Genomic DNA, 57151 nt, shown 5'->3' with positions numbered 1-57151 from the left:
GTCCCGGACGAAGGTCGCCACGGACGGAAGGCTGTTGAGCTTGTTCTGCACCTGCTGGGGTCCGGGGACGTCCGAGGTGACTCTCAGCAGCCTTATCTTGCCGTAGTCCTTGCTGTCGGCGTCGGCGTCCACCGCCATGAAGGCGCCCAGGTTGGGCCGGCCCGCCGGGGTGAACGTCGTCGTGAGCGAGAACTGCTCGGCCGACTCACCGGGCATCTTCATGCTCAGGTAGTACGGCGGAACGGCGTTGCCGTCCTTGTTGGTCGGGTCGTCCGGCACCTGCCAGGCGTCCGAGCCGCTGTAGAACTGCGCCGGGTCCTGGACGTGGTAGCGGGTGAGCAGCTCGCGCTGGACCTTGAACATGTCCTGCGGGTAGCGCAGGTGCTTCATGAGGTCGGCGTCGATCTCCGAACGGTCCTTGACCGTGCCGGGGAAGGCCTTCATCCAGGTCTTGAGGACCGGGTCCTTCTCGTCCCACTGGTAGAGGTTCACCGTGCCGTCGTAGGCGTCGACGGTGGCCTTCACCGAGTTGCGGATGTAGTTGACCTGGTTCTGCTGGGCGACGACCGCGCGCTGCTGGTTGCCGACCGTCAGGGAGTCGGCCGTGGTGTCGCCGAGGGTGGTGCGCGAGGCGTACGGGTAGCCGTTGGTGGTGGTGTACGCGTCGACGATCCACTGGATGCGCCCGTCCACGACCGCCGGGTAGGCGTCGCCGTCGATGGTCAGCCAGGGGGCGACCGCCTCGACGCGCTCCTTGGGCGTGCGGTTGTAGAGGATCCGCGAACCGTCGCCGATGGCCCCCGAGTAGAGGATCTGCGGCTCGCTGAAGGCGACCGCGTAGGCGGCGCGGTTGAAGGCGTTGGAGAGGCTGACCCCGCTGTTGCCCTGGTAGCTGGTGGTCTTCTCGCCGTTCGCCTCGTAGTCGAGCTCCTTCTGGGGCCCGCCCACGATCGAGTACTGGTCGGTCTTCTCGCCGTAGTAGATCCGCTGCTCGTACGGACCGACCATGCCCGTGGTCGGCAGCCCGGACTCGGTGAAGACCGGGGAGCCGTTGGCGTCCGTCTGGGTGCCCATGGCCATGATCGCGCCGTAGCCGTGGGTGTAGGTGAAGTGGTCGTTGATCCAGTTCCGCTTCGGGATGCCCTTGATGTTGAGCTCCCTGAGGCCGACGACGGTGTCCTTGCCCTGGTAGCGGTCGACGTCGAGGGTCAGCGGGAACTGGTAGTACTTCCGCTTCTGCTCCAACTGCTGGAAGGTCGGCGACACGATGTTCGGGTCGATCAGCCGGTAGCTGGCCGCCGTGTCGGCGTCCGCCCGCAGCTGGTCCTTGGCCTTGACCGTCGACTTGCCCGAGTAGTTCTCCGGCTCGGTGGAGTCGATGTCGTACGCCTTGCGCGTCGCGTCGATGTTCTTCTTGATGTACGGCGCTTCCTTGGCCTGCTCGTTCGGCTGGACCTGGAACTTCTGCACGATGGCCGGGTAGAGGCCGCCGATCAGGATCGCCGAGAGCACCATCAGGCCGAAGCCGATCACGGGCAGCTGCCAGGTGCGCCGCCACAGGGTGGCGAAGAACAGCAGCGCGCAGATCACCGCGATGCAGAACAGGATCGTCTTCGCCGGGAGGTAGGCGTTGGCGTCCACGTACCGCAGTCCGGTCCAGTTGCCGGTGGCCTTGAAGTCACTGGACTTCACCGCGAGGCCGTACCGGTCGAGCCAGTACGCCACGGCCTTCAGCGAGACGAAGACGCCGAGCAGCACCGAGAGGTGGCCGGTCGCCGCGGCGGTGGCGCGGGCGCCCGGGCTGGTGACGCGCAGCCCGCCGTACAGGTAGTGCGTCAGGGCGGCCGCGATCAGCGAGAGCACGGTGGCGGCGAAGCCGAAGGCGAGCAGGAAGCGGTACCAGGGCAGGTCGAAGGCGTAGAACGCCACGTCCAGCTGGAACTGCGGGTCCTTCTGACCGAAGGAGACCCCGTTCACCCACATCAGCCAGGTCCGCCACTGACCGGAGGCGGAGGCGCCGGCGATCAGGCCGACCAGGGCCGTTACGGCGAGCAGCACCCACTTCCTGAAGGGGGCCAGGCCCATCCGGTAGCGGTCGAGGCTCTGCTGCTCCATCGACATCGCGCTCAGCGGCGGCCGCAGCCGGTACGCCAGCCAGATGTTCAGTCCGACGGCCAGCGCCATGAGCAGACCGAAGACCAGGAACAGCCCGATCTTGGTCCACAGCGTGGTGGTGAACACGGAGGAGTAATGGACGGAGCGGAACCAGAGCCAGTCCGTCCAGAATCCGGCGAACATCACGAACGCCATGGCGAGGACCGCCAGCACGCCCAGCGTCATCAGCAGCGTACGGGCGCGCCGGGACGGCCTGCCGACTCTGATCCTTGGCCCGGACGGACCTGTGCCGCCGCCGCGGTCCGGCATCTGGAAAGCCAACGTGCGCCCCTCGAGGTTGATGCGTCGATAAGCAGGCTCCGCGATCGTAGAGCCCACTGATGCAACTTACTGAGGCTTTACCGAGTTCCCGACATTGCCGTCTCGGCGACGTGGTTCCGGGTTGCTTCGGGGTTCGGATCCGGGTTCGGTTCCGGGTCCGGTTCCGGGCCTCGGGCAAAGGCCCGGCGGAACTCCGTCGAAAGACGAGGCAGGATATTGCCCATGTCCAACGTTTCCCCCTCCGGTCCCCCGATGGCCTCGAGCCCCCTCACCCGCGCCGTGCTCGAGATCGACGAGTACGCGTCGGGCCTCGGCTGGGACCAGCCCGCCCGGCTCTTCGCCCTGGTCGACACCGCCAAGCTGCGGGCCCAGGCGCCCTCGCTCGCTTCCCAGCTGAGCGGCGACTCCGCCGCCGCCACGAGCTACACCCCGATCGAGCAGGACCAGCTGCCGGCCGGGAAGCCCCTCGACGAGTTCCTCGGGACCATCGCCTGGCCCGACGCGGTCACCGGCTGCGCGCTGACCGTGGAGCGGATGATGCTGCCGCCGTCGGCCGAGGCGGCCGTGCCCAAGGACCTGAGCGGGGCGGCGCTCACCAAGTGGGTGGCCCGGCACCCGGACCGCCAGGAGGTCCGGATGACCGTGGCCGTGCTGCGCGACGGGTCCCGCGAGGCGGCGATCCGGCTGCGCGAGAAGGACTCGCCGACCGAGGTGCTCACCGGCCCGGACCTGGTGCCGGGCCTCGCGGACGCGCTGACCGCGACCTTCGCCTCGTAGGGCGCTCCCCGCGCGGGTCAGCTCTTGGAGCAGCTGGGCAGGGACGCGGTGTCGCCCTTGCGCAGCTGTTCCAGGGCCTTCGTCGCCTCGTCGATGGTGCCCACCTTGACGAGGGTGAGGCCGTCCGGCGTGTCGGCGGCCGCGGCCGCGCAGTTCTCCGCCGGGGTGAGGAAGTACTCGGCGCCCGCGTTGCGCGCGCCGACCAGCTTCATCTCGATGCCGCCGATCGGGCCGACCTTGCCCTTGTCGTCGATGGTGCCGGTACCGGCGATGAACTTGCCGCCGGTGAGCGACTCGGGGGTCAGCTTGTCGACGATGCCGAGCGCGAACATCAGTCCGGCGCTGGGGCCGCCCACGTCGGCGAGCTTGATGTCGATGGTGAACGGGAAGACGTGGTCGGTGCCGGCCTGGATGCCGACGATGGCCCGGTCGCCCTCCTTCGACTTGGTGGTCGTGATGACCACCTTCTTCGTCTCCGTGGCGTCCTTGTGGGCCTTCTCGGCGGCGGCCGCCTCCTTGGCGGGGACGATCGTGAACTCGACGTCCTGGCCCGGCTTGCGCTTGGTGACCTGCTTGGCGACGTCGCCGGGCTCCTTGACGGCCACGCCGTCGACCGCGCGGATCACGTCACCGGCGTGCAGCCGACCCTCGGCGGGGGTGCCCTTGACGACGGTGGCGACGACGACCCGGGTGGTCACCGGGATGCCCAGCTCCCCGAGGGCGGCGACCTTGGCGCTCTCCTGGGACTGGCTGAACTCCTCGGCGTTCTCCTGGCTCGACTCCTCCTCGGTCTTGCCGTCCGGGTAGAGGGTGTCGTGCGGGACGACGACGCTGTCGTGGGCCAGCCAGCCGTAGACCGCCTCGACCGCGTTCATGTTGTAGTCCGCGCCGGTGACGCGGACCGTCGTCATGTTGAGGTGGCCGGTGGTCGGGTACGTCTGACGACCCGAGATCTGCAGGACCGGCTCTCCGCGCGCCTCGCCGAGGGTGTTGACCGTCGGACCGGGGCTCATCTCCGCGTACGGCACCGGAATGAGGACGCCCACACAGAGCAGAGTGATCAGGACCAGAGTGGAGGCGAGCATCGTCGCGGTGCGGCGTGGCATGGAACGACAGTACGGGACCGGCCTGTGAGTGCGCCTTCGGGGCTCAGCCGGTGGTGGAGCTCGTGACGGGGGCCGCCGCGGTGGCGGGAGCCGCCTCGTGCTCGGGGCGGGCCGAAGCGGAGGCGGGCGCATGGGCCCGCTCCATGGCGTCCCGGAAGCGCGCGTAGCCCGCGAGCTCGGCGACGTCCCCGATGGTCTTGTTGCGTGAAGCCCAGCTTCCCCATATCGCCGCGCCGACGACTGCGAAAAGCGGAATCAGCAACCAGGCGAGCGCTGCCATCCCGACCTCCCATCCCCAGTGAGTTGATCAGCAGACTATTCATCCGCGAATCCAACGCTCACGCCTGGGGGGCGGTTACGCAAATCGGGGCGTTCGACTACTGCTGGTCGGCGTGGCTCCTTGCCATGCCCCCGATCCGGAACGAGTGCCTCAGCAGGCGCCGACCCTCCCCCAGCCTTCGGCCGGGGGGACCCCCAGACTCGGGGCGGGGCCTCAGCAGGCGCCGACCCTCCCCCAGCCTTCGGCCGGGGGGACCCCCAGACTCGGGGCGGGGCCTCAGCAGGCGCCGACCCACTCCTCGGTGCCGTCCGAGAACGTCTGGTGCTTCCAGATCGGGACCTCGTGCTTGAGGTCGTCGATGAGCTTGCGGCAGGCCTCGAAGGCCTCGCCGCGGTGCGGGCAGGAGACGGCGACGACGACCGCGATGTCACCCACATGGAGGTCGCCCACCCGGTGGACGGCGGCCAGGGCGCGCACCGGGTAGTTGGCGACGACCTTCTCCGCGACGCGGCGGAGCTCGGCCTCGGCGGAGGGGTGGCAGGAGTACCCGAGCGCGTCGACGTCGGCGCCGCCGTCGTGGTTGCGCACCGTGCCCACGAAAAGGGTCGTGCCGCCGGCCGCGTCGTCGCCGACCGCGCGGAAGACCTCGTCGACCGAGAGCGGGGTGTCACGGATCGCGAGGAGCTTGATCGGGTCCTCCGCGGCCCGCTCTCCGGGGTGGTCGCCGGCGTGGGCGTGCGTGTCTGCCATGCCCTCCATCGTGCCGTACGGCACCGACAGCGCGGAATAGCGTTTTCCACCGGCGGGGCGGACCCTCCGTAGGAGGGTCCTACAGCCCGCGCCGCTTCCGCATCTGCCGCACCAGGGCCGCCGTGCCGAGCAGCGCCACCGTCGCACCGGCCGCGCCCGCCGCCGTCGCGTCCTTGCGTCCGAGCCGGCGCCCGGCGACGGTGTGCCGGCCCTGGACCTCCTCCAGGAGGGCGGCGAGCACCTCCTCGTTGGTCCACTGCGGCCGCCAGCCGGCGTCGTGCAGCCGCCCGACGCTGACCACCCAGGGGTGCATCGTGTACGCCAGGTCGCCCGCCGGGGACGGGGTGAGACCGATCCGGTGGAGCCGGGCCGCGGCGCCCAGGGCGACGGCCGAGGGCAGCTCCATGCGCCGGATGCCGGACAGCTCCTCGACCTCCTCCTGCTCCAGCCAGCCCTCGCAGCCGACCGCGAACTCGCCGTCGACCTTCTCCAGGGCCGCGTACTCCAGGGCGCTGACCAGGTCGTCGACGTGGCAGAACTGCCAGGTGGGGCGGGATCCGGCGACGACGAGCAGCCGGGGCGACTCGAAGTAGCGGGTCAGTGCCGTGTCCGTGCCGCCGATCAGCACCGCGGGCCGCACCACGGTCACGTTCAGACCGGGGTGGGCGCGCGGGGCGCGACGGCCGAGGCGCTCGATCTCCAGGAGGTCGCCGACGCCGGTGGCCTCTGCGGTGGCGCGCAGCTCGGCGTCCTCGGAGAGCGGGATGTCGTTGTCGGGCAGCGCCCCGTAGACCATGGTGGAGGTGCAGAGCACCACCCGGTGCACGCCGGCCGCGGCGGCGGCCGTGAGCACGGTCTGGGTGCCGCGCACGTTGTAGGCCGTCCGGGCGGCCGGGTCGGTCTCCAGGTCGAGGTCGAGCGCGAGGTGCACGACGACGTCCGCCCCGCGCAGCTTCTCGGCGATGGCCGGGTCGCGCACGTCCAGGATGTGCCACTGCGCCTCGGAGACGTCGCCGCGGCGCTCGTCGATCGCGATGACCTGCTTGATCTCCTCGGATGCGGCGAGGCGCCTGGTCAGGAGGTCGCCGACGCCTGTCGCGGCACCGGTGACCGCGACGACGGGGCCGCGCGCGGCGGACCTGGTCGAGTGGTTTCGCGCTGCGCGAACCTGAGGATCTGGGGAACTCACCGGGCGTCTCCAGCGGTTGTCTTCAGTACGTACCCGAATGACGCGTACGTACCAGGTGGCGTCCATCCTGCCGCAGGCCACGGCCCGACGGAGCACCGAGCCCGGATCCGGTGCGGATGTCGGGGCGGCGGCTCACCGGTCGGCCCGGCCTGACCGGAGGGCCAGCGCCTACGCTGGTGGTGAGAGTCCGCCGTCGGAAGAGAAGCCGGCGGCCCTACGAGCCGAGGAAACCTGTGAGTGACACCCCATTCGGATTCGGCCTTCCGCCGGAGGAGCCGGAGAACGGCGACGAGGGCAAGAAGAAGGACCCCGCCGGAGGTGGCCAGGGGTCCGGTGGCCAGGGCGGCAACCCGTTCGGCTTCGGCGGGCTGCCCGGTATGGGCGGCCCCGGCGGCGCGGACAACCCGTTCGCCGCGATGTTCGGGTCGATGAACCCCCAGGATCTCGGCGCTGCCTTCCAGCAGCTCGGCCAGATGCTCAGCTACGAGGGCGGCCCGGTCAACTGGGAGATGGCCAAGCAGATCGCGCGCCAGGTCGTCGCACAGGGCACGCCCGACGGCACCAAGGACGCCAGCGTCGGCCCGGCGGAGAAGTCCGCGGTCGAGGAGGCGGTGCGTCTGGCCGACCTGTGGCTCGACCAGGCCACCTCGCTGCCCTCGGGTGCCAACACGGCGGTGGCCTGGAGCCGCGCCGAGTGGGTCGAGGCGACCCTCCCGGCCTGGCAGCAGCTGGTCGACCCGGTCGCCGAGCGGGTCGGCACGGCGATGGGCGACGTGCTGCCGCAGGAGATGCAGGCCATGGCGGGCCCGCTGATCGGCATGATGCGCTCCATGGGCGGCGCCATGTTCGGCCAGCAGATCGGGCAGGCCGTGGGCGCCCTCGCGGGCGAGGTCGTCGGCTCGACGGACGTCGGCCTGCCGCTCGGCCCGGCCGGCCGCGCGGCGCTGCTGCCGCTGAACGTCGCGGCCTTCGGCAAGGACCTGGGCGTCCCCGCCGACGAGGTCCGGCTCTACCTGGCCCTGCGCGAGGCGGCCCACCAGCGCCTCTTCGCGCACGTGCCGTGGCTGCGCTCGCATCTGTTCGGCGCGGTCGAGGGCTACGCCCGCGGGATCAAGGTCGACACCTCCAAGCTGGAGGAGGCGGTGGGCCAGCTCGACCCGACCCACCCCGAGCAGCTGCAGGAGGCGCTCCAGCAGGGCATGTTCCAGCCGGAGGACACCCCGGAGCAGAAGGCGGCCCTGGCCCGCCTGGAGACGGCGCTCGCGCTGGTCGAGGGCTGGGTGGACGCGGTGGTGCACGAGGCCGCGAAGACCCGGCTGACCTCGGCGGACGCGCTGCGCGAGACGCTGCGCCGGCGCCGGGCGACGGGCGGCCCCGCGGAGCAGACCTTCGCCACCCTGATCGGCCTCGAACTGCGGCCGCGCCGGCTGCGGGACGCGGCCCGGCTGTGGGCCTCGCTCACGGACGCGCGCGGGGCGGACGGCCGGGACGCGCTGTGGGAGCACCCGGACATGCTGCCGACGGCGACCGACCTGGACGACCCGGACGGCTTCGTCCACCGGGAGCAGATGGACTTCTCCGAGCTGGACAAGATGCTCGGCGAGGCCGCCAAGGGCGACTCCGAGTCCGGCCCCGAGGGCGAGGGCGGCAAGGAGTGAGCCTGCGTGACGACGCGATCCTCGTCCTGAAGGGGTACGAGGACCAGCCGGAGCTCCGCGACGTCTATCTGGCGCATCTCGCGGAGCACGAGAACGGCATGTACAAGCCCTGCACGGCCGGTCACCTCACCAGCAGTGCGCTGGTGATCGACCCCTCGCGCGAGCGGGTGCTGCTCACCCTGCACAAGAAGCTGAACATGTGGCTGCAGATGGGCGGCCACTGCGAGCCGGGCGACCCGACGGTGGAGGCGGCGGCGCTGCGCGAGGCGGCGGAGGAGTCGGGGATCTCCGGTCTGACGCTGCTGCCGGGCGGTCCGGTGCGGCTCGACCGGCATCCGATTCCGGCGCCCTGCCACTGGCACCTGGACGTGCAGTACGCGGCGCTGGCCCCGGCCGGTGCCGAGGCGGAGATCAGCGAGGAGTCGCTGGACCTGCGCTGGTTCGCGTACGGCGAGGTGGCGGAGGTGGCGGACCTCGGTGGTGCGTCTCCTGGAGGACACGCTGAAGCGTCTGTGACGCGGGACGCCGCGCGGGCGCGGTGACGGGTAAGGGGCGGTCGCCGTGGCGACCGCCCCTTACCCGTGTCTTCCCCCTGCCGGGGCGCGGCTCAGTTCCAGGCGTTGTTCTGGTTCTGGGCGTGCGCGCCGTGCTGGCCGACGCCGTACTGGGCGGCCAGGCCCTGCCCGATGGCGACGTGCTGCGGCGGCATGACCTCGCTGGGCTGGACGAGGGCGAAGCCCTGGCCGAGGAAGCTGAGCTCCCAGCCCTCGCCGGTGCTGCCGCGCCGGGTGCGGACGCCGGTGCTGTGCGTCTGCGCCTGCATCTGCACCCGCAGCCCGGTGGACCAGGCGACGATCGCGTCGGCGTCGACGCTGACGTACTTCTCGGGCGTGACCTGCATCATCAGCGGCTGGCCCGAGGTCATCAGGGCGACCTTGCCGCGGCCGGAGATGTTCAGCTGGTACTTGCCGGTGCCGGAGACGCCGTACTGGCTGTCGACGGCGATGACCTCGGTGTGCAGGGTCGAGTCGAGCGCGAGCACATAGGCGCTGTCGACGGTCAGGCCCTCCTGCTCGACCTCGACCACATGGATGTTCTGGGCGAGGTTGGCGAAGTAGACGGTGCCCTGGCCGGAGCAGCGCATGAGGTCGAGGCCCTCGCCGGTGCGGGCGCGGGCCTGGCGCTGGCTCGGGGTCTGGTACTCGCCGTCGAAGTCGACGAGTCCCTGGTAGGCGACCATCGCGCCCTTGCGGGCCAGGATGTCGTCGGCGCCGCCCAGGGTGACCCGCAGGAGCTGCGGGTTCTGGACGACGTACCGCTCCTGGCTCTGCTGTTCGGCGTGGTTGAAAAGCGGGCTCTGCATGGTGTGTTCTCGCTCCCCCTCAGCCCCGGACCCGGAGGCGGTCGGTGCTGTCCTCGCTCGGCTGTACGACGACGATGCCCTGGCCGGAGAAGGCCATCTGGTAGGCCTCGCCGCTGCCCCGCCCGATGAGGGAGGAGGCCTTGAAGCTGCGCTTGCCCTTCACCTTGAGCGTCGGCGACCAGGCGACGAGCGCGTCGGGGTCGACGTACGTCTCGTCCTCGCCGCGGCCGCAGTCGACGACGATCGGGGTGCCGCGCGAGGTGAGGGCGACCCAGCCGGTGCCCGCGATCTGGACGTTGAACAGGCCCTGGCCCGCGAACTTGGCGAGTCCCTTGACCCGCTCGACGCCCCACTGGAGGTGGGCGTCGAAGGCGAGCAGATTGGTGCCGTTGACCGAGAGGGAGTCGTTGTTGAGGTTGATGACGACGACGTCGGCGCCGTAGTCGGCGAGGTAGAGCAGCCCGTCGCCGCTGCACTTCATGATCGGGGCGCCCTCGCCGGTGAGCCACTGCTGGGCGACCTGGCGGACGGCCGGCGGGTTGGGCTCGTAGGTGATGAAGCCCTCGTAGGCGACCATCGAGCCGGTGCGCGCGTAGAGGTCCTGGCCGGAGGCCATGGCGACCTTGAGCATGGACCGCCCGTGGTTCTCCATGCGGGCCGTGATCGGGGTCGGGGCGTAGCCCGCGAGTTGCTGGTTCATGGTTCCGGGCTCCCTCAGACCTCGTAGGGCTGGACGATGATGAAGTTGCCGGGGGCGCCCCGGAACTGGAGGTTCACGGTCTCCCCGCTGTGGCCCGGGTAGGCGTTGCGGCGCAGCCTGACCTGGCTGGAGAGGATGACCTGGGACGCGGAAGACCAGGCGACGACGGCGTTGCAGTCGGCGAAGGTGGTCGGCGTGACGGGCAGCACGACGGGGATGCCGTGGGTCTTCACGACGACGGTGCCGGTGCCGTGGAACTGCATGGTGAACAGGGCTCCGCCGGGGATGCCGTGGCCCTCGATGCGCCGGACCTCGTACTGGAGCGACTCGTCGAAGGCGAGCACGCTCTCGGCCGAGACGCAGATGCCGTCGCCCTGGAGCTCGATCGGGTGCAGGTGGGCGCCGTTCTCGGCGAGGAAGACCTGGCCGCGGCCGGTGCAGCGCATCAGCTGCATCTCCTGGCCGGTGGCGTTGCCGACGATCCGGCCCGCGAAGCCGGCTCCCTTGTAGGCGAAGTCGACCTTGCCCTGGTACATGACCATGGAGCCCTGGCGGGCGAGCACGGGGACGCCGCCCATGCCGAGGTCGACCCGCATGAGCTGCTGGTTCTGCGGGGTCCAGCGGGCGCCGGTCGCGGTCTCCTTGTACGGCGCGAGCGCGGCGGCGAGCCCGGCACCGGTGGCGGGCGCGCCCTGGGGGACGCCCTGCGGCATGCCGTGCTGCGGCGGGAACTGGCCGGGGACCTGGCCCGGGGCCTGACCGTACTGCGGCTGCCCGTAGGGCTGCTGGCCGTACGGGGCGGGGGCGGGCTGACCGTAGGGCGCGGGCGGCGGGGTCTGGCCGGGGACCTGCCCGTACGGCGCGGGCTGCGGCGGCTGCGGCGGCTGGCCGTAGGGCGCCGGCTGGGCCGGCGCGGGGGCCGGGGGCGCGAGGGGCGCGGCCATCGTCGGGGCGGCGTGCATCGGCGCGGGGGCCGGGGCCGGGGCCGGGGCCGGCGGGGCGCCGAACGCGGGGGCCGGGGCGGGCGCCTGGGGCGCGGCGGGGGCGCCGAACGCGGGCGGCGCGGCGGCCTGCGCGGGCGGGGCGAAGCCCGGGGCGGCGGCCGGGGCCTGGGCCTGCTGCGGGGCCGGCTCCTCCTCGGCCACCTCGCCGCCGAAGTTCCTGAGCAGCGCCTCGAGGCCGCCGTCGAAGCCCTGGCCGACGGCGGCGAAGCGCCAGACGTCCTTCAGATAGAAGTCGCCCAGCATGACCGCGCGCTCCGTGGAGAACTCCGCGCCGGTGAAGGCGTAGCGCGCGACCTCCTCACCGCCCGCGACGATCCGGATCCAGCCGGGGCCGATCTGCGACATCTGCCCGGCGCCGTCGATCGTCGCCGTGAACGACAGCTTGTGGATGTGCGCGGGGACGCGGTCGAGCGTGACGCGGAAGGACTCGGTGTCGCCGGCCTGCGCGCCGAGGAGCTGGATGGACTCCTCGGGCGACTTCGGCTGGTTGAAGAAGACGAAGTACCGGTCGTCGGAGAGCCGCTCGTCCGCGTCGAGGCCGAAGCAGCTGATGTCGAAGGTGAGACCCGGCGCGGCGATCTGCACGCCCACGTACAGATCGGTGCCCGCCGTGAGATCACTGATCTTGGCCTTGTGGCCGCGTTGGAATTCCCTGGCCATGTGTGACGACCGTCCCCCACTCCCGAATCACGAATGCGTCGCGCCAGGCTAACGGCTGACCGCGACATTGAGCCAAGCGCGTACGCATTCGGTACAGAACCGGAGCACGGCCGGAATCACTCCTCGCCGGCCGCCGGCAGGTGCGGCAGCCGCCCGGCGGCCACCACGCCCTCCAGATAGCCGCGGGCCCGCTCGGTGCGCGGATACGCCTCCAGGAGGCGCCAGAAGCGCGGCCCGTGGCCGGGCACGAGCAGGTGGGCCAGCTCGTGGCAGAGGACGTAGTCGACGACGTACTCGGGCATGCCCTGCAGCCGGTGGGAGAGGCGGATGCTGCCCTCGGACGGGGTGCAGGAGCCCCAGCGGGTGTTCTGGTTGGTCACCCAGCGCACGGAGGTGGGGCGGGCCCGGCCGGCGAAGTACTGCTCCGCCAGGCGCTCGGCGCGCTCGGTCAGCTCCCGGTCGCCGAGGACGCTGCGGCTCTCCTGCGCCGCCAGCTTGTCCAGCATCACGGTGACCCAGCGCTGTTCCTCCGCCTCCGACATCCGGGCGGGGATGAGCACGATGGTCCGGTCGCCCTCGCGGTAGGCGGAGACGGTTCTGCTCCGGCGGGAGCTCCTTCGGACCTCGACTGTCACGCTGCTCTGTGGGTCGGCCGGCACGGGCCCGACGTTACCCGCTGACGGTGGCCGAAGTCCCGCAGCATTCGAATGATTAATCCCTCGTCCCTGTGGACAACTTTCCGCCCGCCGCGCCCCGCCGGGGCAATCTGACCTCGAAGCCCGAACGGCGGAGAAAGTCCGTTCAAGATCGAGTCCAAGATCAAGTTCATGACCACGCTCAAGATCAAGCCGAAGGGCAAGTTCAAGATCGAGATCGGGACCGAGATCGGGACCGAGTTCGGGACCGAGATCGGGATCAATCAGCGATTCACGGGGGACGGGGACGGGATCATGCATCCGATGGTCAAGCCGGCGCTGCGGCGCGCCTGGCGCAATCTGCGGTACGTGCAGTTCGGGGTGACACCCGCGCACGCGGTCGTCCTGGGGCCGGTCGACACCACCACCGGCAGCCTGATCGGGCTGTTCGACGGGACCCGCGGGATGGAGCTCCTGCGGGCGGAGGCCCTGGCCCTCGGGCTGCCCGAGGGGCATCTGGAGGCGCTGCTCGGGAGACTCGCGGCGGCCGGTCTGATCGCCGACGCCGCGGTACGCCCGCCCGGCGGGCCCCCGGGCCGCGCGGACCCGGCGCTCGATCCGGTCCGCGCGGACCTGGCCTCGCTCTCCGTCGTCCACCGCGAACCGGACGGGGCGACCCGCGTGTTGGCCGCCCGGCGGACCCAGCGGGTCCAGGTGCGGGGCGCCGGTCGGGTCGGCGCGGGCGTGGCGGCGCTGCTCTCGGCGGCCGGGGTCGGCCGGGTCGAGGTGCTGGACTCGGGCACGGTCGCACCATGGGAGGTGTCCCCGGGCGGGCTGCCCGCCGAGGCGGTCGGCGAGCGCCGGGCGGTGGCGGCCCGGCGGCTCGTGGGGCGCGCGGCCCCGGGCGGACGCCCGCCGCGGGCGGTTCGTACCGGACCGGGTGACGGGGGCGGCGAGCCCGGGCTCTCACTCGTGGTGGTGACTCCGCGGGACGGCCTGGGGGCGTATGTGCCCGACCCGCTGCCGGCCGAGGGCTGGCTCGCCACCGGCACGCCCCATCTGTACGCGGGGGTGCTGGAGGCGACGGGCGTGGTCGGCCCGCTGGTGCTGCCGGGGGCCACGGCCTGTGCCGGGTGCGGGCAGCGGGAGCGGTGCGAGCGGGAGCCGATCTGGCCGCGGCTGCCCGCCCAGTGGCGCTCCGGGGCGCCGCATCCGCTGCCGGCCTGTGACGTGGCCCTCGCCGGGGCGGTGGCCGGGCTCGCCGCGGCGCACGCGCTGGCCTTCCTCGACGGGGACCTGCCGTCGAGCACGGGGGCCCGCTGGGAGGTGTCGCTGCCGCTGCTGGAGTGGCGCTCGGAGCCGGTGCGGGCGCATCCGGCGTGTCCGTGCGGGGCGGCCCGTGCGACGAAGGGGGAGCATGCCGTGGCGGTTCACGGTGCGCAGGACACAATGGCGGGGTAACGAGCCCGCGCGGCACGGCAGTCTGGGACTTGGAGGGCGTATGTCTGATCTTCCCCGGAAGGCGGTCACCCGGACCGCCAAGTTGGCCGCGTTGCCGCTGGGCTTCGCCGGCCGGGCCACCTGGGGTCTGGGCAAGCGGATCGGCGGGAAGTCGGCGGAGCTCGTCGCGCGGGAGCTCCAGCAGCGCACGGCCGAGCAGCTGTTCAAGGTGCTCGGCGAGCTCAAGGGCGGGGCGATGAAGTTCGGGCAGGCGCTGTCCGTCTTCGAGTCGGCCCTGCCCGAGGAGGTCGCGGGGCCCTATCGGGCGGCGCTGACCAAGCTCCAGGAGGCGGCGCCGCCGATGCCGACGCGCACGGTGCACGCGGTGCTCGCGGAGCGCCTCGGCGAGGAGTGGCGGGAGCTGTTCCTGGAGTTCGAGGAGAAGCCGGCCGCGGCGGCCTCGATCGGCCAGGTGCACCGGGCGGTGTGGCACGACGGGCGCGAGGTCGCGGTGAAGGTGCAGTACCCGGGGGCGGGGGACGCGCTGCTCTCGGACCTCACCCAGCTGAGCCGGTTCGCCCGGCTGCTGGGTCCGCTGATCCCGGGGATGGACATCAAGCCGCTGATCACGGAGTTGCGGGACCGGGTCTCCGAGGAGCTGGACTACGGCCTGGAGGCCGAGGCCCAGCGGGAGCACGCGGAGGTGTTCGCGGACGACCCGGACGTGGTGGTCCCGGCGGTGGTGCACCAGTCGGAGCAGGTCCTGGTGACGGAGTGGATGGACGGCGTCCCGCTCTCCGAGGTGATCGCGGACGGGACGCCGGAGCAGCGGGACCGGGCGGGGCAGCTGCTCGCCCGCTTCCTCTTCTCCGGGCCCGCGCGCACGGGGCTGCTGCACGCCGATCCGCACCCGGGCAACTTCCGGCTGCTGCCCGGTCCGGTGGGGGCCGCCGAGGAGCCCGCCGGGTGGCGGCTCGGGGTGCTGGACTTCGGCACCGTGGACCGGCTGCCGGGCGGGCTCCCGGAGACGATCGGCACCTGTCTGCGGATGACCCTGGCCGGTGAGGCGGAGACGGTCTACGAGCTGCTGTGCGCGGAGGGCTTCGTGAAGGAGTCCATCGCGCTCGACCCGGACGAGGTCCTGGAGTATCTGCTCCCGATCATCGAGCCGGCCGAGGCGGAGTCCTTCGTCTTCTCCCGCGGCTGGATGCGGGCCCAGGCGGCCCGGGTCGCCGATCCCCGCTCCCCCGCCCACCAGTTGGGCAAGCAGCTCAACCTGCCGCCCTCGTACCTGCTGATACACCGGGTGACGCTGAGCACGATCGGGGTGCTGTGCCAGCTGAACGCGACGGTCAGGCTGCGGGACGAGCTGACGGAGTGGCTGCCCGGCTTCGCGGCGGCCGAGTAGGCGGCCCGGGAGGGGGCGCTCACCACCAGGAGGAGTCGAGGCGGCCCTCGATGGCCCTGATGTTGGCGCGGGCGCACTCCTCGCAGAAGTACTGCCGAGTGCCGTTCTCCACCGAACAGGTCCAGGTGATGGGCAGCTCCTGGGCGGTCTTGCCGCAGCGGGCGCACACGTAGGGGGCCTCGGGGGTGGGGGCTTCGTTCATCTTCGTGACGATAACCCGACGAGCGCGCTCCGGCGGGGCAACGCACCGCGGGGGCCGGTCCGTTCGGACCGGCCCCCGCGTTCGTTTCTGCCTGGCTCAGTGCATGACGGCCATGGCGAGCGCGCGACGGGCACGCATCGACACGCGCTCGGCGCGCCGCTGCATGCGCCGGGCGGCGACCAGGCGCACGGCCTGGCGTTCCGCGTCGGCTTCCCGGCGGCGTTCGTGCATATGGGCACGGGCCAGGGCTTCTGGGATGAGTTGCATTTCACGGGTCCTGTTCTGACGCGAGAGGTTCGCGCCGCTGATCGAAACGTCTTGGGTCGCGGAGCCGGAGGGCTCGTAGGCGGACGAGGTCATCGGGGCCTGCTTCTGGGGATCGTGCGTGAGGGGGCGGTCGATGGTTCCGGTGACGTTCATGCCGCGACCGGGTTCTTGCGCGGACGGCCACGAGGCCGCTTGCGGGCCACGACCACGCCCTGGACGAAGAGCTCGCCACCCCAGACGCCCCAGGGCTCGCGCCGCTCCTTGGCTCCCGCGAGGCAGGCCGCCATCAGCGGGCAGGTCCGGCAGAGGGACTTGGCGTACTCGACGTCGGCCGGGGACTCGGCGAAGAAGACCTCCGGGTCGAACGAGCGGCAGGGGACGGGCACGCCGAGGTTCTCGATGGCGTCGTCGAGCGCGGTGAGCGCGGTGAGGGGGGTCAAGGTGGGGTCCTCCGTGAGGCCGGGCGGGGGGATCGTTTCGGAAGGCGGTACGGACGGGGCGTGCGCTTCGAGTTGCACGGGGTTTCTTCCTCGTCTGGTCGTTCCGGCCTGGTGGGCCGGGGTTTCGGCTGGTACCGGTTACTGCTGGTTCCCGAGGCTCCTTCGGTCCGTCGTCCCCGTTCGGGGACAAACAGAAGGGCCGCGGATCCCGGGTGGGGTTCCGCGGCCCTGAAGGCGCCGGCCTGATCGTCGATCAGGCTGGATCACTCCAGGGTTCGAGCCCACGGAAGGCCCACATCGTGTGGTGCTGCGTCGTCTGCTGAATGCCGGCACCGGTCGCCGCAAAGCCGTAGGCCGTGGCCTGGGCCTTGCCCACTGCTGCTACCAGTGCCTTGGTCGGTCGCTCATTGCGCTCCGGCCGGACGGCCAGCAGACCGGGCATACCGAGGACGGGCATGCCGGCGCCGGACAGACCGCTGCCAAGGAGAGCGGAGGACGCGAACGAGACGGAGGCCGCCGAAGCCACGGAGGTGGCGACGGAGGTGCCGAGCGAGCAGGCGGAGACGACCGAGCGATCGGTCATTTTGGCGGTGCTGGTCTTGATGTTCTTGATGATGCTGATCACTGGAATCGCCTCCTCTCGGCGTCTCGGAGCGCTCGGGGTGAGCCGGGCACTCATGTTCATTTGGACAAGTACAGCACGAAGACGGGGCTTCCAAGAAGCCGCCGTTTCCGTGGTTAAGAACCTATGGGGCTTGACGGGGCAGGCGCAAACTATTTTTCCGACGAGTTTTCCTCAGGCCTCGTCGTCGCTTCCTCCACGCTCCTCACCTGCGCAGATGGCGAGAACATCGGCGCCGAAGCGGTCCAGCTTGCGGGCGCCGACCCCGGGGATCGCCGCGAGCTCGCCGCCGGAGTCGGGGACGCGCTCGGCGATCGCCATGAGCGTCTTGTCGGTGAAGACGCAATAGGCGGGCTGGCCGAGCTCCCGGGCCTGACCGGCGCGCCACTCCCGCAGGCGCTCGTACAGCCCCTCGTCCATGTCGGAGGGGCAGTCCTCGCAGCGCATCAGCTTCATCTCGCCGGCCTCGGTGAGCGTGGCGCCGCAGACCCGGCAGCGGGCCGGGCCGCGCCGCCCGCGCCGCACGGGGCTGCCGGCCCCGCCGGCGCCGCGCTCGACACCGCCGCGCGCTCCGAAGGCGCCCCCCGTGCCGAGGGCGCCGGAGCCGGGCCGCAGTCCCTGGAGGAAGCGGGTGGGGCGGCGGGAGGCGCGGCCGCCCGGGGAGCGGGACAGCGCCCAGGAGAGCGTCAGGTGCACCCGGGCCCGGGTGACGCCCACGTAGAGCAGCCGCCGTTCCTCCTCGACCTGCTCGTCGGTCTTGGCGTACGTGATCGGCATCATGCCCTCGGCCAGGCCGACCAGGAAGACGGCGTCCCATTCCAGGCCCTTGGCGGCGTGCAGCGAGGCGAGCGTGACGCCCTGGACGGTGGGCGCGTGCTGGGCCGCGGCCCGCTCGTCGAGCTCGGCGACCAGGTCGGAGAGGGTGGCGCCCGGCTTGGCCCGGGCGAAGTCCTCGGCGAGCCGGACGAGGGCGGCGAGCGACTCCCAGCGGTCCCGGACGGCGCCGGAGCCGGTCGGCGGCTGCGCCGTCCAGCCGGTGCTGGAGAGCACGGCGCGGACCTGGGCGGGCAGGTCCTCGACGTCGTCGAGCAGGGCGTCGTTCCCCCCGGCGCGGGCGGCGCCGCGCAGGGCCACGCCCGCCTTGCGCACCTCCTCGCGGTCGAAGAAGCGCTCGGCTCCGCGCAGCTGGTACGGCACTCCGGCGTCGGCGAGGGCCTGCTCGTAGACCTCGGACTGGGCGTTGATGCGGTAGAGCACGGCGATCTCGCCGGCCGGGACGCCTGCGGCGATCAGGTCGCGGACCCGGCGGGCGGTGCCCTCGGCCTCGGCCGGCTCGTCCGCGTACTCCGTGTAGACCGGTTCGGGGCCGGGGTCGCGCTGGGAGACCAGCTCCAGGCGGTGCTCGGCGGCCCGGCCCCGGGCCTGGCCGAGCAGCCCGTTGGCCAGGTGGACGACCTGCGGGGTGGAGCGGTAGTCCCGGACCAGCTTGACCACCGTCGCGTCGGGGTGGCGGGTGCGGAAGTTCAGCAGGTGGTCGGGGGTGGCGCCGGTGAAGGAGTAGATGGTCTGGCTGGCGTCGCCGACCACGCACAGGGTGTCGCGCTCGCCGAGCCAGAGGTCGAGCAGGCGCTGCTGGAGCGGCGAGACGTCCTGGTACTCGTCGACCACGAAGTGCTGGTACTGCCGGCGGATCTGGTCGGCGATGTCGTGCCGGTCCTGCAGGATCGCGACGGTGAGCAGCAGCACGTCCTCGAAGTCGATCACGTCGCGGTCGCGCTTGAGCTGCTCGTACATCGCGTAGACCTGGCTGATCTCGGCCGGGTCGCGCGGGGCGTCGCGCAACGACTTGGCGACGGCGGCCGGATAGTCGGCGGGCACGGTCTGGGTGACCTTGGCCCACTCGATCTCGCTCGTGACGTCCCGCAGCTCGTTGCGGTCGAGCCGGATCCGGCAGCGGGCGGCGGCGTCGGCGACGAGCTGGATCTTCCGCTCCAGGAGCCGGGGCAGCTCGCCACCGACTGCTTTCGGCCAGAAGTACTGGAGCTGGCGGAGGGCCGCGGAGTGGAAGGTGCGGGCCTGGACGCCGCCCGCGCCGAGCTGGCGGAGCCGGCCGCGCATCTCGCCCGCGGCGCGGTTGGTGAAGGTGACGGCGAGCACGCTCGCGGGCGGCAGGATGCCCGCGCGCACCCCGTAGGCGATGCGGTGGGTGATGGCGCGGGTCTTGCCCGTGCCGGCCCCGGCGAGGACGCACACCGGCCCGTGCAGGGCGAGTGCGACCTCGCGCTGCTCGGGGTCGAGCCCGTCGAGCACCGCGTCGGCCGTCTCGGGGACCTGCGGGAAGAGAGTGGAGTGCGTTGCTGGTGTCACTCCGCCATGCTGCCAGGTTCCCGGGGGTCGGCGCGGAGGCTTGTCCACAGGCTGTGGCGCCGGTCATACGAAGACGGGAAGGCCCGGATGCGGGAATGGCCGGGAGTACGCGTACGTTCTTCTCCTCGGACCCGACACCGGACCCGACCGCGAACAGAGGAGCGCCAGGCCATGCAGGGCACTGTGACGATGTACAGCACGACGTGGTGCGGCTACTGCCGCCGGCTGAAGAGCCAGATGGACCGCGAGGGCATCGCGTACACGGAGATCAACATCGAGCAGGACCCCGACTCGGCCGCGTTCGTCGAGAAGGCCAACGGCGGCAACCAGACCGTGCCGACCGTGCTCTTCCCGGACGGTTCGACGCTGACGAACCCGTCGCTCGCGCAGGTCAAGCAGAAGATCGGCGTCTGATCCGCGCCTCGCGCCTCCTGGCCGAAAAAAGCCCCCGCCCGGCAGTGCCGGACGGGGGCTTCCTCGTTCCGCTCAGACCACGTCGCCCGGCTTCGGCAGCGGCTTGCCGTACCAGAGCTCGATCAGTCGCGAGGCGATCGAGATCCCGTACGGCGGCAGCACCTCGCCCGAGTCGAAGGCCGCGGCCAGGTCCTCGCGGGAGAACCAGCGGGCCTCGTGGATCTCCTCGCCGTCCACGTTGATCTCCGAGGAGGTCGCCTTGGCGAAGAAGCCCAGCATCAGGCTGGACGGGAAGGGCCAGGGCTGGCTGGCGATGTACTCGACCTCGCCGACCGTGACGCCCGCCTCCTCGAAGACCTCGCGCGCCACCGACTGCTCGATGGACTCGCCCGGCTCGACGAAGCCCGCGAGGGTGGAGAAGCGGCCCTCCGGCCAGTGCACCTGGCGGCCGAGCAGCGCGCGGTCCTGGTCGTCGGTGACCAGCATGATCACCGCGGGGTCGGTGCGCGGGTAGTGCTCGGCACCGCAGGCCTGGCAGCGGCGGATGTGACCGGCCGCGGCCACCACGGTCCGCTCGCCGCAGCGCGAGCAGAAGCGGTGCAGCCGCTGCCAGTTCTCCAGGGCGACCGCGTGCACCATCAGGCCCGCGTCCCGCGGCGACAGCAGCAGGCCCGCCTCGCGCAGCCCCGCCGGCCGCGCCGACTGGTCCATGCGCCCCGGCAGGCTGTCCTTCTGCAGCGCGAAGTAGGAGACGCCGTCGGCGTCCGTGCCCAGGAAGTAGCGGTGGGTCTCGGTGACCGGGGCCTCGAAGGCCGGGGTCATCACCAGCTCGGTCCGGCCGTCCGGGGTGTCGTCGATCAGCACCTGACCGCCCGAGACCACGAAGACCCGGGTCGTGGGGTGGCTCCAGGCGGCCGCGAGCCACGCCTCGTCCAGGCGGTGGTGGGCGGCGCGATCGATGCCGCTCGGAGCGGTCAGTCCGATCGGACGGTCCGCGGCCTCGTTACGGAAGGTGCTCACAGGTACTTCCAACTCCCCCGGATCAGTGGATTCAGCGTTCGGCGACAGGCGGGCGGCCGGCGGCGGGCCGGCTCAGAGGGCGGACGGCAGCTCGCCCCAGAGGTACGCGGTGGCCTCGACGCCCTTCATGAGCAGGTCGAGCTCGACCTTCTCGTTCGGGGCGTGCCAGCCGTCGGACGGCACCGAGATGCCCAGGAAGAGCACCGGCGCGCCCAGGACGTCCTGGAGGTCGGCGGCCGGCCCCGAGCCGCCCTCGCGGGTGTAGCGGACCTTGGCGCCGTCGAAGGCGAGGCTCATCGCCCCGGCCACGGCCTTCAGGGCCGGGTGGTCGAGCGGTGTGAGGCAGGGCCGGGTCGGGGCGCCGAAGACGATCTCGTACCGGATGCCCGCCGGGACCAGGCCGGCCAGCCAGTCGCGGACGGCGGTCTCGATCCGGTCCGGGTCCTGGCCCGCGACCAGCCGGAAGGAGAGCTTGAGGTGGGCGGAGGCGGGGACGATCGTCTTGCCGCCGGGGCCCTGGTAACCGCCGCCGATGCCGTTGACCTCGGCGGTCGGGCGGGCCCAGACGCGCTCCAGGGTGGAGTAGCCGGCCTCGCCGAGGGTGGCGCCCGACTTCGCGGTGGCCAGCCAGCCGGTCTCGTCGAAGGGCAGCTCGGCGATGAGCGCCCGCTCGGCGTCGGAGAGCTCGGCGACCCCCTCGTAGAAGCCGGGGATGGCGACCCGCTCGTCCGCGTCGTGGAGGGCGGCGACGATCCGGCCGGCGACGGTGGCCGGGTTGGGGACGGCGCCGCCGAAGGAACCGGAGTGGATGTCCTGGCCGGGGCCGTACAGATCGATCTCGCAGTCGGCGACCCCGCGCATGCCGGTGCACACGGTCGGGGTGGTCTCGGACCACATGCCGGTGTCGGAGACGATCACGATGTCCGTGGCGAGCCGCTCGGCGCGCTCCTCCACCAGGGCGCGGAAGTGCGGCGAGCCGGACTCCTCCTCGCCCTCCACGAGCAGCTTGAGGTCGACGGCGGGCGCGGTGCGGCCGGTGGCCGCCAGGTGGGCCCGGACGCCGAGGGTGTGGAAGAAGACCTGGCCCTTGTCGTCGGCGGCGCCCCGCGCGTACATCCGGCCGTCGACGACGGTCGGCTCGAAGGGGTCGGTGTGCCAGCCGTCCTCGCGGGCGGCGGGCTGCACGTCGTGGTGGCCGTAGACGAGGACGGTCGGCGCGTCCGGCTCCCCGGAGGGCCACTCGGCGAAGACGGCCGGAGCGCCGTCGGTCTCCCACACCTCCACGGTCGGGAAGCCGGTCTTGGCCAGCCGCTCCGCGAGCCACTCGGCACTGCGCCGCACATCGTCCGCGCGCTCCGGCTGCGCCGATACGGAGGGGATGCGCAGCCACTCCGCGAGCTCGTCGAGGAAGGCGGCGCGGTGCTGCTCGACGTACGCGCGTACGGTCTCGGTCCGTGCGGTGTGGACGGCGTTGTCCGGGGTCTGGCTCATGGCTCCGAGCCTATCCGGCGCCGGTGGGGTGCCCGTCCGGGGAGTCCCCGCCGAGCAGCAGGGCCTCCAGCTCGGGCCGTCCGGGCAGCCGGCGGGGGCGCACGACCTCCCCCGTCCGCACGTAGACGAACGCGGCGGCCACCTCCTCGGGGGCGAGCCCGTGCTGCTCGGCCCAGGCGAGGCGGTAGATCGCCAGCTGGAGCGGATCGGCGGTGCGCAGGTGGCTGGTCTTCCAGTCGACGATCTCGTACGCGCCGCTCTCCGCGTCCCGGTAGACGGCGTCGATCCTGCCCCGGACCACCCGGCCCGCGAGGGAGAGGTGCACGGGGACCTCCACCCGGTACGGGGTGCGGTGGGCGTACGGGGTGCGGCCGAAGGCCTCCTTGAGGGCCTCCAGGTCCCGCTCGTCCACGATCTCCGGCTCGCCGGCGAACTCCTCGCCGCCGGGCAGCTCGTCCGGGCCGAGCAGGGGCAGCGGCAGCTCCTCGAACCGCGACTCCACCCAGGCGTGGAAACGCGTGCCGCGCCGGGCCGCCGGCTGCGGGGGCTTCGGCAGCGGGCGGGCCAGCTCCTTCGCGAAGCCGTCGGGGTCGGCGGCGAGGCGTATGACCTGGGAGGCGGAGAGGTACGGGGGGAGCAGGACGTCCCGGGTGGCGGCGCGGGAACGGTGGAGCTCCGCGGTGAGGGCGGTGAGGTCCCGGTCCCAGGACGCGATGGTCTTGGCGTCCTCCGGGGAGAGCTCCTCCCGCTGGGCGGGGAGGTCCGCGTGGGGAGGCTCCTCCTGCCAGTCCTCCTCCGGGAGCCAGAGGTCCTCGGGGCCGGGGTCCCGGGGGGCGGGCGCCGCGGCGCCGCCCTGCGGAACGGGCGCCCACAGCCGGGCGGTCACGGCCCGGGCCGCCTCCCGCCGCCTCTCCAGGCTCTCCTCGTCCAGCGGCAGCGGCCACGACCGGTCCTGGAGCTCCTGGGTCAGCAGCGGGTTCTCCGCTCCCTCCTCCGGGGCCTGGGCCCATGCCTCGATCTCGCCGTGGCCGCGCTCGCAGTGGGCATACAGGGCCTGGAGGAAGTCGGAGGGGCCTCGGGGCTTCTTCTGGGCCGGGCCCCACCAGTGGGCGGAGCCCAGGAGGAGAGAGCGGGGCCGGGTGAAGGTGACGTAGCCGAGGCGCAGCTCCTCGGTGTGCTGGTGCTCGCGCAGGGCGTTCTTGAAGGCGGCGAGGGCCTTGGAGTCCCAGCCGTCGACGGCCGGGAGCGTGGCGGCGTCGCCGCGCAGGGCGTGCGGCAGGACCTGGGGCTGGGAGGTCCAGGACTCGCGGGCGCGGGCGGACGGGAACTGGCCGGCGACCAGGCCGGGCACCGCCACCACGTCCCACTCCAGGCCCTTGGACTTGTGCGCGGTCATCACCTTGACGGTGTTCTCGCCGCCCGGGAGGGCGTGGTCCAGGCCCTTCTCGTACTGCGCGGCCGTGCGCAGGAAGCCGAGGAAGGCCAGCAGGGTGGCCTCGCCGTCGAGGGTGGCGAAGCCGGCGGCGATGTCGAGGAAGTTGGCGAGGGTCTCACGGCGGCGGGCGGCCAGGGCGTGCGGGGAGGCGGAGAGCTCGACCTCGAGGCCGGTGGCGGCGAGCACGCGGTGCAGGACGTCCATCAGGGGGTCGGCGAGCGAGGTGCGCAGGGCGCGCAGCTCGGTGGCGAGGCGGGCGAAGCGGACCCGGGCCTCGGCGGAGAAGGGCAGGCCGTCGTCCTCGCCGCCGGCGTCGAGGAAGGTGTCGAGGGCGTCGGCGAGGGAGATCACCTCGGCCGGGTCGACGCCCTCGACGGCGGCGGCGAGCCGCTGGTCCGGGTCGGCGGGGTCCTCGCCCGGCCGGTGCACCAGGAGCCGGGCGCGGCGGCCGAGGAGGGCCAGGTCGCGGGGGCCGATCCGCCAGCGGGGCCCGGTGAGGAGCCGTACCAGGGAGGCGTTGGCGCCGGGGTCCTGGAGGACCTCGCAGACCGCGACGAGGTCGGCGATCTCGGGCAGGTGGAGCAGGCCGGAGAGGCCGACGACCTCGACGGGCACGTCCCGGGCGACGAGGGCGCCCTGGATGGCGGCGAAGTCGCCGGCCGTGCGGCACAGGACGGCGATCTCGCCCGGCTCGGTGCCGGTGCGGACGAGGTGGGCGAGGGAGTCGGCGAGCCAGTCGATCTCCTCCGCGTGGGTGGGCAGGAGGGCGATGCGGACGCTGCCGTCGCGCTCGGCTCCCGGCGCGGGGCGCAGCGCCTCCACGCCCTCGTGCAGGGCGCGCAGGGGGGCGGCGAGGCCGTTGGCGAGGTCGAGGAGGCGGCCGCCGCTGCGCCGGTTCTCGGAGAGGGCGTAGCGGGTGGCGGGGCTGCCGTCCCGGTGCGGGAAGTGCTCGGGGAAGTCGTCGAGGTTGGCGACGGAGGCGCCGCGCCAGCCGTAGATGGCCTGGCAGGGGTCGCCGACGGCGGTCACGGCGTGCCCCGTGCCCTGTCCGAAGAGGCCGGACAGCAGGAGCCGCTGGGCGACGGAGGTGTCCTGGTACTCGTCGAGGAGGACGACCCGGAACTCGTCCCTGAGGATCGCGCCGACCTCGGGGCGGGTGGTGGCCAGCTCGGCGGAGAGGGCGATCTGGTCGCCGAAGTCGAGCAGGTCGCGGGAGCGCTTGGCGGCGCGGTAGCGCACGACGAGGTCGAGGAGCTCGCGGCGGGCGGCGGCGGCCTCGGGGACCTTGCGCAGGTCGGCGTTGGTGAGCTTGGCGCGGGAGAGGGCGTCGAGCAGGCCGGTGTCGTACGCGGCGAGCTCCTGCGGGCGGACGAGGTGCTCGGCGAGCTCGGCGTCGAGGGCGAGCAGATCGCCGACCAGGGTCGGGAAGGACTTGGTGAGCGCGGGGTACGGGCCGGGGGCCTCGCGCAGCACGCGCGCGGCGAGCTGGTAGCGGGTGGCGTCGGCGAGGAGCCGGGAGGTGGGCTCCAGGCCGATGCGCAGGCCGTGGTCGGTGAGGAGCTGCCCGGCGAAGGCGTGGTACGTGGAGATGCGGGGCTCGCCGGGAGGGTTGTCCGGGTCGATGATGTCGGGATCGGTGACGCCGGCCCGGACGAGGGCGGTGCGCACGCGCTCGGCGAGCTCGCCGGCGGCCTTGTTGGTGAAGGTGAGGCCGAGGACCTGCTCGGGGGCGACCTGGCCCGTGCCGACCAGCCAGACCACCCGGGCGGCCATCACCGTCGTCTTGCCGGAGCCGGCTCCGGCCACGATGACCTGCGGGGCGGGCGGCGCGATGATGCAGGCCGTCTGCTCCGGGGTGAACGGGATGCCGAGCAGCTCCTTGAGCTGCTCGGGGTCGGTGATGCGTGCGGTCACTCCAAAGAGGCTAACGGGGCCCACCGACATCCCGGGCCGCGCGGGCGCGAGGGGTGGGTCACGCCGCGGTGCCGTCGGTCAGCTTGGCGAGGTCGACGGTCTGGTCGGCGGGCGGGACGACGACCTTCACGGGCTTGTCGTATGCGGAGAGCACCACGGTGCCGGGCTCGTCGCCGCCGGTCTTCACCATCTTGAGGATGTACGGCTTGCCGCGCTGGGAGACGGAGACGGTGGTGGTCTCGCCACCGGGCTTCCGCTTCACCACGGTGGCCACGGGGGTTCCGGAGACGACGCCGTCGGGGCCGCGGGTGAGTCCGGTGCGGTCGGCCTCGTCCTTGCCGAGGTCGGCGAGGAGCGCCTTCAGGTCGCAGACGCCGCTGAGGTCGCTGCTGCCGGCCTGGCCGGGGGTGATCTTCAGCCAGCGGCCCTTGAGCAGCTCGATCGTGGCGGCGATCTGCGCTTCGGGCATGCCCTGGGAGGTCATGGAGGCCCGCCAGAAGCGCTCGTCGCCCTTCATGTACGTGACCCCGCCGGACTGGCGGAGCTCGGCGGCACCGCCCTTGATCTTCAGGACGCCGGTGCACTGGCCGCGGTCGTTGACGGAGAAGTCGACGGCCAGCGTCTCCCCTGCGGAGACGATCCGGCCGGTCATCCGCACGGAGGTCGCGGACTGGGTGGCGGCGACGGCCCGGTCGCCGATCTCGTCGGCGGTCAGGCCGCGGAAGGGATCGGGCGAGGGGGCGGGGGCCGGCGCGGCGACCGGTGGCGCGGCCGAGGGCGCCCGGGCCAGGGCGGCCGGTCCTCCGCCGGCGAGCACGGCGGCGCAGACGGCGGTGGCAGCGGCGGCGCGGAGCTTGGTGGTGTGGGACGCCATGCGAGCCTCCTCGCGGGTTCACCCCGGTATTCCAGCGTGCCGGAGCCGCCCGGTACGCGCGACTCCGCGGGCGCGTGCCACGGCGGGACGCCGCGGGACCCGCCCTAATCGACCACGTGGCGGCCCTCGGGGCGGGCGCTGCACGAGGCGCGGAAGGCGCAGGTGGTGCAGTGCTGGCCGGTGGTCGGGGTGAAGCGCTCGTCGAGGACGCGGCCGGCTGCGGAGGCGAGGAGGTCGCCGACCCACTCGCCAGCCAGGGGCTCCTGGGCCTGGACCTTCGGGAGGGCGTCGCCGCCCTCCTTCTTGGGGGCGGCCTGGCGCAGCTGGACGAGTTCGGCGCCGCCCGGCTCGGGGGTGCGGCCGCCGAACACCTCGTCCAGCGCCCCTTCCCGTACCGCGAGCTGGTAGACGGCGAGCTGCGGGTGTTGGGCGACCTCGTCCTTGGTGGGGGCGGACTTGCCGGTCTTGAAGTCGACGACGTAGGCGCGGCCCTGCTCGTCGGCCTCGACGCGGTCGATGGAGCCGCGGATGCGCACCTCGTAGTCGCCGGCGGCGAGCGTGACGTCGAAGTCGTGCTCGGTGGCTACGGGGGTGCGGCCGCCGCGGTCCATGACGTGCCAGCGCAGGAAGCGTTCGAGCGCGACGCGCGCGTTCTCCTTCTCCTGCGCGGACTTCCAGGGCGCGTCGAAGGCGAGGGCGTCCCAGACGGAGTCGAGTCGGGCCATGAGGACGTCGAGGTCGGCGGGGGTGCGGCCGGAGGCGACCTCGTCGGCGAGGACGTGGACGACGTTGCCGAAGCCCTGCGCGGCGGTGGCGGGGGCGTCGGCCTTGACCTCGCGGCCCAGGAACCACTGGAGGGCACAGGTGTGGGCGAGCTGGTCGAGGGCGGAGCCGGAGAGCGCCACGGGTCGGTCGCGGTCGCGCAGCGGCACGGCGCTGCGGGTCGGCTCGGCGAGGCCCCACCAGCGGTCGGGGTGGGCGGCCGGGACGAGCGGGGCGCCCTCGTCGTCGGTGAGGGAGGCGAGCCGGGCGAGGCGTTCGGCGGCGGCGGCGCGCAGCTCCGGGGAGGCGTCGGGGTCGACGGTGGTGGCGCGCAGCTCGGCGACGAGGGCGGCGACGGCGAGCGGGCGGCGGGGGCGGCCCGTGACGTCCTTGGCCTCCACGCCGAGCTCGGTGAGGAAACGGGAGGGCTGGTCGCCGTCCTCGGCGGGGGCCTTCACGGCGGTGACGACCAGCCGGTCGCGGGCGCGGGTGGCGGCGACGTAGAAGAGGCGGCGCTCCTCGGCGAGGAGGGCGCCGGGGGGCAGCGGCTCGGCGATGCCGTCGCGGCCGATGCGGTCGGCTTCCAGGAGGGAGCCGCGCCGCCGCAGGTCGGGCCAGAGGCCCTCCTGGACACCGGCGACGACGACGAGGCTCCACTCCAGGCCCTTGGAGCGGTGGGCCGTCATGAGGCGGACGGCGTCGGGGCGGGTGTGACGGCGGGTGAGGGTGTCGGCGGCGATGTCCTGGGCGTCGAGCTCCTCCAGGAAGTTGAGCGCGCCGCGGCCGCCGACCCGGTCCTCGGCGCGGGCGGCGGTCTCGAACAGGGCGCAGACGGCGTCGAGGTCCCGGTCGGCGTTGCGGCCGGCGGGGCCGCCGCGCAGGGCGGCCCGCTCCAGCCGGCCGGGCCAGGGGGTGCCGTCCCACAGCAGCCAGAGCGCCTCCTCGGCGGTCCCGCCCGCCGCGAGCCGGGCCCGGGCGGCCCGCAGCAGCTCGCCGAGCCGCCGGGCGCCCTTGGCGTACGAGCGGTCGTGCGCGACGAGCCGCTCGGGCTCCGCGAGGGCCCGCGCGAGCAGCACGTCCGACGGCGCCGGCACCGCGTTCCCCGCGGCCCGCTCCTCGTCCCGCAGGGCGCGCCCGAGCCGCCGCAGATCGGCGGGATCCATCCCGGCGAGCGGCGAGGCGAGCAACGCGACGGCGGTCTCGACGTCGAGCCAGCAGGGGGCGGGGTGGGTGCCGGGGTCGGGGTCGGGGTCGGGGTCGGGGTCGGGGTCGGGGTCGGCGTGGGCATCGTCGCCGGAGTCGCCCGCGAGCTCGGCATGGGCGCCGGCGCCGGGCGCGACCCCGGCCCCGAGCTCGGCGCCGGCGTCGGCGTCGGCCTCGGCGCCGGTCCCGGGGTCGTCGGCGTCGGCGTCGGGCTCGGTGCCGCCGTCGGGCTCGGGCCCGTGGCCATGCCCGTGTCCGTGCCCGGCCTCGGACGCAGGCCCGGTCGCGGCCGCGCCCCCGGTGTGGACGTCCGGTCGGACGCCGGCACCGGCGTCCGACCCGGTTCCGGCCTCGGGCTCGGCCCCCGCCCCCGTCGCCGTGGCCGCCGCTCGCAGTGCGAGGAGCAGCGGGGCCACCGCCGGTTCGTGGCGGAGGGGGGTGTCGGCGGCGTCCGTCTCCACGGGGACGCCGGCGGAGGTGAGGGCGCGGCGGAGGGAGGGGAGGTGGGCGGCGGCGCGCGTCAGGACGGCCATCTCGTGCCAGGGGACGCCGTCCTCCAGGTGGGCGCGGCGCAGCAGGTCGGCGATGTTGTCGGTCTCGGTGGAGGCGGTGGGGTACGTGTAGACCTCGGCCCGGCCCCCGTCCCGTACCGGCGTCAGCGTGCGGTGGGCCCGCACCTTGTCGGCGGGGAGACGGGGCAGCGGCATGCGCTGGGTGAGCAGGCGGGTCGCCGCGAGCAGGGCGGCGCCGGAGCGGCGGGAGGTGTCGAGGACCCGGACCGTGCCGCCGAAGGCCGCCGGGAAGTCGAGGATGCCGTTGACGTCGGCGCCGCGGAAGGCGTAGATCGACTGGTCGGGGTCGCCGAAGGCGAGCACGTCGGGCCGACCGCCGGCCGCGAGCGCGCGCAGCAGTCTGACCTGGGACGGGTCGGTGTCCTGGTACTCGTCGACGAAGATCGCGTCGTAGCCGGGGAGCTCCGCCGGGTCGGCGGACTCGGCGAGCAGGACGGCCCGGTGGACCAGCTCCGTGTAGTCGAGGACGCCCTGGAGGTCCATGACGTCCAGGTACTCGGCGAGGAAGCCGGCCGCCGCCCGCCAGTCGGGGCGACCGACCCGGCGGGCGAACTCCTCCAGGGCCCGCGGCCCCAGGCCCAGCTCGCGGGAGCGGGCCAGCACCGCGCGGACCTCGTCGGCGAAGCCGCGGGTGGTGAGGCAGGCCCGCAACTCGTCGGGCCAGCTCACCCGGCCGAGGCCCGCCTTCTCCAGGTCGATCTGTCCGGCGAGCAGCTCGCGGACGGCGAGGTCCTGCTCGGGTCCGGAGAGCAGCCGCAGCGGCTCGGCGAAGAGTTCGGCGTCCTGGTGGGCGCGGATGAGGGCGTAGCAGTACGAGTGGAAGGTGGTGGCCTGCGGCGGGCGGCGCCCGCCGAGCCGGGCCGCCATCCGGTCGCGCAGTTCGACGGCCGCCTTGCGGCTGAAGGTGAGGACGAGGATCCGCTCGGGGTCGGCGCCCGCCTCCAGCCGGGCCGCGACCGCCTCCACCAGCGTGGTCGTCTTCCCGGTGCCGGGTCCGGCGAGGACCAGGAGCGGTCCGCCCGAGTGCTCAACCACCGCACGCTGCGCTGCGTCCAGCACAGGGGGCCGCACCGGCGCCGGCGCGGTCCGCACCAGCCGGTAAGCGCCGGGGCCCCGCGTAGCCGCGAGGGTGGAGGAGGAAGTCACGTGGGTCGCCGGTCCTGCTGGTGGGTGGTGTGCGGGGTGCGGTGTGCGCCGTGGGCCCGGGCCTCGCGGATGCGCGGGATGCGCGGAGTGCTCGGGTGAGAGGCGCGGGCATCGACGTTACGCGATCCCCGCGGCGGTTTCGGGGCACCTCGCCCGCCGGACGCTCAGCCCCGCGGGGCCGTGCCGTCCCACCGCGCCCGCCGCATGTCCAGGCGCATCGGGCCACCGCCCTGGCTCTGCCGCAGGGGGGTGCCCTCGGCGCGGTAGTGACCAAGCGCACGTCGTTCGTGTCCGGGCAGCAGCGTCCCGTCCGCCCGCACCACGCGCCACCAGGGCACCGACCCGCCGTACAGCGCCATGATCCGGCCGACCTGGCGCGGGCCGCCCTCCCCCACCCACTCGGCGACGTCCCCGTAGGTCATCACCCGGCCGGGCGGGATCTCCTCGGCGGCCTGAAGGACCCGTTCCGCGTACTCGGGCAGCTCGGGCAGCTCCTGGTTCTCCATTCGGGCCATCCTGCCTCACCGCACCGACAACCCCCTGATGCCTCCGGACGGCCCCGCTTCGTGCCACCATCGTGCGGGCGGTGACTGGTGATACGAGAACAAGAACAAGCGTCGGCAGCGACAGCGGCGGCGCCCGCGACGGATGATGAAGCGGCAAGGGCCGCCACGACACGGCATGCAGAGACGGACATGGTGATGGGGCACGACATCCAGCCTCCGGGGCGGTCTCCCGGCGAGGCGCCGTCCAACCTGCCCGAGCGCGTCTCCGGTGACGAGCCGCTGCTCGCCGCCCGGGTCCACCGCCCCTCGGACCTGATGCGGCTGCTCATCGGCGTGCTCGCCATCGCCGTCGTCCTCGCCATCGCCGCCTTCGCCCACGGCACCACCTCCGGCCTCGAACAGGACATCAACAAGGGCGCCGGCGGCGCCCCCGACGTCTTCGTCAAGATCGCGGGACTCGTCTCCTCCATCGCCGTCCTGCTCGTCCCGGTCGCCTTCGCGATCGAGCGGCTGGTCAAACGGGACGGGCTGCGGATCGCCGACGGCGTCCTCGCCGCCGTCCTGGCGCACGGCGTGACCCTCGCCACCGACCTGTGGGTGGCGAACGCGGCGCCCGGCACGATCCAGGACGCGCTGACCCAGCCGCAGTCCGGCGGCGGGCTGACCGATCCGGTGCACAACTACCTGGCCCCGGTCATCGCGTACATGACCGCCGTCGGCATGGCCCGGCGTCCCCGCTGGCGGGTGGTGCTGTGGATGGTGCTGCTGCTCGACGCCTTCACCATGCTGGTGGCCGGGTACACCACCGCCCTGTCGATCGTCCTGACCGTGCTGATCGGCTGGACCGTGGCGTACGGGACGCTGTACGCGGTCGGCTCCCCCAATGTGCGGCCCACCGGCCAGACGCTCCTCGCGGGGCTGCGCCGGGTCGGCTTCCGGCCGGTCACCGCGCTGCGCGCCGAGGGCGTGCCGGACTCCGCCGACAGCGGCGACCGGGGCCGGCGCTACATCGTGACGCTGGAGGACGGCCCGCCGCTCGACGTGACCGTCGTCGACCGCGAGCAGCAGGCGCACGGCTTCTTCTACCGGGTCTGGCGGCGCATCACCCTGCGCACCATCACCACCCGCCGCTCGATCGTCTCGCTGCGGCAGGCCCTGGAGCAGGAGGCGCTCCTCGCGTACGCGGCGATCGCGGCCGGCGCCAACGCGCCGAAGCTGATCGCCACCTCCGAGCTCGGCCCGGACGCGGTGATGCTGGTCTACGAGCACCTCGGCGGCCGGACCCTGGACTCGCTGGACGACAAGGAGATCACCGACGACCTGGTGCGCAGCGCCTGGCGTCAGGTGAAGGCCCTCCAGTCGCGCCGGATCGCGCACCGCAGGCTCGCGGGGGACGCGATTCTGGTGGATCGTTCCGGCAAGGTGATCCTGACCGATCTGCGGGGCGGCGAGATCGCCGCGGGCGATCTGGTCCTGCGGATGGACATCGCCCAGCTGCTCACCACCCTCGGTCTGCGGGTGGGCGCCGAGCGGGCGGTCGCCGCCGCCGTGGAGGTGCTCGGCCCCGACGCCGTCGCCGACTGTCTGCCGCTGCTCCAGCCGATCGCCCTGAGCCGGTCCACCCGGGCCGAGCTGCGCCGCCGGGCCCGTGAGCGTTCGGCGCGGGAGCGCGAGGCGGTGCTCGCGGCCTCCGAGGCGGCCAAGGCGGCCCGGGCCGAGGCACGGGCGCAGGCCAATCTGACGACGGACCGCAAGCTCGCCCGCGCGGAGAAGCAGGCCGACAAGAAGGCCGAGAAGCGGGCGCTCGACGAGGCCCTGGACGAGGCCCGCGAGGAGGACCTGCTCGCCCAGATCCGGCACCAGGTGCTGAAGATCCGGCCGCAGGCCCCGGTGGAACCGGTCCGGCTGGAGCGGATCAAGCCGCGCACGCTGGTCAGCCTGATCGCCGGTGCGGTCGCCGCGTACTTCCTGCTCTCGCAGATCGCCCGTACCCCGCTGTCGACGATCAGCGAGGCCGACTGGCGGTGGGTCGCGGCGGCCGTGGTCTTCTCCGCGATCAGCTATGTGGCGGCGGCGATGAGCCTGCTCGGCTTCGTGCCCGAGCGGGTCGGCTTCTGGCGGACGGTGGTGGCCCAGGTCGCCGGCTCCTTCGTGAAGATCGTCGCCCCGGCGGCGGTCGGCGGTGTCGCCCTGAACACCCGCTTCCTGCAGCGCTCGGGCGTGCGCCCGGGGCTCGCGGTCGCGAGCGTCGGCGCCTCGCAGCTCTTCGGTCTCGGCGCGCACATCCTGCTGCTGCTGTCCTTCGGCTACCTCACCGGTACGGAGAAGTCGCAGTCGTTCACCCCGTCGAGGACCGTGATCGCGGGCCTGCTCACGGTCGCCGTGCTGGTCCTGGTGGTGACGGCGATCCCGTTCATGCGCAAGTTCGTCGCGACCCGGCTGCGCTCGCTGTTCGCCGGCGTCGTGCCGCGCATGCTGGACGTGCTCCAGCGGCCCATGAAGCTGGTCACCGGCATCGGCGGGATGCTGCTGCTCACCGGGGCGTTCGTGTTCTGCCTGGACGCCTCGATCCGCGCCTTCGGGCACGACGCCCAGTCGATCAGCTACGCGAGCGTGGCCGTCGTCTTCCTCGCGGGCAACGCGCTCGGCTCGGCGGCCCCGACCCCGGGCGGCGTCGGCGCCGTCGAGGGCGCGCTCACCTTCGGTCTGGTCGCGGTGGGCCTGCCGATCGAGGTCGCGACGCCCGCCGTGCTGCTGTTCCGCCTCCTCACGCTGTGGCTGCCGGTGCTGCCGGGGTGGCTCTGCTTCAACTGGCTGAGCAAGCGGGAGGCGCTCTAGCGCCGCGACGCGGCGCGCCGGCGCCCGGTCGCCCGGTCGCCCGGTCGTCCGGTCGCCCGGTCGCCCGGTCGTCCGGTCGTCCGGTCGTCCGCGGGAAACGCTCCCGCGGCGCCACCCGCATGGACCACCTCCCGCGCGAGGGGTCGGCGGGCGGCCCACGATGGGGGCATGCCGATCTCCGCAGCTCAGCGTGTTGCCCTGCTCACCGCGTCCACGGTGCTCCTCGCCGCCGGGTGCTCGGACAGCGGCGACTCGGGGGCCGCGGCCCCCGCGACCAGCGGACCGACCGGACTCGACCGGCTGGCCGCGCAGAAGCCGGAGTGGTCCGCGTGCCTGCCGCCGTCCCCGGCGGAGGGCGGCGGGCCCGCGCCCTCGCCGCTGCCGGACGGCACCCAGTGGGAGTGCGCGTTCATGACCGCGCCCCTCGACTACGCCAAGCCCGACGGCGACACCGTCGACCTGGCCCTGATCCGGGCCAAGGCGCGGGACCGGAACCGGCGGATCGGCTCGCTGGTGTTCAACTTCGGCGGGCCCGGCGGCTCCGGCGTCACCGGGCTGCCCAGCTTCGCGAAGGACTTCGAGTCCCTGCGCTCCCGCTACGACCTCGTCTCCTTCGACCCGCGCGGGGTCGGCCGCAGCGAACCCGTCGAGTGCGCCACCGACAAGGAGCTCGACGCCTACTACGCCCTCGACTTCACGCCCGACGACGCCGCCGAGGAGCGGACGCTGTCCGACGCGCAGAAGAAGTACGCGGCCGGCTGCGAGAAGGCCGCCGGGCCCGAGCTGCCGCACGTCGGCACCGAGAACGCCGCCCGGGACATGGACCTGATGCGGCGGGTCCTGGGTGACGCCAAGCTGCACTACTTCGGCATCTCGTACGGCACCGAGCTCGGCGGCGTCTACGCCCACCTGTTCCCGAAGAACGTCGGGCGTGCCGTCTTCGACGCCGTCGTCGACCCCGAGGCCGGGGTGGAGGCGGGAGCGCTCGGGCAGGCCAAGGGCTTCCAGCTGGCGCTCGACAACTTCGCGCAGGACTGCGTGGACCGCGGCGACGCCTGCGTGCTGCCCGGCGACAGCGTGGCCGGGATCGAGGAGTTCATCACCGACCTGCTCGCCCGGCTCGACAAGAAGCCGATCCCCGGCATCGGCGACCGGGTGCTCACCCAGACCCAGGCCACCAACGGCATCGCGCAGGCGCTGTACTCCAAGGAGTTCTGGCCCTATCTGGAGCAGGGGCTCGACGAGGCAGACGGGGGCAACGGGGCCCTGCTGCTCGCCCTGTCGGACTCGATGAACGGGCGCAACCAGACCGGCAGTTACAGCAACATCCAGGCCGCGAACGCCGCGATCAACTGCGTGGACTTCAAGGAGCGCTACACGCTCGGCCAGGCCAAGGAGCGGCTGGGCGAGTTCCGCCAGGCCTCCCCCGTGTTCGGCGACTTCATGGGCTGGGCGCTGGCGAGCTGCGCCCAGTGGCCGGTGCCGGGCGCCTGGGACCACCCGGACGTCTCGGCCGCGGGCTCCGCCCCGATCCTGGTCATCGGCAACACCGGCGACCCGGCCACCCCGTACGAGGGCGCCCGCTCGATGGTGGACGCCCTCGGCGCGGGCGTCGGCGTGGAGCTGACGTACAAGGGGCAGGGCCACGGCGCGTACAGCAGCGGCAGCAAGTGCGTGAAGAGCGCCACCGACGCGTACCTCCTGGACGGGAAGGTGCCGGCCTCCGGGACCGTCTGCCAGTAGGCGCCGGCCCGCCGCCTACGATGGCGGAACAGTACGGATCACGGGGGGTTGCCCATGTCGGATGCGGTCATACGAAGGCACGTCGGGGGCGCCGTGCTGGCGCTCGTGGGGATCCTCGCCGCCGGGTGCGCGAGCCCCGGCGGCTCGGCGGCGCCGAGCCGTCCGTCCGCCTCCGCCGCCACTCCCCCGGCCGACGGCAAGCCCACCGCCGCCTCCGGTCTGCCCGCCGCGCTCACCGGGCAGCGCCCCGACTGGAAGCGCTGCGCCGCCCCCGAGGGCGGCGAGGCGCCGGGCTCCTCCTGGCGCTGCGCGGAGGTCCGGGTGCCCCTCGACTACGACGAGCCGGACGGCGAGACCATCCCGGTCGCGCTGATCCGCAAGGAGGCCCGGGACAGGACCGCACGGCTCGGCTCGCTGCTGTTCAACTTCGGCGGGCCCGGCGCGTCGGGCGTCGACATCCTGCCGCGCGCGGCGAGCGAGTACGGCGCCCTGGGCCGCCGCTACGACCTGGTCGGCTTCGACCCGCGCGGGGTCCAGCGCAGCGCCGGCGTGGTCTGCCGGGACGACGCGGAGCAGGACGCCGCCGAGCGGACGGTCGACTACACGCCGGACACGGCCGCCGAGGAGAAGCGCTTCCTCGACGACGCCACCGCCTTCGGCGCCGGCTGCGCCCGCCGCTCCGGCAGGCTCCTGCCGCACACCACGACCGCCGACACCGCCCGCGATCTCGATCTGGTGCGCCAGGTCCTCGGCGACGCCCGCCTGAACTACTTCGGCATGTCCTACGGAACGCAGCTCGGTGCGGCGTACGCCCATCTCTTCCCCGGGAACGTGGGGCGCCTCGTCCTCGACGCCGTCGTCGACCCGACCGCCGACTCCGTCGGGCACGCCCGCAACCAGACGATCGGCTTCCAGCGGGCCCTCGACAACTACCTGCGCTCCACCGGGCAGGACCCGAAGGCCGGTACGGAACGGATCGTGCGGCTCCTCGCCCGCCTGGACCGCGAGCCGCTGGCCGTCGGCGACCGGAAGCTGACCCAGTCGCTGGCGCTCACCGGGGTGGTGATGCCGCTCTACTCGCAGCAGAGCTGGCCGCTGCTCACCACGGCGCTGCGGCAGGCGGAGAGCGGCTCCGGCAAGGAGCTCCTGCAGCTCGCCGACTGGTACGACGACCGGGACGCGTCGGGCCACTACTCCACCCAGTCCCACTCCCAGCGGGCGATCTCCTGCGCCGACTCGGCCGAGCGGCCGACCGCGGGCCAGGCCCGTGCGCTGCTGCCCGAGTTCCGCCGGCTCTCCCCGGTCTTCGGCGAGTTCCTGGCCTGGGACACGGCCGGCTGGTGCGCGAACTGGCCGGTGAAGGGCGCGGCGACGGCCATGGACGCGAGCGCCCCGGGGGCCGCCCCGATCCTGGTCGTGGGCACCACCGGCGACCCGGCCACCCCGTACGAGGGCGCCGAGCGGATGGCGAAGGCGCTGGGCCAGGGGGTGGGCGTGCTCGTCTCCAACAAGGGCGAGGGGCACGGGGCGTACGGCTCGTCCTCGTGCGTGACGAAGACGGTCGACGCGTACCTCCTGGACGGGAAGGTGCCCGCGTACGGCACCTCGTGCTCCTGACCGCGCCACGACCGCATGCGTAAGGGCCCGGACCTCCTGCGAGGTCCGGGCCCTTGCGCGCGGCCTTCCGTGCGGCCTAGTAGACCGGCTTCTCGGGCTCGATCTGGTTGACCCAGCCGATCACGCCGCCGCCGACGTGCACGGCGTCCGCGAAGCCCGCGGACTTGAGCACGGCGAGGACTTCCGCACTGCGGACACCCGTCTTGCAGTGCAGGACGATCCGCTTGTCCTGCGGGAGGTCCTGGAGGGCGGTGCCCATCAGGAACTCGTTCTTCGGGATCAGACGCGCGCCGGGGATCGACACGATCTCGTACTCGTTCGGCTCGCGGACGTCGATGATGTCGATGTTCTCGCCGTCGTCGATCCACTCCTTGAGCTGCTTGGGAGTGATCGTCGAGCCGAGCGCCGCCTCCTGGGCCTCCTCGGACACGACGCCGCAGAAGGCCTCGTAGTCGATGAGCTCGGTGACGGTCGGGTTCTCGCCGCAGACCGCGCAGTTCGGGTCCTTGCGGACCTTCACCTGGCGGTACTGCATCTCCAGGGCGTCGTAGATCATCAGGCGGCCGACCAGCGGGTCGCCGACCCCGGCCAGCACCTTGATGGCCTCGGTGACCTGGATGGAGCCGATGGACGCGCAGAGCACGCCCAGGACGCCGCCCTCGGCGCAGGAGGGGACCATGCCCGGCGGCGGGGGCTCCGGGTAGAGGCAGCGGTAGCAGGGGCCGTACTCGGACCAGAAGACCGAGGCCTGGCCGTCGAAGCGGTAGATCGAACCCCACACGTACGGCTTGTTGAGGAGCACGCACGCGTCGTTGACCAGGTACCGGGTGGCGAAGTTGTCGGTGCCGTCGACGATCAGGTCGTACTGGCTGAAGATGTCCATCACGTTCTCGGCCTCGAGCCGCTCTTCGTGGAGGATCACGTTCACGTACGGGTTGATGCCGAGGACCGAGTCCTTCGCGGACTCCGCCTTGGAGCGGCCGATGTCCGCCTGGCTGTGGATGATCTGGCGCTGCAGGTTCGACTCGTCGACCTCGTCGAACTCCACGATGCCGAGCGTGCCGACGCCGGCGGCGGCCAGGTACATGAGGGCGGGCGAGCCGAGGCCGCCCGCGCCCACACAGAGCACCTTCGCGTTCTTGAGCCGCTTCTGCCCGTCCATCCCGACGTCCGGGATGATCAGGTGGCGGGAGTACCTGCGGACCTCGTCAACGGTGAGCTCGGCAGCCGGCTCGACCAGGGGTGGCAGCGACACGGAGACCTCATCAATACTCTGGTCGGTATTTCACTACGGTGGTTCTGTCGACAACACTGCCACGCCGCTCCTCATTCCGAGACACCCCGTCCGATACGCGAGACGATTTCGTCCCAGTAGCCGGGCAGCGTGTGGAATTGGTCGGTTTGTCCCGGACGGCCCCTGCGGTCGGTGAAGAAGACCGTCGCCGCGCCCTGCCACCGGGCGATCCGCAGGGCCTCCTCCAGATGGGTCCTCGGCACCCCGTGCACCAGGTGGACGAACTTCCCCGCCGGGTAGTCGGCGGTCCACTCCGCCACCTGCGACCAGCGGTAGTCCGCCCAGGCGCCGGAGAACGTGACCAGCTGGTCGGCCGCCTCCGCGTATCCGGGGTACGGATGGGTGCCGTGGCCCAGGACGAGATGGCCGCCGCGGTCCCCGCTCTCCCCGTCGACCAGCGCCTCCAGCGTCGCCGAGATCCGCCGGACCCCCACCAGGTCGGCCCGGTCGACGGGGGCGCGGTCCAGGTAGAAGCCGTCGGCCTTGTACCAGTCGAGGAAGCGCTGGGCGTCCGAGACGACCTCGCCGAAGGGGCGCGAGCCGTGCCGCAGGTCGATGTGCCCGAGCACCCGGACGCCCGCGTTGCGCAGCTTTCCCGCCGCCTCCAGGCAGTGCGGGTCGGGCCGGTCGCCCGGCCCCTCGGCGACGTTCAGGACGGCCCAGTGGACGGGCGTGCCGGGGCGGGTGAGCTCGGCCCACTCGACCGGGGCGAGCAGCGGGTGGGCGTAGCCGGGGACGCCCACGCCCATCGCGAGGGCGGTGCCGGTGGCGGTCAGATGCGGCATGCCGCCTCCATCCAGATGTCCGCCAGCGACTCCTCCAGGTTGATCCGCGGGCGCCAGCCGAGCCGGTCGCGGGCGGTGCGCACGTCGGCCTGCTGCCAGGGGCCGCAGCCGTCGGGGTACGGGAAGGGGGCGGCGGCCAGCTGCTCGGCGATGGTCTCGGTGCGCGGGGCGCCGATGACCGGGCGGGGCGGCGGGCCGTCGAGCTCGTGGAGCGCCCCGGCGAATCCGGCCACGCGGGCCAGCACGGCGGCGGCGTCGCGGAGCCGGACGGCCCGGCCGGTGCCGATGTTGACGACGCCCTGGGCGGCGGAGAGCGAGGCGGCGTGGACGGCCCGGGCGACGTCCCGTACGTCGACGAAGTCGCGCTGCACGCCGAGGCCGCTCAGCTTGAGCTCGCCGTCGCCGGCCTGCATGGCGCGGCGCATCGCCTCGGCGAGCCGGCCGAGCGGGGAGCCGGCCGGGGTGCCGGGGCCGACCGGCGAGAACACCCGCAGGACGACGGCGTCCAGGCCGGAGCCGAGGACGAGTTCGGTCGCGGCGAGCTTGGAGACCCCGTAGGGGCCGCCGGGCCGGGGCACGGCGTCCTCTGCGGTGGACGAGCCGGGCTGGCTCGGCCCGTACTCGGAGGCGCAGCCGACCTGGACGAGGCGGGCGCCGCAGCCGCTGCGGCGCAGGGCCTCGCAGACGGTGGCGACGGCGACGGTGTTGTGCCGGGTCAGCTCGCGGGCGCCGCCGCGGGTGGCGCCCGCGCAGTTGACGACGACTCCGGGGTGGACGGCGTCGAGGAAGCGGGTCAGCGCGCCGGGGCTGCCGGTCGCGAGGTCGAACCGTACGTCGGCGTCGTCGCCGCGGCCGAGGGCGGTGAGGTGCACCGCCGGGTCGGCGAGCAGCCGGTCGGCGACGAAGCGGCCGATGAATCCGTTGGCTCCGAGCAGCAGCACCCTCATCGTGCAGCCCCTTCGTGCCGACCGGCCGTGGCGTGAGGTAGGCGCGTCATGATCTCTTTCGTCTCCTTGGGATGGTCCAGGTTCGGGGGCCGGGCGCCCGCGGCGTCGGCTCCGCGGGTGCGCCGGGCGGCGGGGGTCAGCGGGCGGTGGCGTGCGCCGAGGCCCGGGAGAGGGCCGTGGTGGCGTGGGCCAGGAGGGCGAGGGCCGCGGCGCCGCACACGAGGACGGGAACGGCGGCGGGCCCCCAGGCGTCGACGGCGGTGCGGACCGGCGCGTCGAGGAAGGCGCAGCCCGGGAGGCGGGCGGCGAGGACGAGGGCGAGGGCGAGGGCTTCGGCGGCGCAGGCGGCGGCGAGCGCCTGGGCGGCGGTCTCGGGCAGGCCGTGCACGGTGAGGAGCCGGGCGAGGAGCAGCAGGGCGCCGAGGGCGAGCGCGCCGGGGTGGAAGCCGGTGAGGGCGAGGAGCCCGCCGAGCAGGGCGAGTTGGGCGGCGACGGTGGCGAGCAGCAGGGGTCGGACACCCGCCGCGAAGTCGTCGAGGCCCCGGCTCGCGGCGAGTCGGCGGCGGGCCCGGGCGGCGAAGAGGTGGGCGCACCAGGCGGCGGGGGCCACGGCGACGGCGAGGGCGAGCAGCGGACCGGTGTCCAGGACCCAGGCGCCGTAGGTTCCGCTGGGCGTGCCGCCGGGGGTGAGCAGGGTCCAGGCCCCGTCGGGTCCGCCGGTCAGGAGCTGTTCCAGGAGGCCGTCGCCGGCCACCGCGTAGCCGAGCAGCCAGAGGGTCCAGGGGATCGCGGCGGGGGCGGTGCGGTCGGCGTGCAGGGGGCCGCGGCGGACGGCGACGAGCAGGGCGGCGACCAGGCCGAGGATCCCGAGCGCCGCGACGGCGCCCCGCAGCGGCCCCTCGGTACGGGCGAGCCCGGCGGTGGCGAGGGCGGCGACGGCTCCGGGGGCGCAGGCGGCGAGCGCCCAGGCGGCCGTCCCGCCGGGTGCGGCCGGGGCGGCGGCGGGGCGGGCGGGGGCGCTCTCGCCGCGGGGCACCCGGGCGTACAGCTCCTCGGCGAGCGAGAAGACGTCGCGGTGGCGGAAGCGGGCGGCGGTGCGGTCGGTGACGCCGTGGGCTTCGAGTCCCGCGGCGATCTCCAGGGGGTCGACGGCCCGTTCGCACAGCGCGCGGTGGCGGTGCATGAGGGCTTTGACGGGGTCGGCGGTGGCGCGTCGCGGGGGGCGGGTGCCGAGGGCGGGGGCGGGCGCGGAGGCGGCCTGCTGAATCGCTTCGGCAGGCGTGGCCTTGACCGGGAGGGCGAGGGTGGCGGCGGGGCCCGGTGCGCCGGGGGCCGGGGCCGAGGGGACCTGGAGCAGCGCCTCGGAGCGGGGGTCCCAGGGGCCTGGGCTGGTGGGTGCGGCGGGGCCGCGCATGGGTGTGCCTCCTTCAGGCATCGGGGTCTCCCGTACCGGCCGCCGCGGTGAGCCGCTGGTCGGCCCAGCTGCCCGGCACATACGCCTCGGCCGGGTGCGCGAAGGGCACGGCCGCGGCGGTGCGGCGGCACACCGGCGCGCGGGAGAGCAGTTCGAGGTAGATGCCGCGGAACGCCGCCAGGTTCTGTTCGACGGTGAACAGCTCCAGGGCGCGGGCACGCGCGGCGGCGCCCAGGCGGTAGCGGCGCTCGGGGTCGCGCAGCAGCGCGAGGCAGGCGTCGGCGAGCGCCTTGGGGTTGCGCGGGGGGACGACGAGTCCGGTGCCTCCGATGACCTCGACGACGGCGCCGACGTCGGTGGAGACGGTGGCCCGTGCGCAGAACATCGCCTCGACGAGGCCCACGGGGAAGCCCTCGACGACGCTGGACAGGACGACCACGGCGCTGGAGGCGTAGGCCTCTTCGAGGGTCGGGGCCTCGGGGCCGCCCAGTTCCTCGAAGGAGACGGGGCTCTCGCCGATCTCGTGCCGGCCGGCGGCCTCGGCGGGGAAGAGCTGCTCGGCGAGGTTGCGGCAGTGCGCCAGATACGCGGCGGCGCCCGGCTCGCGCACCGGTGCGGCGATGATCCGCAGCCGGGCGTCGGGCTGCAGCCGGCGCACCTCGGCGAAGGCGTGCAGCAGGGCGATCAGGTCCTTGGCGGGCTCGACGTGGCCGATCCAGGCGAGGGTCGCCGGGTCGCCGCTCTCCTCGTCCTCGCCGACCTCGGCGAAGCGTTCGGCGTCCATGCCCGGGTGGACGGTGCGGAGCCGGGAGCGGTCGGCGCCGCACCGCTCCTGCCAGCGGCGGGCGTGGGCGTTGCCGGGGGTGAGGAGGGCGGCCTGGCGGTAGACCTCGGCGGCGAGCCGGCCGTGGAAGGCGGCGAGCAGGGCCCGTACGGGGGTGGCGAGGGGGGCGTCGGCGGCGGCGAGGTAGTGGGCGCGCAGCTGGACGCCGTACTCGGTGACGAGCAGCGGGGTGCCGAAGAAGCGTTTGGCCAGGAGGCCGGGGAGGGCCGCCGCGCCGGCCGAGGCGGCGTGGCAGAGGTCGGCCTGGCCGAGGCCGCCGCCCTCTTCGGCGTACCAGTCGAGGGAGAGCGGGCGCAGGGCGCGCTCCAGCTGGTCGAGGAAGGCGAGGTGGTCGGGGACGGTGGCGGCGGCCAGGCCGCGGCGGGCGCCGGCGGCCCGGGCGGCGGCCTCCAGGACGCGGAGGGCGGACTCGGAGCGGAGCGCGGTGCGCAGTCCGCCGTGGTCGCGGGCGAGTTCGGCGAGGCCGTAGAGCCCGGCGGCGAAGTGTTCGGCGGCCGCGTCCCCGGCGCCGGAGCGCTCGGTCCGGCCCCCGGCGTCGGCGCCTCGGCCTTCGGCGGCGGGTCCGGCCGCCCGCGAGGGTCCCGAAGCCCCCGCGGGCCCGGTCGGCCGCTCGGCGCAGATGCCTTCGGCCAGCTCGCGGAAGGCGGCCTCGAAGCGGCGCCGCTCGCGCCGCCCGTAGCCGCGGCCCTCGTCCTCGTCGGCCCAGAGCGAAGCGGTGCGCACCTCGCGGACGTTGGGCGGGAGCGGCAGCCGGCCGGCGGCCTCCTGGCGGGCGTCGCGGCTGAGGGCGTAGACGTCGAACTCGTGCGGGGCGAGCCCGCGGACGAGCCGGTCGCACCAGAGCCCGGACTCACCCGTGGCGTACGGATAGCCACCCTCCGTGAGCAGTCCGATCCGCATTGGGCACACACCCCCGATCTCCCGTGACGGCGGCCACCTTTCGGTCCGGTGACCCGCAGCGGGAAGAACGTAAGCGGATATGCCGGTGGCGCGATGGACGGTTGTCCGTCGCGCCACCGGAAGGGGTGAATGCACGTAACTTTCCCACCCCGGTAGCGTTCCGTGGCGCTACAAGGCGGTTTCGTCACTGTCGGTCAGGCTGCGGCCAGCTCCTTGCCCTGTCCGCGGCGCCGCTCCCGGCGCTCCGCCGCGAGCGCCGGGTCGAGCGAGGGGACCGCCGCGAGGAGGCTGCGGGTGTACGGGTCCCGGGGTGCGCCGTACACCTCCTCGACGGTGCCCTGCTCCACGATCCGGCCCGCGCGCATCACGGCGACCCGGTCGCTGACCTGCCGTACCACGGACAGGTCGTGGGCGATGAACACCAGCGCCAGGCCGAGTTCGGCCTGGAGGTCGGCGAGGAGGGCCGTGACCTGGGCCTGGGTGGTGACGTCGAGCGCCGAGACGGGCTCGTCGCAGACGATCAGGCGGGGCTCCGCGGCGAGCGCGCGGGCGATGCCGACGCGCTGGCGCTGACCACCGCTGAACTCGTGCGGATAGGCGTCGTAGCGGTCGGGGTCGAGCCCCACCCGGTCGAGGAGTTCGCGCACCCGCGCCCGGACCCGGGCGTCGTCCCGGGTGCCCGCCGCGCGCAGCGGGTCGGCGATGGACTCGCCCACCGAGCGGCGCGGGTTGAGCGAGGAGACCGGGTCCTGGAAGACCATCTGCAGCTCGCGCCGGAGCGGGCGCAGCTCCTTCTCCGACAGGCCGCCGATCTCCCTGCCCCCGTAACGCAGTCCGCCCGAGGTCGGGTCGAGCAGCCGCACCAGCATCCGGCCCAGGGTGGTCTTGCCGCTGCCGGACTCGCCGACGACGCCCAGGGTCTCCCCCGCGCGGACGGTCAGCGAGGCGCCGTCGACGGCGGTGAACCGGTCCTTGCCGCGTCCGAACTCCCGCCGCAGGTCGACCGCTTCGAGCAGCGGCTCGCCTCGGCCGGGTCCGGCCTGGGCCGGGATCGGCGCCGGTCGCACGGGACCGTCGAGCCGGGGCACGGCGGCGAGGAGTTCGCGGGTGTACGACTCCGCGGGCGAGGCGAGGACGCGGGTGACGGGCCCGCGTTCGACCTCGCGTCCGCCGCGCATGACCAGGACCTCGTCCACGCTCTCGGCCGCCACGCCCACGTCGTGGGTGACGAGCAGCAGGGCGGTGCCGGTCTCGCGGCGCAGCTCGTGGAGCAGGTCGAGGATCTGGGCCTGGACGGTGACGTCGAGGGCGGTGGTGGGCTCGTCGGCGACGAGCAGCCGCGGCTCGCAGGCGAGGGCCATCGCGATGAGGGCGCGCTGGCGCATGCCGCCGCTGAACTCGTGCGGGCGGGAGCGCGCGCGGCGGGCCGCGTCGGGGATGCCGACCCGGTCGAGGACCTCGACCGCGCGGGCGCGGGCGGCCTTCCCGGTTGCCGGGTGGTGGATCCGGTACACCTCCGCGATCTGGTCGCCGATCGCGTAGTACGGGTCGAGCGCGGAGAGCGGGTCCTGGAAGACCATGGCGGCCACGCCGCCGCGCAGCCGGCGCAGTTCGGTCCCGTCCGCGCGGCCGACGTCGATGCCGCCGACGGTGACGCGGCCCTCGACGTGGGCGCCGGTGCCGTGGTGCAGGCCGAGCAGGGCGCCGGCCACGGTGGACTTGCCGCTGCCGGACTCGCCGACGAGGGCGAGCGCCCGGCCGGCCCCGAGCGTGAACGACAGCTCGTCCACGGCCCGGACGCCGCCCTCGAAGGAGACGCTGAGGCCGTCGACGGCGACCAGGGGTTCTTCGATGCTCATGAGAGGACCACCCTTCGGTCGGCGGCGGCGTAGAGGAGGTCGGCGACGACGTTCGCCACGACCACGGCGACTCCGGTGAGGAGCACGATGCCCACGACCACCGGCAGGTCGATGTGCCGGACGGAGTCGATGAGGGTCTTGCCGAGACCGGGGATGCCGAAGAGGGACTCGGTGAGCACGGCGCCGCCGAACATCGAGCCGAGGTCGAGCGCGCTGAGCGCGATCACCGGCGGCACGGCCCCGCGCAGCGCGTGCCGGGTGACGACGGCCCGCTCCCCCACGCCGTACGCGCGGAAGGTGCGGATGTGGTCCTCGGCCAGCGTCTCCAGGGTGGAGCTGCGGGTCATCCGGGCGTACTTGGCGGACTCGAAGAAGCCGAGGGTGAGCCAGGGCAGCAGCATGTTCCAGGCCCACTGCTCGGGGTCCTCGCCCAGCGGCACATAGGTCGGGAAGGGCAGCCACTGGAGGTAGGCGCAGACCGCCATGAGCAGCAGCAGGCCCAGGATGAACACGGGCGTGCCGGTGCCGGCGAGGGTGAGCACGGTCAGGGTCCGCTCGGTGAGCCCGCCGCGGCGCAGCGCGGAGAGCAGTCCGGTGCCGACGCCGATGACGAGCCAGATGACCATCGCGCCGAGCGCGAGGGAGGCGGTGGCGGGCAGCCGCTCCAGGATGATCCGGGTGACCTGCTGGTCGTTCTGGTACGACAGGCCGAGGCAGGGCGCGTCGCAGTGCAGGACGCCGGTGCCCGAGGAGTAGTCGCGGCCGGCCACGACGCCCTGGAGGAAGTGCAGGTACTGCACGAGGACCCCGTCGTTCAGGCCGAGTTGCTCGCGGACCTGGGCGATCTGCTGCGGGTTGCAGCGTTCGCCGCAGGCGAGCCGGGCGGGGTCGCCCGGCAGCAGGTAGAACAGGCCGTAGACGAGGACCGAGAGGGCGAGCAGGACCAGCACGGCGCCCGCGAGCCGCTTGAGGATGTAGCGGGTCATGAGGTCTTCTCCTTGCGGGCCCGCTTGGCCCGGCGGGTGCCCACGGCGAGGCGGCCGGCCTCGCGCGGGTCGAGGGCCGTCCGTACGGCGTCGCCGAGCACGGTGAAGGCGAGCACGGTCACGAAGAGCAGGCCGGCGGGCAGCAGGACGTACGCCGGGTCGGCGCGGAACCAGGTCTGCGCGGTGGACAGCATCTGTCCCCAGGACGGGGTGGGCGGGGTGACGCCCACGCCGAGGAAGGAGAGCGAGGCCTCGACGACGATGTTGCCGGGCACGAGGATCGCGGCGTAGGTGATGACGGGCGCGGCGAGCGAGGGGATCAGCTCGCGCCGTGCGGTGCGCCACCGTCCCGAGCCGGCGAGCCGGGAGGCGGCGACGAAGTCGAGGCTCTTGAGGGTGAGGGTCTGGGCGCGCACGATCCGGGAGGTGCCGGCCCAGCCGATCAGCCCGATGACCAGGATCAGCAGCAGCGGGCGCGGGAAGTCGCGCGGGACGACCGCGGTGAGCGCGATGGCGAGGACGAGGAACGGCAGCGCGACGAACACGTCGGTGATCCGGCCGAGGAGGGCGTCGACCCAGCGGCTGCCGAGACCGGCGGCGAGGCCGATGAGCACGCCGATGAGGATCTGGACGGCGGTGGCGCCGACGGCGACGAGCAGCGAGATCCGGGCGCCGTACAGGAGCCGGACGAACAGGTCGCGTCCGGTGCCGGGTTCGACGCCGAGCCAGTGGTCGGCGCTGATTCCGCCGAAGGAGCCGTACGGGACGCCGCCGCGGGCGGAGTCCACGAGGTCGTCGTGGTACGTGTGCTGGTCCTGGCCCTCCAGGGCGGCGAGCAGCGGGGCGGCGACGGCGAGCAGGACGAGCAGGGCGAGCACGGAGGCGGCGACGAGGGCGGAGGGCCGGGTGCGCAGCCTCCGCCACACCTGCCGGGCGGCGCCCGTGGCGGGGGTGACCGCCACGGGCGCCGACACGTCGGACGGTGAGCTGAGCGAGGTCACTTGACCGCGACCTGCGAGATGTCGAGGACGCCGGTCCAGTCGCTGATGACGACGTTCTTGATGTCCTTGCCGACGAGGCGCTTGTAGACCGGGTGGAAGAGCGGCACGTCGAGCGCCTGCTCGCCGATCTTCTTGTCCAGGGCGCCCCAGCGGGCTGCGGCGGCCTTGAGGTCGGTCAGCTTGTTGATCTCGTCGATCTCCTTGTTGACCGCCGGGTCGTTCAGCTGCGCGTGGTTGTAGTTGGAGCCGTTGGTGACGATCTGGCGGCCGTCGAAGATCGGCGCCAGGAAGGGGCCGCCGGCCGGCCAGTCGGCACCCCAGCGGGAGAGGAAGAAGCCGGGCGCGTTCTTGACGCTCCAGCGCTTCTCGTTGAAGGAGTTGGGCTCCTGGCCGTCGAGCTTGACGGTGATGCCGGCCTTGGCGAGGGCCTCCTGGACGGCGGTGGCGACCTCGGGGCTGGTGGCGCGGTTCTGGGCGGTGGAGTGCAGCAGGGTGACGGTCAGGCCGTTGGGGTAGCCGGCCTCCTTGAGGACCTGCTTGGCCTTGGCCGGGTCACCGGTCTTGCCGGCCGGGAAGTGGTCGTAGGGGGTGAAGCCGAAGGACTTCTGCTCGGGCAGGAAGGTGGTGGCGGCCTCGGCGAGCGCCGAGCCGCCGGCGGCGTTGACGACGCTGGTGCGGTTGATCGCGTAGGAGATCGCCTGGCGCACCTTCGGGTTGTCGAAGGGCTTCACCTTCGGGTTGAAGGCGAGGTAGTTGGTGTAGCCGAAGTGTCCGGTGCCGACGCGGGCGGCGAGCTCCTTGTCGGAGCCGACCTGCGCGAGCTCGGCCGGGCCGAGGTTGGTGTCGGTGGTGACGGCGGCGGCGTCGGCGCCCGCGGAGGTGGAGAGGCGCTGGTTGATGACGGCCTCGTCGAGGCCCGACTTGACGTCGATCGTGTCGGGGTAGGCCTTGCGCTCCTCGTCCGTCTTGGGGTCCCAGTGCGGGTTGCGCTCCAGGACGAGGCGCTGGCCGTCGTTCTCGTTCCTGACGACCTTGTACGGGCCGGAGGAGACCGGGTGCTCCTCGTACTTGGCGCCGGTGTCCTTGGCCTGGGGGACGGGGGCGAACTGGGTCTGGGTGGCGACGAAGGGGAACTCGCCCTCGGGCTTCTTCAGCTTGAAGACGATGGTCCTGGCGTCGGGGGTGACGATCGACGCGAGGCCCTTCTTGTCCTTGTAGGGGCCCTGGTAGGTGTCGCCGCCGACGAGCCAGTCACGCAGGTAGGGCGCGCCGCCGGAGAGCTCGGCGGCGAAGGAGCGCTCGATGCCGTACTTGATGTCGGCGCTGGTGATGGGCGTGCCGTCCTCGAACTTCAGCCCGTCCTTGAGGGTGTACGTCCACTCGGTGGCGTCCTTGTTGGGGCGGCCGGTGTCGGTGGCGAGGTCGGGGACGACCTGGGTGCCGGCGGCGCCCGCCTCGCGGTTGCGGGTGGTGAGGGTGCGGAAGACGAGGGAGGGGACGTTGCCGCCGCCGGAGGTGTAGAGGCGGGCCGGGTCGAAGTCCTCCTGGGGCTCGCTGTTCAGGACGGTGAGCGTGCCGCCCTTCTGCGGGCCGCCCGCGGCCTTGCCGGAGGCGCCCTTGCCGGCGTCCTGGGGTCCGGCGCAGGCGACGGCGCCGGAGGCCAGGACGAGACTGACGACGGCCGCTGCCGCGCGGCGCGAGATGACGGACGGTTGACGCATGGGAAGGAGACCTCTCGGGGTGAACTGCGGGAAAAGGCAAGGGATTTCCGCAGGCAGGCACCGAGAATCGGCCCGAAGGGAATAACGGGAATGCGCGCCTGCGGTTCAGCGGAACCCGGGCGCGGGGAAGATAAGGCGGTAAGGCGGGAAGCCAGGAAGCCTTGAAGGCCGACGCGCGCTCGGGCGGCGTCAGCGACAGAGAATGTCGGCGACCGCGTGTCCGGTCACGCCGATGAGCGCCAGCTGGAAAGCGGCGCGATCGGAAATGGCGTGACGGGGCGACATGCCGAGAAATATGAACGAACGCCTGAACGATGTCAACGCGCCCCTACGCATTTCCGAGACGCCCGTCTCACCTGTCGGACGGCCACCGCATCGACGGCCCGTCAACTTCCCGGGTGCACCCAGGGGTTGGGACGGCACTTGATGCCGTCGATGTCCAGGGACTTCGTCTGCTGCTGCATCACGGGTGCGAGCGCGCCCGGTGTGCGGCAGCTCACATGGCCGTGCCCGAGCCGGTGCCCGACCTCGTGGTTGATGAGCATCTGGCGGTAGGCGTGCATCGCCTGGGGCCCGAAGGTGGCCGAGCCCTGCGCCCAGCGGAAGGCGTTGATCATCACGCGCTGGGTGGAGGCCGAGTCGCAGGACACGTTGTCGATGGTGGTGTCGAGGCCGGACTTCCGGCACCAGTCGCCGGTGGTCCCGGGGCTGGCCAGGGAGATCACGAACTCCGGCTCCCCGCTGGAGATCCGCTCGAAGGTCATCTCGCCCTGCCCGGCCCAGCTGCGCGGGTCGTTGAGGGTCTTCTGCACGGCCTGTGCGAAGAGCGCCCCGTCCAGTCCGAGCCCCTGCTCGACGTCCACCCGGTAGCGGACCTTGCGGCCCTTGCCCGGCGCCCGGTCGAAGCCGGGGACGGCCTCGAACGTGCCCGGGCCCTGCAGGTGGGGGTCGATCGGGAACCGGCGGGCCATCAGCTGCTCGTACGAGGGCGGCGCGGCCGGCGTCGGCTTCGAGGGCGTGACCCGGTCGTCGGAGCGCGAGACGGGGCTCTGGGCGTCGGCGCGGTCCACGGAGTCGTCGGCCGAGTGGGACCGGGGCGTCCCGTCCTTCTCGCGCTCGGCGACCTGGCCGGCGACGACCAGGGCGAGGACGGTGGTGACGGCGGCCGCGGCGATGCCGGTGAGGGTCCGGCCGAGCCCGCCGGCCCGGACCGGCTGCCGTTTGGGCGCCCGCGCGGGCGGCGCGGCCTGCCCGGCCGCTGCCGACTGCTCGGCCGGTGCGGTCCGCTCCTGCTGCTCCCCCTGCCGCCTCGCGGAGGGCGCCGCACGGCGCGGCCCGGGGATGAGGGGCGGGGCGGCGGGGCGCGCCGCGGGGGCCGTGTCCTCGGCGTGCGCCGGGTGCCCGCCGCGTACGGCGTGCCCGGCGGGCGGGTCGTACGGCCCCTGGTAGCGGGGGGTGCCGTGCATCGGCGTGTCGAACGGGTGGCCGGGGCCGGTCCCCTGGGGCTGGGTCCCCGTGACCCGTCGGCGCCGACCCGTCCCGGGCGCCGGGCCCGGCCCCGCGGCCTCGCGCTGCCCGGTGTCGGCCACCGGGGCGGCGGGGCCCTTGCGACTATGTCGTCCCACGGTCCGGCTCAGCTCCCGCCCTCGGCCGATGCCGCCCGGGCGGCATCGGTGATCAGCTCCCGCACCGCGGCGGCGACCGTCTCCGGATACTCCATCATCGCCACGTGGCCCGCGTCCGGGAGCGTCAGCAGCCTGGAGCCGCGGAACGCGGCCACGGCCCGGCGCGCCATCCGGTACGACACGAGCTGGTCGCGCCCGCCGTACACGAGCAGGGTCGGGGCGAGCACCCGCTCCGCCTGCCGCCACAGACCGTGCTGGCCGCCCAGGGTGTAGGCGTCGACGATGCCGCGCGAGGAGCGGGCCATCGCGTCCCAGAAGTACGGCAGCTCCAGGCGCCGCTCCATCTCCTCCACCGCGTGCCGCAGGCCCTCGTCGGTGACCCGCCCGGGGTCCCCGTAGCAGAGCGCGAGCACCCCGCGGACCCGCTGCTCGGCCGTCCACCCCTGGGTGAGGCGCGCGAAGAGCGGGGCGACGCCCGGCAGCGCGAGCAGCGCGGTCGGCCAGGCGGTCTTCTGGGCGCGCAGCTCGGGCAGCGCCGGGGAGATCAGGGTCAGGGTGCGGACCAGGTCGGGCCGGACCGCGGCGACCCGGGTGGCGACCGCGCCGCCCAGCGAGTTGCCGAAGAGGTGCACGGGGCCGCGGCCCGTGGAGTCCAGGAGCCGGATGACCGCGCGGGCGTGTCCCGTCACGGAGTAGTTGCCGTCGTCCGGCGGCGGCGAGTCGCCGAAGCCGGGCAGATCGAGTGCCTCGCCGTCCACCAGGTCCGCGAGCAGCGGCATCAGGGCCGACCAGTTCTGCGAGGAGCCGCCGAGGCCGTGCACGTACAGGGCGGGCGGAAGACCGGCCGTCTCGCCGGGCCGCGCGCGCACGGTCAGGGTGAGCCCGGGCAGCGCGACGGAGCGCAGCTCCTCGCCGTCGGCGACCCGCACGGTGCGCGGCCGGGTCGCGGGCGATGCGGCGGTCCGGGTTTCCGGCAGCTCGGTCGAGGACATGGCAGCGATATTACGAGACGATCACGCCCGGGCGCGTGTGGCCGGCGTCACAGGATCGGGTGCGGCGGGCCGGGGGAACTCCTACGCTCGAAGGGTGAGGGCCATGGAGCAGACCCGACAGGACCCGCGGACCCCGCCCGCTCCGGAAGGAACCGCATGACTGCCGACCCGAACGAGCCGGACACCTTCGCCGAGAAAGAGGACGTCGTGCTGGACGAGGAGACCCCGGAGGCCGACGCGGCCGAACAGCACACCGAGCTGCAGCAGCACGAGGACGAGCAGCCCAGTCCCCTCATCCACGAGGGCGCCAACGACGCGGACGCCCTCGAACAGACCCGGGTGGTCGCCGTCGACGAGGACGACTACCGCTGAGGGTGCTTCTCGGCTTCTCCCGGCCGGCCCGCGCAGGAGGCGACCGGGCGTCGACCGCTGCCCGCACCATCGCACGAATGGCGTATTGAGCGGCCGGCTCCCGCTGTTTTGTTCGCTTAGGTGGTGAATCCGCTCTCGCCCCGGGCGTCCGGTCCGTGAAATTCTGCGTTCGCACCGCGCACAGCCGGGTTACCCAAAAGTACGATGGCGGCGCGACGCCAATGCGCGCATGGATCGATATTTGGAGGCGGCGTGAGCGCCATCGAGCAGACAGAGGCAGCACGCCCTCGGGGCACGCGCCTGCCGCGCCGTGCCCGACGCAACCAGCTGCTCGGCGCGGCCCAGGAGGTGTTCGTCGCCCAGGGGTACCACTCGGCCGCCATGGACGACATCGCCGAGCGGGCCGGCGTCAGCAAGCCGGTCCTTTACCAGCACTTCCCGGGCAAGCTGGAGCTCTACCTCGCGCTGCTCGACCAGCACTGCGAGTCGCTGCTCCAGTCGGTCCGCACGGCGCTGGCCTCCACCACGGACAACAAGCTCCGCGTGGCCGCCACCATGGACGCCTACTTCGCGTACGTGGAGGACGAGGGCGGCGCGTTCCGGCTCGTCTTCGAGTCCGACCTCACCAACGAGCCGGCCGTGCGCGAGCGCGTCGACCGGGTGAGCCTGCAGTGCGCCGAGGCGATCTCCGACGTCATCGCCGAGGACACCGGACTGGCCAAGGACGAGTCGATGCTGCTCGCCGTCGGCCTCGGCGGGGTCTCCCAGGTCGTCGCCCGCTACTGGCTCTCCAGCGAGTCCCCGGTCCCCCGCGACAAGGCCGTGGCGCTGCTGACCTCGCTCGCCTGGCGCGGCATCGCCGGCTTCCCGCTGCACCCGGTGGACGGGCAGCTGAGCGCCGAGGGGCACTGAGCGATCGCCCACCGCGGGCCGGATGTTCGCTCCTGGCGTGCGGCGGCTGAGCCGTACGCGTCGCCTCACCGGGCTAATGTGTGCAGCGTACGGCGCGGTATCCGCGCACAGCTGACCGTTCGGAGGGACATAGCCGTGGAGGTCAAGATCGGCGTGCAGCACGCACCCCGGGAGATCGTTCTGGAGAGCGGGCAGTCCGCCGAGGAGGTCGAGCGCGCGGTGGCCGACGCGCTGGCCGGCAAGGCGCAGCTGCTCAGCCTGACGGACGAGAAGGGCCGCAAGGTCCTGGTACCGGCCGACAAGATCGCGTACGTCGAGCTCGGTGAGCCGGCCGTCCGCCGGGTGGGCTTCGGCGCGCTCTGAGCGGTTCGCGATCGGCAGGTGAACGGCGACAAGGCCCGGTGGAGGCTCCACCGGGCCTTTCGTATGCCCACGTCAGGGGGTATGGGGAGGATTGTCTTCCGGGCCTGCCGGGTAGGACGGCTGTGACCGAACTGCCCGCCCCGCACCGCACGCGAGGTGATCCGCCGTGTTCCTGGAAGCTCTCGGTTCCGCCCTGCTCGGCTTCGCCCTGGCCTGGGCCGCCCTGCACCGGCTGCCCGACCGCCTCCCCGCACGGGGCGCCGTCCTCGTCACGGGCGCGCTCGGCGCCGTCTTCGGCGCCCTGGTGACCCACGGGGCCCTCGGCCCCGGCCACTTCCTCGCCACCTTGATCGGTGCGGTCGCGGTGGCGGCGGTGCTGCTGTCGCTGCTGATCCGCCCGGCCTCGCGCCGGCTGCGCCGATCAGCCGCGGCGGGCTGACACGAGGCCGGGGACGCCGTCGCGGCCCCGGCCCCTGCACAGGGACGTGACCGACTAGGCCGCGAGGCCCAGGGCCGCCATCCGCTTGGTGTGCGCTTCGGTGATGCGGGAGAACATGCGCCCGACCTCGGCGAGGTCGAAGCCCGCGGCCATCCCGTCCACGCCGCCCACCAGCATCGTCGACAGCGCGTCGCGCTCGGCGACCACGCGCTGGGCCTGCGAGAGCGCCTCGCCCATCAGCCGGCGGGCCCACAGGGCGAGCCGGCCGCCGACGCGGGGGTCGGCGTCGATGGCGGCGCGGACCTTCTCCACGGCGAAGTTGCCGTGGCCGGTGTCGTCGAGCACGGAGAGCACGAGACCGCGGGTGTCGGAGTCCAGGCGGGCGGCGACCTCCCGGTAGAAGTCGCTGGCGATCGAGTCGCCCACATAGGCCTTGACCAGGCCCTCCAGCCAGTCCGACGGCGCGGTCTGGCGGTGGAAGTCGTCCAGCGCCTTGGCGAACGGCTCCATGGCGGACGTGGGCTCGGCGTCCACGGCGGCGAGCCGGTCGCGCAGCCGCTCGAAGTGGTGGAACTCCGCCGAGGCCATCTTCGCCAGCTCCGCCTTGTCCGCGAGGGTCGGCGCCAGCTTGGCGTCCTCGGCGAGCCGCTCGAAGGCGGCCAGCTCGCCGTAGGCGAGGGCGCCGAGCAGGTCGATCACGGCGGCGCGGTACTGCGGCACGGCGGAGGCCGTGGCCCAGTCCTGGGCGGCGATACCGGTGGGTGTGGCGTTGTCGGGCGTCTCCATGAAGCGCACAATAGCCCGCTCCCGCGCCCGGCCAAGGCGCTGGTCAGTGACTGTGACCGTGGCCTCGTCCGGAATTCTCCCGACACACATGCGCGATTCCGGGGTACAGTGGTAAGGCGCCTGCTGAGTATGCGGACATGCTTTCGCACGTTCGGACGTACCCCGTGGGCCGACTCATGAATGAGGATGCCCGGTCGGTGGCCCGATCGGCTCCGGCCCGACAGCCCTTCCGGCGCACCCGCCGAGGGGTCCCTCAAGCGGCACGACGCTCGAGCGACGGCAGTGGTCCCGCGCCACCCGGTCACGGCCTTCGAGGCCAGACCGGAAGTGATCCGGCACGGTAAGACCCCCAGCGTTCGCCTCGCGCCGCGTCTCACAGAAGAGGCAGTTCCCTGACTACGTTCCGAGACCTCGGGATTCTTCCCGAGACGGCCGAGGCCCTGGAAGCCGTCGGCATCGTTTCCCCCTTTCCCATCCAGGAGATGACCCTTCCGGTCGCCCTTTCCGGCACCGACGTCATCGGCCAGGCCAAGACCGGCACGGGCAAGACCCTCGGTTTCGGCCTCCCCATCCTGGAGCGCGTCACCGTCCCCTCGGACGTCGAGGCCGGCCGGGCCAAGCCCGAGCAGCTGACCGACGCCCCGCAGGCGCTCGTCGTCGTCCCCACCCGCGAGCTGTGCCAGCAGGTCACCAACGACCTGCTGACCGCCGGCAAGGTGCGCAACGTGCGCGTCCTCGCCATCTACGGCGGCCGCGCGTACGAGCCGCAGGTCGAGGCGCTGCAGAAGGGCGTCGACGTCATCGTCGGCACCCCCGGCCGCCTGCTCGACCTGGCCGGCCAGCGCAAGCTCGACCTGTCGCACGTCAAGGTCCTCGTCCTGGACGAGGCCGACGAGATGCTCGACCTGGGCTTCCTGCCCGACGTCGAGAAGATCATCAACATGCTTCCGGCGAAGCGCCAGACCATGCTGTTCTCGGCGACCATGCCGGGCGCGGTCATCGGCCTGGCCCGCCGCTACATGTCGAAGCCCACGCACATCCGCGCCACCGCGCCGGACGACCAGGGCGCGACCCACAAGAACATCACCCAGCGCGTCTACCGCGCCCACTCCATGGACAAGCCGGAGATGGTCGCGCGCATCCTGCAGGCCCGTGGCCGCGGACTCGCGATGATCTTCTGCCGCACCAAGCGCACGGCGGCCGACATCGCCGAGCAGCTGGAGCGTCGCGGCTTCGCCTCGGGCGCCGTCCACGGCGACCTCGGCCAGGGCGCCCGCGAGCAGGCGCTGCGCGCCTTCCGCAACGGCAAGGTCGACGTGCTCGTCGCCACCGACGTGGCGGCGCGCGGCATCGACGTCGAGGGCGTCACGCACGTCATCAACTACCAGTCCCCCGAGGACGAGAAGACCTACCTCCACCGCATCGGCCGCACCGGCCGCGCGGGTGCGAGCGGTACGGCGATCACCTTGGTCGACTGGGACGACATCCCGCGCTGGCAGCTGATCAACAAGGCCCTGGAGCTGGACTTCCACGACCCGGCCGAGACCTACTCCAGCTCGCCGCACCTCTACGCCGAGCTCGACATCCCCGAGGGCACCAAGGGCATCCTGCCGCGCGCCGAGCGGACCCGAGCCGGTCTGGACGCCGAGGAGCTCGAGGACCTGGGCGAGCCGGGCGGCCGCCGGGCCCGCGGCCCGCGCCAGGAGAAGACCGAGGAGCGCCCGGCGCGCACCCGCACCCCGCGCCAGCGTCGCCGCACCCGCGGCGGCTCGGACGCCCCGGCCGCCGCCGACGCGGCGCCGGTGACGGCGCCCGAGACGGCCGCCGCTCCGGCGGAGTCCGCCGCTCCCGCCGAGGCCACCGCCCCGCGCACCCCGCGCCGCCGTCGCCGCACCCGCGCCGCGGGCCAGACGGGCGTGCCGGTGGCCGGCGCGGCCACGGCCGAGCCGGTCGAGGCCCCGGCCGCCGAGCCGAAGGCGGAGGCCCCCGCGGCCGAAGCTCCGGTCGCCGCGGCCGAGACCGCCGCGCCGAAGCGCGGTGGCCGCGTGGCCGAGGCCCGTACGGCCGACGCCGTCGAGCCGAAGGCCGACGCGCCCGTCGCCCAGGACCGCACGGTCGAGGCCCCGGTCGCCGAGGCTCCCGCCGCCGAGGCACGGCCGCGGCGCCGACGGGGTCGTGGCGGGCGCGCCGAGGGTGCCGCCCCCGCGGCCGCTCCGGCCCCCGTCGCGCCGGTCGAGGCTCCGACGGCGCCGCGCCGGCGTCGGGTCCGGCCGCGTCCGGTCGAGGACACGGTGACGTTCCAGACGGTCGAGACGGCCGCCGCGGCGCTCGCCGCCGACCGCAGGACCGCAGCGGTTCCCGCGCAGTCGGTCGAGGAGCCCAAGGCGCCCGCCGCCAAGGCCGTCGAGGCCCCGGTCGACGCCGAGCCCAAGGCGCCCCGCCGCCGGGTGACCCGCAAGGCCACCGGCTCCGCCGAGACCTCGGTTCCGGCCCAGGCCGCCGAGCCGGTCGTCGCCGCCGCCCCCGCGGCGGAGTCCGCCGTGCCGGCGCAGGCGCCCTCGGCCCCCCGGGCCCGGCGTCGTGCGACCCGGCCGGCCACCAGCACGGTCACGGCGACCGCCGAGGCCCCCGCGGCCGCGGAGGCGCCCGAGGCCCCCGCGGCTCCGGTCGAGGAGGTCGCGCCCCGGCCGCGCCGTCGGGCGACCCGTAAGGTCTCCAGCCCGGTGACGTCCACCCCGGCGGCCGAGGCCGTCGTGGTGATCGAGGCTCCGAAGGCCCCGGTCGTCGAGACCCCGGCCGTCGAGGCCGAGGCCGCCCCGAAGGCGCCGCGCAAGCGGGCCGCCAAGAAGGCCGTCGCCGAGCCCGTCGAGGCAGCCGCCGATGCACCCGGGGCCGAGGCCCCGAAGGCCCCGCGCAAGCGCGTGACCAAGAAGGCCGTCGCCGCCGAGACCCCGGCCGCCGAAACCCCGGCCGCCGAGGCCGAGGCCGCCCCGAAGGCGCCGCGCAAGCGGGCCGCCAAGAAGGCCGTCGCCGAGCCCGTCGAGGCAGCCGCCGATGCACCCGGGGCCGAGG

General features: G+C 73.6%; 46 protein-coding genes and 1 pseudogene (1 of these 47 running past the window's edge). 14 read left to right on the top strand and 33 right to left on the bottom strand.

Translation table 11 applies throughout. The features are described 5' to 3' along the window. A protein-coding gene (locus tag ACH414_RS08235) for a UPF0182 family protein (protein ID WP_386566042.1) crosses the window boundary here: on the bottom strand, window positions 1-2424 show its 5' portion. 537 nt of this gene lie to the left of the window's left edge; only the first 2424 of its 2961 coding nucleotides appear in the window; its start codon is at window positions 2422-2424; its stop codon lies off the left edge, out of view. 234 nt (window positions 2425-2658) lie between these two features. Between ACH414_RS08235 and ACH414_RS08230 the strand changes: the two genes are divergently transcribed. Then, window positions 2659-3213, top strand: a complete 555-nt coding sequence (locus tag ACH414_RS08230) for a PPA1309 family protein (RefSeq protein WP_382537445.1) — start codon at window positions 2659-2661, stop codon at window positions 3211-3213. A 17-nt stretch (window positions 3214-3230) separates the two neighbouring features. Here the strand turns inward: ACH414_RS08230 and ACH414_RS08225 are convergent, their stop codons facing one another. From ACH414_RS08225 to ACH414_RS08210, 4 genes are all read right to left on the bottom strand, one after another. Beyond that, window positions 3231-4319, bottom strand: a complete 1089-nt coding sequence (locus tag ACH414_RS08225; protein WP_398941229.1) for a PDZ domain-containing protein — start codon at window positions 4317-4319, stop codon at window positions 3231-3233. A gap of 43 nt (window positions 4320-4362) precedes the next feature. After that, the gene (locus ACH414_RS08220; protein ID WP_382538477.1) at window positions 4363-4599 is read right to left on the bottom strand and encodes a hypothetical protein; all 237 of its coding nucleotides are present in this window, start codon (window positions 4597-4599) and stop codon (window positions 4363-4365) included. A gap of 276 nt (window positions 4600-4875) precedes the next feature. Beyond that, window positions 4876-5349 carry a molybdenum cofactor biosynthesis protein MoaE gene (locus ACH414_RS08215; protein WP_382537440.1) on the bottom strand — a complete coding sequence of 158 codons (474 nt, stop codon included), beginning with the start codon at window positions 5347-5349 and terminating at the stop codon, window positions 4876-4878. A 79-nt stretch (window positions 5350-5428) separates the two neighbouring features. Then, complete coding sequence (locus ACH414_RS08210; RefSeq protein ID WP_382537437.1) at window positions 5429-6538, bottom strand: SDR family oxidoreductase; 1110 nt, start codon at window positions 6536-6538, stop codon at window positions 5429-5431. A 233-nt stretch (window positions 6539-6771) separates the two neighbouring features. Here ACH414_RS08210 and ACH414_RS08205 point away from each other — a divergent pair, with 233 nt between their 5' ends. After that, entirely contained in the window at window positions 6772-8196 is a 1425-nt protein-coding gene (locus tag ACH414_RS08205) for a zinc-dependent metalloprotease (RefSeq protein WP_382537434.1), read from the top strand. Further along, a pseudogene (locus ACH414_RS08200) lies at window positions 8193-8712 on the top strand (NUDIX hydrolase). Before ACH414_RS08205 ends, ACH414_RS08200 begins: the two are co-directional and overlap by 4 nt. A gap of 91 nt (window positions 8713-8803) precedes the next feature. On the opposite strand, the gene ACH414_RS08195 reads toward ACH414_RS08200, so the two are convergent. The 4 genes from ACH414_RS08195 to ACH414_RS08180 all read right to left on the bottom strand — a co-directional run bounded on the left by ACH414_RS08195 (window position 8804) and on the right by ACH414_RS08180 (window position 12582). Continuing rightward, on the bottom strand, window positions 8804-9559 hold the full coding sequence (locus ACH414_RS08195; protein WP_398941226.1) for an AIM24 family protein: 756 nt from the start codon (window positions 9557-9559) through the stop codon (window positions 8804-8806). A 19-nt stretch (window positions 9560-9578) separates the two neighbouring features. Then, window positions 9579-10259, bottom strand: coding sequence for an AIM24 family protein (locus ACH414_RS08190; protein WP_382537426.1), 681 nt, complete (start codon window positions 10257-10259; stop codon window positions 9579-9581). A gap of 14 nt (window positions 10260-10273) precedes the next feature. Next, window positions 10274-11923, bottom strand: a complete 1650-nt coding sequence (locus tag ACH414_RS08185; protein WP_391769510.1) for a TerD family protein — start codon at window positions 11921-11923, stop codon at window positions 10274-10276. A gap of 116 nt (window positions 11924-12039) precedes the next feature. Beyond that, window positions 12040-12582 carry a M48 family metallopeptidase gene (locus ACH414_RS08180; RefSeq protein ID WP_386565940.1) on the bottom strand — a complete coding sequence of 181 codons (543 nt, stop codon included), beginning with the start codon at window positions 12580-12582 and terminating at the stop codon, window positions 12040-12042. A gap of 291 nt (window positions 12583-12873) precedes the next feature. On the opposite strand from ACH414_RS08180, the gene ACH414_RS08175 reads away from it, so the two are divergent. Both ACH414_RS08175 and ACH414_RS08170 read left to right on the top strand, forming a co-directional pair. Next, window positions 12874-14019, top strand: a complete 1146-nt coding sequence (locus tag ACH414_RS08175; protein ID WP_398941506.1) for a ThiF family adenylyltransferase — start codon at window positions 12874-12876, stop codon at window positions 14017-14019. Between the two features lie 40 nt (window positions 14020-14059). Continuing rightward, complete coding sequence (locus ACH414_RS08170) at window positions 14060-15406, top strand: ABC1 kinase family protein (RefSeq protein WP_382547554.1); 1347 nt, start codon at window positions 14060-14062, stop codon at window positions 15404-15406. A gap of 19 nt (window positions 15407-15425) precedes the next feature. On the opposite strand, the gene ACH414_RS08165 is transcribed toward ACH414_RS08170, so the two are convergent. The 5 genes from ACH414_RS08165 to ACH414_RS08145 all read right to left on the bottom strand — a co-directional run bounded on the left by ACH414_RS08165 (window position 15426) and on the right by ACH414_RS08145 (window position 19304). Beyond that, window positions 15426-15608, bottom strand: a complete 183-nt coding sequence (locus ACH414_RS08165) for a hypothetical protein (protein WP_382547556.1) — start codon at window positions 15606-15608, stop codon at window positions 15426-15428. A gap of 96 nt (window positions 15609-15704) precedes the next feature. Continuing rightward, entirely contained in the window at window positions 15705-16028 is a 324-nt protein-coding gene (locus ACH414_RS08160; protein WP_382547558.1) for a hypothetical protein, read from the bottom strand. Beyond that, the gene (locus ACH414_RS08155) at window positions 16025-16393 is read right to left on the bottom strand and encodes a WhiB family transcriptional regulator (protein WP_382547560.1); all 369 of its coding nucleotides are present in this window, start codon (window positions 16391-16393) and stop codon (window positions 16025-16027) included. The genes ACH414_RS08160 and ACH414_RS08155 overlap by 4 nt, the downstream gene beginning before the upstream one ends. 175 nt (window positions 16394-16568) lie before the next feature. Then, complete coding sequence (locus ACH414_RS08150; protein WP_398941222.1) at window positions 16569-16940, bottom strand: hypothetical protein; 372 nt, start codon at window positions 16938-16940, stop codon at window positions 16569-16571. A gap of 171 nt (window positions 16941-17111) precedes the next feature. Beyond that, window positions 17112-19304: an ATP-dependent DNA helicase UvrD2 gene (locus ACH414_RS08145; protein WP_398941220.1), complete on the bottom strand. Its 2193-nt coding sequence runs from the start codon at window positions 19302-19304 to the stop codon at window positions 17112-17114. Window positions 19305-19475: 171 nt separating this feature from the next. Here ACH414_RS08145 and ACH414_RS08140 point away from each other — a divergent pair, with 171 nt between their 5' ends. Beyond that, on the top strand, window positions 19476-19718 hold the full coding sequence (locus ACH414_RS08140; RefSeq protein WP_030688646.1) for a mycoredoxin: 243 nt from the start codon (window positions 19476-19478) through the stop codon (window positions 19716-19718). Between the two features lie 72 nt (window positions 19719-19790). On the opposite strand, the gene nudC is transcribed toward ACH414_RS08140, so the two are convergent. The 6 genes from nudC to ACH414_RS08110 all read right to left on the bottom strand — a co-directional run bounded on the left by nudC (window position 19791) and on the right by ACH414_RS08110 (window position 30641). Then, window positions 19791-20738: an NAD(+) diphosphatase gene (gene nudC, locus ACH414_RS08135; RefSeq protein WP_382547564.1), complete on the bottom strand. Its 948-nt coding sequence runs from the start codon at window positions 20736-20738 to the stop codon at window positions 19791-19793. 72 nt (window positions 20739-20810) lie between these two features. After that, a complete protein-coding gene (locus tag ACH414_RS08130) occupies window positions 20811-22229 on the bottom strand; it encodes a dipeptidase (RefSeq protein ID WP_386565944.1) in 1419 nt (472 codons plus the stop codon). A gap of 10 nt (window positions 22230-22239) precedes the next feature. After that, on the bottom strand, window positions 22240-25578 hold the full coding sequence (locus tag ACH414_RS08125; RefSeq protein WP_398941217.1) for a UvrD-helicase domain-containing protein: 3339 nt from the start codon (window positions 25576-25578) through the stop codon (window positions 22240-22242). A gap of 58 nt (window positions 25579-25636) precedes the next feature. Continuing rightward, entirely contained in the window at window positions 25637-26452 is an 816-nt protein-coding gene (locus ACH414_RS08120) for a hypothetical protein (protein WP_386565948.1), read from the bottom strand. Window positions 26453-26556: 104 nt separating this feature from the next. Next, window positions 26557-30135 (bottom strand): ATP-dependent helicase, encoded by a 3579-nt coding sequence (locus ACH414_RS08115; protein WP_398941215.1) that lies wholly within the window; start codon window positions 30133-30135, stop codon window positions 26557-26559. Window positions 30136-30299: 164 nt separating this feature from the next. Further along, a complete protein-coding gene (locus tag ACH414_RS08110) occupies window positions 30300-30641 on the bottom strand; it encodes an MGMT family protein (RefSeq protein ID WP_386565950.1) in 342 nt (113 codons plus the stop codon). Window positions 30642-30836: 195 nt separating this feature from the next. Here ACH414_RS08110 and ACH414_RS08105 point away from each other — a divergent pair, with 195 nt between their 5' ends. The 3 genes from ACH414_RS08105 (at window position 30837) to ACH414_RS08095 (ending at window position 36839) form a co-directional block, all read left to right on the top strand. After that, window positions 30837-33479, top strand: a complete 2643-nt coding sequence (locus ACH414_RS08105) for a lysylphosphatidylglycerol synthase domain-containing protein (protein WP_382547576.1) — start codon at window positions 30837-30839, stop codon at window positions 33477-33479. A gap of 168 nt (window positions 33480-33647) precedes the next feature. Next, on the top strand, window positions 33648-35222 hold the full coding sequence (locus ACH414_RS08100) for an alpha/beta hydrolase (RefSeq protein ID WP_386565953.1): 1575 nt from the start codon (window positions 33648-33650) through the stop codon (window positions 35220-35222). A 54-nt stretch (window positions 35223-35276) separates the two neighbouring features. Next, window positions 35277-36839 (top strand): alpha/beta hydrolase, encoded by a 1563-nt coding sequence (locus ACH414_RS08095; RefSeq protein ID WP_398941212.1) that lies wholly within the window; start codon window positions 35277-35279, stop codon window positions 36837-36839. Window positions 36840-36915: 76 nt separating this feature from the next. On the opposite strand, the gene moeZ is transcribed toward ACH414_RS08095, so the two are convergent. The 12 genes from moeZ to ACH414_RS08035 form a co-directional block, all read right to left on the bottom strand. Further along, window positions 36916-38094, bottom strand: coding sequence for an adenylyltransferase/sulfurtransferase MoeZ (moeZ, locus tag ACH414_RS08090; protein WP_382547582.1), 1179 nt, complete (start codon window positions 38092-38094; stop codon window positions 36916-36918). Between the two features lie 71 nt (window positions 38095-38165). Beyond that, window positions 38166-38918 carry a spherulation-specific family 4 protein gene (locus ACH414_RS08085; protein ID WP_382547584.1) on the bottom strand — a complete coding sequence of 251 codons (753 nt, stop codon included), beginning with the start codon at window positions 38916-38918 and terminating at the stop codon, window positions 38166-38168. Further along, window positions 38906-39865 (bottom strand): NAD-dependent epimerase/dehydratase family protein, encoded by a 960-nt coding sequence (locus tag ACH414_RS08080; protein ID WP_382547586.1) that lies wholly within the window; start codon window positions 39863-39865, stop codon window positions 38906-38908. Before ACH414_RS08080 ends, ACH414_RS08085 begins: the two co-directional genes overlap by 13 nt. 136 nt (window positions 39866-40001) lie before the next feature. Beyond that, window positions 40002-41279, bottom strand: coding sequence for a hypothetical protein (locus ACH414_RS08075; protein ID WP_391769514.1), 1278 nt, complete (start codon window positions 41277-41279; stop codon window positions 40002-40004). 13 nt (window positions 41280-41292) lie between these two features. Then, window positions 41293-43023 (bottom strand): DUF3492 domain-containing protein, encoded by a 1731-nt coding sequence (locus tag ACH414_RS08070; RefSeq protein WP_382547590.1) that lies wholly within the window; start codon window positions 43021-43023, stop codon window positions 41293-41295. A 194-nt stretch (window positions 43024-43217) separates the two neighbouring features. Further along, a complete protein-coding gene (locus ACH414_RS08065) occupies window positions 43218-44882 on the bottom strand; it encodes an ABC transporter ATP-binding protein (RefSeq protein ID WP_398941210.1) in 1665 nt (554 codons plus the stop codon). Then, the gene (locus ACH414_RS08060) at window positions 44879-45868 is read right to left on the bottom strand and encodes an ABC transporter permease (RefSeq protein WP_382547594.1); all 990 of its coding nucleotides are present in this window, start codon (window positions 45866-45868) and stop codon (window positions 44879-44881) included. The genes ACH414_RS08065 and ACH414_RS08060 overlap by 4 nt, the downstream gene beginning before the upstream one ends. Continuing rightward, entirely contained in the window at window positions 45865-46842 is a 978-nt protein-coding gene (locus tag ACH414_RS08055; protein WP_382547798.1) for an ABC transporter permease, read from the bottom strand. The genes ACH414_RS08060 and ACH414_RS08055 overlap by 4 nt, the downstream gene beginning before the upstream one ends. A gap of 23 nt (window positions 46843-46865) precedes the next feature. Then, window positions 46866-48590 (bottom strand): ABC transporter substrate-binding protein, encoded by a 1725-nt coding sequence (locus ACH414_RS08050; RefSeq protein ID WP_382547596.1) that lies wholly within the window; start codon window positions 48588-48590, stop codon window positions 46866-46868. Window positions 48591-48779: 189 nt separating this feature from the next. Next, window positions 48780-48875 (bottom strand): Ms4533A family Cys-rich leader peptide, encoded by a 96-nt coding sequence (locus ACH414_RS08045; protein ID WP_383649909.1) that lies wholly within the window; start codon window positions 48873-48875, stop codon window positions 48780-48782. Window positions 48876-48976: 101 nt separating this feature from the next. Continuing rightward, window positions 48977-50215: a DUF3152 domain-containing protein gene (locus tag ACH414_RS08040; RefSeq protein ID WP_386565964.1), complete on the bottom strand. Its 1239-nt coding sequence runs from the start codon at window positions 50213-50215 to the stop codon at window positions 48977-48979. Between the two features lie 8 nt (window positions 50216-50223). Beyond that, entirely contained in the window at window positions 50224-51207 is a 984-nt protein-coding gene (locus tag ACH414_RS08035; RefSeq protein ID WP_382547602.1) for an alpha/beta fold hydrolase, read from the bottom strand. Window positions 51208-51363: 156 nt separating this feature from the next. On the opposite strand from ACH414_RS08035, the gene ACH414_RS08030 reads away from it, so the two are divergent. From ACH414_RS08030 to ACH414_RS08015, 4 genes are all read left to right on the top strand, one after another. Further along, window positions 51364-51579 carry a hypothetical protein gene (locus tag ACH414_RS08030; RefSeq protein ID WP_382547604.1) on the top strand — a complete coding sequence of 72 codons (216 nt, stop codon included), beginning with the start codon at window positions 51364-51366 and terminating at the stop codon, window positions 51577-51579. A 252-nt stretch (window positions 51580-51831) separates the two neighbouring features. Then, window positions 51832-52491, top strand: a complete 660-nt coding sequence (locus ACH414_RS08025; protein WP_382547606.1) for a TetR/AcrR family transcriptional regulator — start codon at window positions 51832-51834, stop codon at window positions 52489-52491. 135 nt (window positions 52492-52626) lie between these two features. Further along, window positions 52627-52854 (top strand): DUF3107 domain-containing protein, encoded by a 228-nt coding sequence (locus ACH414_RS08020; protein ID WP_365338563.1) that lies wholly within the window; start codon window positions 52627-52629, stop codon window positions 52852-52854. A 166-nt stretch (window positions 52855-53020) separates the two neighbouring features. Beyond that, the gene (locus ACH414_RS08015; protein ID WP_382547608.1) at window positions 53021-53293 is read left to right on the top strand and encodes a hypothetical protein; all 273 of its coding nucleotides are present in this window, start codon (window positions 53021-53023) and stop codon (window positions 53291-53293) included. A gap of 54 nt (window positions 53294-53347) precedes the next feature. Here the strand turns inward: ACH414_RS08015 and ACH414_RS08010 are convergent, their stop codons facing one another. After that, complete coding sequence (locus ACH414_RS08010) at window positions 53348-54079, bottom strand: ferritin-like fold-containing protein (protein WP_382547610.1); 732 nt, start codon at window positions 54077-54079, stop codon at window positions 53348-53350. A 482-nt stretch (window positions 54080-54561) separates the two neighbouring features. On the opposite strand from ACH414_RS08010, the gene ACH414_RS08005 reads away from it, so the two are divergent. Further along, window positions 54562-57151 (top strand): DEAD/DEAH box helicase (locus ACH414_RS08005; RefSeq protein ID WP_398941206.1); only part of this gene is annotated, 2590 nt, incomplete at its 3' end.

Origin of the sequence: Streptomyces sp. NPDC020422 (assembly GCF_044386705.1) — a bacterium.
GTDB lineage: Bacteria > Actinomycetota > Actinomycetes > Streptomycetales > Streptomycetaceae > Streptomyces.
This window is presented reverse-complemented; position numbering and strand designations above follow the sequence as displayed.

What these genes read in the sequence shown, in the direction of transcription:
- ACH414_RS08075 (WP_391769514.1), bottom strand. Translation starts at nt 41,279, where the DNA reads ATGCGCGGCCCCGCCGCACCCACCAGCCCAGGCCCCTGGGACCCCCGC.
- ACH414_RS08085 (WP_382547584.1), bottom strand. Translation starts at nt 38,918, where the DNA reads ATGCCGCATCTGACCGCCACCGGCACCGCCCTCGCGATGGGCGTGGGC.
- ACH414_RS08140 (WP_030688646.1), top strand. Translation starts at nt 19,476, where the DNA reads ATGCAGGGCACTGTGACGATGTACAGCACGACGTGGTGCGGCTACTGC.
- ACH414_RS08220 (WP_382538477.1), bottom strand. Translation starts at nt 4,599, where the DNA reads ATGGCAGCGCTCGCCTGGTTGCTGATTCCGCTTTTCGCAGTCGTCGGC.
- ACH414_RS08225 (WP_398941229.1), bottom strand. Translation starts at nt 4,319, where the DNA reads ATGCCACGCCGCACCGCGACGATGCTCGCCTCCACTCTGGTCCTGATC.
- ACH414_RS08010 (WP_382547610.1), bottom strand. Translation starts at nt 54,079, where the DNA reads ATGGAGACGCCCGACAACGCCACACCCACCGGTATCGCCGCCCAGGAC.
- ACH414_RS08080 (WP_382547586.1), bottom strand. Translation starts at nt 39,865, where the DNA reads ATGAGGGTGCTGCTGCTCGGAGCCAACGGATTCATCGGCCGCTTCGTC.
- ACH414_RS08215 (WP_382537440.1), bottom strand. Translation starts at nt 5,349, where the DNA reads ATGGCAGACACGCACGCCCACGCCGGCGACCACCCCGGAGAGCGGGCC.
- ACH414_RS08230 (WP_382537445.1), top strand. Translation starts at nt 2,659, where the DNA reads ATGTCCAACGTTTCCCCCTCCGGTCCCCCGATGGCCTCGAGCCCCCTC.
- ACH414_RS08130 (WP_386565944.1), bottom strand. Translation starts at nt 22,229, where the DNA reads ATGAGCCAGACCCCGGACAACGCCGTCCACACCGCACGGACCGAGACC.
- ACH414_RS08105 (WP_382547576.1), top strand. Translation starts at nt 30,837, where the DNA reads ATGGGGCACGACATCCAGCCTCCGGGGCGGTCTCCCGGCGAGGCGCCG.
- ACH414_RS08060 (WP_382547594.1), bottom strand. Translation starts at nt 45,868, where the DNA reads ATGACCCGCTACATCCTCAAGCGGCTCGCGGGCGCCGTGCTGGTCCTG.
- ACH414_RS08195 (WP_398941226.1), bottom strand. Translation starts at nt 9,559, where the DNA reads ATGCAGAGCCCGCTTTTCAACCACGCCGAACAGCAGAGCCAGGAGCGG.
- ACH414_RS08030 (WP_382547604.1), top strand. Translation starts at nt 51,364, where the DNA reads ATGACTGCCGACCCGAACGAGCCGGACACCTTCGCCGAGAAAGAGGAC.
- ACH414_RS08190 (WP_382537426.1), bottom strand. Translation starts at nt 10,259, where the DNA reads ATGAACCAGCAACTCGCGGGCTACGCCCCGACCCCGATCACGGCCCGC.
- ACH414_RS08065 (WP_398941210.1), bottom strand. Translation starts at nt 44,882, where the DNA reads ATGAGCATCGAAGAACCCCTGGTCGCCGTCGACGGCCTCAGCGTCTCC.
- ACH414_RS08045 (WP_383649909.1), bottom strand. Translation starts at nt 48,875, where the DNA reads ATGTCGCCCCGTCACGCCATTTCCGATCGCGCCGCTTTCCAGCTGGCG.
- ACH414_RS08170 (WP_382547554.1), top strand. Translation starts at nt 14,060, where the DNA reads ATGTCTGATCTTCCCCGGAAGGCGGTCACCCGGACCGCCAAGTTGGCC.
- ACH414_RS08100 (WP_386565953.1), top strand. Translation starts at nt 33,648, where the DNA reads ATGCCGATCTCCGCAGCTCAGCGTGTTGCCCTGCTCACCGCGTCCACG.
- ACH414_RS08185 (WP_391769510.1), bottom strand. Translation starts at nt 11,923, where the DNA reads ATGGCCAGGGAATTCCAACGCGGCCACAAGGCCAAGATCAGTGATCTC.
- ACH414_RS08120 (WP_386565948.1), bottom strand. Translation starts at nt 26,452, where the DNA reads ATGGCGTCCCACACCACCAAGCTCCGCGCCGCCGCTGCCACCGCCGTC.
- ACH414_RS08175 (WP_398941506.1), top strand. Translation starts at nt 12,874, where the DNA reads ATGCATCCGATGGTCAAGCCGGCGCTGCGGCGCGCCTGGCGCAATCTG.
- ACH414_RS08050 (WP_382547596.1), bottom strand. Translation starts at nt 48,590, where the DNA reads ATGCGTCAACCGTCCGTCATCTCGCGCCGCGCGGCAGCGGCCGTCGTC.
- ACH414_RS08035 (WP_382547602.1), bottom strand. Translation starts at nt 51,207, where the DNA reads ATGTCCTCGACCGAGCTGCCGGAAACCCGGACCGCCGCATCGCCCGCG.
- ACH414_RS08070 (WP_382547590.1), bottom strand. Translation starts at nt 43,023, where the DNA reads ATGCGGATCGGACTGCTCACGGAGGGTGGCTATCCGTACGCCACGGGT.
- ACH414_RS08165 (WP_382547556.1), bottom strand. Translation starts at nt 15,608, where the DNA reads ATGAACGAAGCCCCCACCCCCGAGGCCCCCTACGTGTGCGCCCGCTGC.
- ACH414_RS08160 (WP_382547558.1), bottom strand. Translation starts at nt 16,028, where the DNA reads ATGAACGTCACCGGAACCATCGACCGCCCCCTCACGCACGATCCCCAG.
- ACH414_RS08110 (WP_386565950.1), bottom strand. Translation starts at nt 30,641, where the DNA reads ATGGAGAACCAGGAGCTGCCCGAGCTGCCCGAGTACGCGGAACGGGTC.
- ACH414_RS08095 (WP_398941212.1), top strand. Translation starts at nt 35,277, where the DNA reads ATGTCGGATGCGGTCATACGAAGGCACGTCGGGGGCGCCGTGCTGGCG.